At 63.6% G+C, this 57,671-nt stretch carries 45 protein-coding genes (2 of these 45 only partly in view); 27 read left to right on the top strand and 18 right to left on the bottom strand.

Annotated elements, in window-relative coordinates; genetic code table 11:
• Both YUO_RS40510 and YUO_RS40505 read right to left on the bottom strand, forming a co-directional pair.
• Positions 1-915: the 5' portion of an LLM class flavin-dependent oxidoreductase gene (locus YUO_RS40510; RefSeq protein ID WP_035726593.1), read on the bottom strand. Its footprint begins 159 nt before the window's first position; the window shows 915 of its 1,074 coding nt (coding positions 1-915); its start codon is at positions 913-915; the stop codon falls past the left edge of the window.
• 80 nt (positions 916-995) lie between these two features.
• Positions 996-1,754 carry a FadR/GntR family transcriptional regulator gene (locus YUO_RS40505; RefSeq protein ID WP_035726591.1) on the bottom strand — a complete coding sequence of 253 codons (759 nt, stop codon included), beginning with the start codon at positions 1,752-1,754 and terminating at the stop codon, positions 996-998.
• A 154-nt stretch (positions 1,755-1,908) separates the two neighbouring features.
• Between YUO_RS40505 and YUO_RS0111810 the strand changes: the two genes are divergently transcribed.
• The 10 genes from YUO_RS0111810 (at position 1,909) to YUO_RS0111760 (ending at position 12,950) form a co-directional block, all read left to right on the top strand.
• Positions 1,909-3,273: an ABC transporter substrate-binding protein gene (locus YUO_RS0111810; protein WP_051379385.1), complete on the top strand. Its 1,365-nt coding sequence runs from the start codon at positions 1,909-1,911 to the stop codon at positions 3,271-3,273.
• Positions 3,270-4,169, top strand: coding sequence for a carbohydrate ABC transporter permease (locus YUO_RS0111805; protein WP_028347445.1), 900 nt, complete (start codon positions 3,270-3,272; stop codon positions 4,167-4,169). Before YUO_RS0111810 ends, YUO_RS0111805 begins: the two co-directional genes overlap by 4 nt.
• Before the next feature lie 20 nt (positions 4,170-4,189).
• Complete coding sequence (locus YUO_RS40500; protein WP_035726588.1) at positions 4,190-5,017, top strand: carbohydrate ABC transporter permease; 828 nt, start codon at positions 4,190-4,192, stop codon at positions 5,015-5,017.
• A 5-nt stretch (positions 5,018-5,022) separates the two neighbouring features.
• The gene (locus YUO_RS0111795) at positions 5,023-5,814 is read left to right on the top strand and encodes a shikimate dehydrogenase family protein (RefSeq protein ID WP_035726651.1); all 792 of its coding nucleotides are present in this window, start codon (positions 5,023-5,025) and stop codon (positions 5,812-5,814) included.
• Positions 5,815-6,156: 342 nt separating this feature from the next.
• Positions 6,157-6,570: a DUF3830 family protein gene (locus YUO_RS0111785; RefSeq protein WP_028347443.1), complete on the top strand. Its 414-nt coding sequence runs from the start codon at positions 6,157-6,159 to the stop codon at positions 6,568-6,570.
• 2 nt (positions 6,571-6,572) lie between these two features.
• Positions 6,573-7,511 carry an allantoinase PuuE gene (gene puuE / locus YUO_RS0111780; RefSeq protein WP_028347442.1) on the top strand — a complete coding sequence of 313 codons (939 nt, stop codon included), beginning with the start codon at positions 6,573-6,575 and terminating at the stop codon, positions 7,509-7,511.
• 4 nt (positions 7,512-7,515) lie between these two features.
• Positions 7,516-8,739 (top strand): allantoate amidohydrolase, encoded by a 1,224-nt coding sequence (locus tag YUO_RS0111775; protein WP_035726587.1) that lies wholly within the window; start codon positions 7,516-7,518, stop codon positions 8,737-8,739.
• A gap of 195 nt (positions 8,740-8,934) precedes the next feature.
• On the top strand, positions 8,935-10,329 hold the full coding sequence (locus tag YUO_RS0111770; RefSeq protein WP_028347440.1) for a hypothetical protein: 1,395 nt from the start codon (positions 8,935-8,937) through the stop codon (positions 10,327-10,329).
• Between the two features lie 261 nt (positions 10,330-10,590).
• The gene (locus tag YUO_RS0111765; RefSeq protein ID WP_028347439.1) at positions 10,591-11,301 is read left to right on the top strand and encodes a cysteine hydrolase family protein; all 711 of its coding nucleotides are present in this window, start codon (positions 10,591-10,593) and stop codon (positions 11,299-11,301) included.
• A complete protein-coding gene (locus tag YUO_RS0111760) occupies positions 11,298-12,950 on the top strand; it encodes a hypothetical protein (RefSeq protein ID WP_028347438.1) in 1,653 nt (550 codons plus the stop codon). Before YUO_RS0111765 ends, YUO_RS0111760 begins: the two co-directional genes overlap by 4 nt.
• 164 nt (positions 12,951-13,114) lie before the next feature.
• On the opposite strand, the gene YUO_RS0111755 is transcribed toward YUO_RS0111760, so the two are convergent.
• Complete coding sequence (locus YUO_RS0111755) at positions 13,115-13,969, bottom strand: VOC family protein (RefSeq protein ID WP_028347437.1); 855 nt, start codon at positions 13,967-13,969, stop codon at positions 13,115-13,117.
• A gap of 73 nt (positions 13,970-14,042) precedes the next feature.
• Here YUO_RS0111755 and YUO_RS0111750 point away from each other — a divergent pair, with 73 nt between their 5' ends.
• The gene (locus YUO_RS0111750; RefSeq protein WP_028347436.1) at positions 14,043-15,347 is read left to right on the top strand and encodes an NAD(P)/FAD-dependent oxidoreductase; all 1,305 of its coding nucleotides are present in this window, start codon (positions 14,043-14,045) and stop codon (positions 15,345-15,347) included.
• A gap of 180 nt (positions 15,348-15,527) precedes the next feature.
• Here the strand turns inward: YUO_RS0111750 and YUO_RS0111745 are convergent, their stop codons facing one another.
• Genes YUO_RS0111745 through YUO_RS0111730 form a run of 4 tightly spaced genes read right to left on the bottom strand, consistent with a single transcriptional unit; the run spans position 15,528 to position 20,609 of the window.
• Positions 15,528-17,159, bottom strand: coding sequence for an ABC transporter ATP-binding protein (locus YUO_RS0111745; RefSeq protein WP_028347435.1), 1,632 nt, complete (start codon positions 17,157-17,159; stop codon positions 15,528-15,530).
• Positions 17,156-17,986, bottom strand: coding sequence for an ABC transporter permease (locus tag YUO_RS0111740; protein ID WP_028347434.1), 831 nt, complete (start codon positions 17,984-17,986; stop codon positions 17,156-17,158). Before YUO_RS0111740 ends, YUO_RS0111745 begins: the two co-directional genes overlap by 4 nt.
• Before the next feature lie 4 nt (positions 17,987-17,990).
• Positions 17,991-18,968, bottom strand: coding sequence for an ABC transporter permease (locus tag YUO_RS0111735; RefSeq protein WP_028347433.1), 978 nt, complete (start codon positions 18,966-18,968; stop codon positions 17,991-17,993).
• A 24-nt stretch (positions 18,969-18,992) separates the two neighbouring features.
• A complete protein-coding gene (locus tag YUO_RS0111730) occupies positions 18,993-20,609 on the bottom strand; it encodes an ABC transporter substrate-binding protein (protein ID WP_028347432.1) in 1,617 nt (538 codons plus the stop codon).
• A gap of 430 nt (positions 20,610-21,039) precedes the next feature.
• On the opposite strand from YUO_RS0111730, the gene YUO_RS0111725 reads away from it, so the two are divergent.
• Positions 21,040-21,339, top strand: coding sequence for an HU family DNA-binding protein (locus tag YUO_RS0111725; RefSeq protein WP_028347431.1), 300 nt, complete (start codon positions 21,040-21,042; stop codon positions 21,337-21,339).
• Between the two features lie 183 nt (positions 21,340-21,522).
• Here YUO_RS0111725 and YUO_RS47140 read toward each other — a convergent pair whose 3' ends face one another.
• Positions 21,523-21,729, bottom strand: coding sequence for an SDR family oxidoreductase (locus YUO_RS47140; RefSeq protein ID WP_028347430.1), 207 nt, complete (start codon positions 21,727-21,729; stop codon positions 21,523-21,525).
• 145 nt (positions 21,730-21,874) lie between these two features.
• Between YUO_RS47140 and YUO_RS0111715 the strand changes: the two genes are divergently transcribed.
• The 5 genes from YUO_RS0111715 to YUO_RS0111690 all read left to right on the top strand — a co-directional run bounded on the left by YUO_RS0111715 (position 21,875) and on the right by YUO_RS0111690 (position 29,779).
• Entirely contained in the window at positions 21,875-22,720 is an 846-nt protein-coding gene (locus tag YUO_RS0111715; RefSeq protein WP_028347429.1) for a CmcJ/NvfI family oxidoreductase, read from the top strand.
• 72 nt (positions 22,721-22,792) lie between these two features.
• Positions 22,793-24,028: an MFS transporter gene (locus tag YUO_RS0111710; protein ID WP_028347428.1), complete on the top strand. Its 1,236-nt coding sequence runs from the start codon at positions 22,793-22,795 to the stop codon at positions 24,026-24,028.
• 112 nt (positions 24,029-24,140) lie between these two features.
• Positions 24,141-25,808 carry a hydantoinase B/oxoprolinase family protein gene (locus YUO_RS0111705; protein WP_028347427.1) on the top strand — a complete coding sequence of 556 codons (1,668 nt, stop codon included), beginning with the start codon at positions 24,141-24,143 and terminating at the stop codon, positions 25,806-25,808.
• Positions 25,805-27,850 (top strand): hydantoinase/oxoprolinase family protein, encoded by a 2,046-nt coding sequence (locus tag YUO_RS0111700; RefSeq protein WP_235782689.1) that lies wholly within the window; start codon positions 25,805-25,807, stop codon positions 27,848-27,850. The genes YUO_RS0111705 and YUO_RS0111700 overlap by 4 nt, the downstream gene beginning before the upstream one ends.
• Before the next feature lie 699 nt (positions 27,851-28,549).
• Positions 28,550-29,779, top strand: coding sequence for an ABC transporter substrate-binding protein (locus tag YUO_RS0111690; protein WP_051379384.1), 1,230 nt, complete (start codon positions 28,550-28,552; stop codon positions 29,777-29,779).
• A gap of 125 nt (positions 29,780-29,904) precedes the next feature.
• Here the strand turns inward: YUO_RS0111690 and YUO_RS0111685 are convergent, their stop codons facing one another.
• Complete coding sequence (locus YUO_RS0111685) at positions 29,905-31,119, bottom strand: mandelate racemase/muconate lactonizing enzyme family protein (RefSeq protein ID WP_028347423.1); 1,215 nt, start codon at positions 31,117-31,119, stop codon at positions 29,905-29,907.
• A gap of 263 nt (positions 31,120-31,382) precedes the next feature.
• Positions 31,383-32,624 (bottom strand): amidohydrolase family protein, encoded by a 1,242-nt coding sequence (locus YUO_RS0111675; RefSeq protein ID WP_028347422.1) that lies wholly within the window; start codon positions 32,622-32,624, stop codon positions 31,383-31,385.
• Positions 32,625-32,776: 152 nt separating this feature from the next.
• Here YUO_RS0111675 and YUO_RS0111670 point away from each other — a divergent pair, with 152 nt between their 5' ends.
• On the top strand, positions 32,777-33,196 hold the full coding sequence (locus YUO_RS0111670) for a nuclear transport factor 2-like protein (RefSeq protein ID WP_028347421.1): 420 nt from the start codon (positions 32,777-32,779) through the stop codon (positions 33,194-33,196).
• Between the two features lie 159 nt (positions 33,197-33,355).
• Here the strand turns inward: YUO_RS0111670 and YUO_RS0111665 are convergent, their stop codons facing one another.
• The gene (locus tag YUO_RS0111665; protein WP_028347420.1) at positions 33,356-34,114 is read right to left on the bottom strand and encodes a GntR family transcriptional regulator; all 759 of its coding nucleotides are present in this window, start codon (positions 34,112-34,114) and stop codon (positions 33,356-33,358) included.
• A 198-nt stretch (positions 34,115-34,312) separates the two neighbouring features.
• Between YUO_RS0111665 and YUO_RS0111660 the strand changes: the two genes are divergently transcribed.
• From YUO_RS0111660 to YUO_RS0111640, 5 genes are all read left to right on the top strand, one after another.
• Entirely contained in the window at positions 34,313-35,170 is an 858-nt protein-coding gene (locus tag YUO_RS0111660) for an ABC transporter ATP-binding protein (RefSeq protein WP_235782688.1), read from the top strand.
• 1 nt (position 35,171) lies between these two features.
• On the top strand, positions 35,172-35,948 hold the full coding sequence (locus YUO_RS0111655; RefSeq protein ID WP_028347418.1) for an ABC transporter permease: 777 nt from the start codon (positions 35,172-35,174) through the stop codon (positions 35,946-35,948).
• 44 nt (positions 35,949-35,992) lie between these two features.
• On the top strand, positions 35,993-37,018 hold the full coding sequence (locus tag YUO_RS0111650) for an ABC transporter substrate-binding protein (RefSeq protein WP_028347417.1): 1,026 nt from the start codon (positions 35,993-35,995) through the stop codon (positions 37,016-37,018).
• Positions 37,019-37,156: 138 nt separating this feature from the next.
• The gene (locus YUO_RS0111645; RefSeq protein WP_028347416.1) at positions 37,157-38,599 is read left to right on the top strand and encodes an amidohydrolase family protein; all 1,443 of its coding nucleotides are present in this window, start codon (positions 37,157-37,159) and stop codon (positions 38,597-38,599) included.
• Between the two features lie 204 nt (positions 38,600-38,803).
• The gene (locus tag YUO_RS0111640) at positions 38,804-42,124 is read left to right on the top strand and encodes a carboxyl transferase domain-containing protein (RefSeq protein WP_028347415.1); all 3,321 of its coding nucleotides are present in this window, start codon (positions 38,804-38,806) and stop codon (positions 42,122-42,124) included.
• A 670-nt stretch (positions 42,125-42,794) separates the two neighbouring features.
• Here YUO_RS0111640 and YUO_RS0111635 read toward each other — a convergent pair.
• Together YUO_RS0111635 and YUO_RS0111630 are read right to left on the bottom strand one after the other, a co-directional pair.
• Positions 42,795-43,901, bottom strand: a complete 1,107-nt coding sequence (locus YUO_RS0111635; RefSeq protein WP_028347414.1) for an ISAs1 family transposase — start codon at positions 43,899-43,901, stop codon at positions 42,795-42,797.
• A 228-nt stretch (positions 43,902-44,129) separates the two neighbouring features.
• Complete coding sequence (locus YUO_RS0111630) at positions 44,130-45,701, bottom strand: flavin-containing monooxygenase (protein WP_430649537.1); 1,572 nt, start codon at positions 45,699-45,701, stop codon at positions 44,130-44,132.
• A gap of 227 nt (positions 45,702-45,928) precedes the next feature.
• Here YUO_RS0111630 and YUO_RS0111625 point away from each other — a divergent pair, with 227 nt between their 5' ends.
• The 3 genes from YUO_RS0111625 to YUO_RS0111615 all read left to right on the top strand — a co-directional run bounded on the left by YUO_RS0111625 (position 45,929) and on the right by YUO_RS0111615 (position 49,096).
• Positions 45,929-47,527 (top strand): GMC family oxidoreductase, encoded by a 1,599-nt coding sequence (locus YUO_RS0111625; RefSeq protein WP_028347412.1) that lies wholly within the window; start codon positions 45,929-45,931, stop codon positions 47,525-47,527.
• A gap of 7 nt (positions 47,528-47,534) precedes the next feature.
• Positions 47,535-47,981 (top strand): gluconate 2-dehydrogenase subunit 3 family protein, encoded by a 447-nt coding sequence (locus YUO_RS0111620; protein ID WP_028347411.1) that lies wholly within the window; start codon positions 47,535-47,537, stop codon positions 47,979-47,981.
• Between the two features lie 89 nt (positions 47,982-48,070).
• Positions 48,071-49,096: a S1C family serine protease gene (locus tag YUO_RS0111615; protein WP_028347410.1), complete on the top strand. Its 1,026-nt coding sequence runs from the start codon at positions 48,071-48,073 to the stop codon at positions 49,094-49,096.
• Between the two features lie 106 nt (positions 49,097-49,202).
• Here YUO_RS0111615 and YUO_RS0111610 read toward each other — a convergent pair whose 3' ends face one another.
• The 5 genes from YUO_RS0111610 to YUO_RS0111590 form a co-directional block, all read right to left on the bottom strand.
• Complete coding sequence (locus tag YUO_RS0111610) at positions 49,203-49,985, bottom strand: alpha/beta fold hydrolase (protein WP_028347409.1); 783 nt, start codon at positions 49,983-49,985, stop codon at positions 49,203-49,205.
• A gap of 3 nt (positions 49,986-49,988) precedes the next feature.
• A complete protein-coding gene (locus YUO_RS0111605) occupies positions 49,989-51,284 on the bottom strand; it encodes an O-acetylhomoserine aminocarboxypropyltransferase (RefSeq protein WP_028347408.1) in 1,296 nt (431 codons plus the stop codon).
• Between the two features lie 45 nt (positions 51,285-51,329).
• On the bottom strand, positions 51,330-52,634 hold the full coding sequence (gene pncB / locus YUO_RS0111600; protein WP_028347407.1) for a nicotinate phosphoribosyltransferase: 1,305 nt from the start codon (positions 52,632-52,634) through the stop codon (positions 51,330-51,332).
• A gap of 69 nt (positions 52,635-52,703) precedes the next feature.
• Complete coding sequence (locus YUO_RS0111595; protein ID WP_028347406.1) at positions 52,704-56,258, bottom strand: molybdopterin cofactor-binding domain-containing protein; 3,555 nt, start codon at positions 56,256-56,258, stop codon at positions 52,704-52,706.
• Positions 56,255-56,725 (bottom strand): (2Fe-2S)-binding protein, encoded by a 471-nt coding sequence (locus YUO_RS0111590; protein ID WP_028347405.1) that lies wholly within the window; start codon positions 56,723-56,725, stop codon positions 56,255-56,257. Before YUO_RS0111590 ends, YUO_RS0111595 begins: the two co-directional genes overlap by 4 nt.
• Before the next feature lie 290 nt (positions 56,726-57,015).
• Here YUO_RS0111590 and YUO_RS0111585 point away from each other — a divergent pair, with 290 nt between their 5' ends.
• On the top strand, positions 57,016-57,671 hold the start of the coding sequence (locus YUO_RS0111585; protein WP_028347404.1) for a 6-hydroxynicotinate reductase. Its footprint extends 790 nt past the window's final position; the window shows 656 of its 1,446 coding nt (coding positions 1-656); it begins with the start codon at positions 57,016-57,018; its stop codon lies off the right edge, out of view.

Raw genomic sequence — 57,671 nt, 5'->3', positions numbered from 1 at the left:
GATCTGCTCGGGCGTTCCAACCAGGCATGACGTATTGCCGGGCGCGCCGGTGGCACGCGCAATCCCCATCCATAGCCGCTCGTCATGGACGTCGCCGCGCGCGGCGTAGCCGAGCAGGCGTTCGGCGGAATGATTGGTCGGCTGCGGCGCGGCACCGGTCTTGCGCTCGACATCCGCCAGCAGCGCGTTCGCCTTGTTCCACGCCGCGCCTTCGCTGTCCGCCATGATCGGCCGCAGCGACATGTTGAAGCCGACACTGCGCCCAAAGGCGGCTGCTCGGCGGCGGAAATCCTGCACCCGTTCTCGCGTTTCCTTCAGCGGCTCGCCGAAAATTGCGAACACGTCGCAATGTTTGGCGCCCATCTCTAGCGCGCCCTCCGACGAGCCGCCGAAGAACAGCGGAGGGAAGGGCTGCTGGTAGGGCTTGATATCGGAGAAACCGCCCTCGACGCGGTAGAACTCACCCCTGTGATCGATCGGGCTGTCGCTGGTCCAGAGTTTTTGCATCACCTCCAGATATTCGCCGGCACGGCGATAGCGCTCATTCTTGGGCAGGAAGTCGCCTTCGCTCGCCTGGTCCGCATCGCTGGTGCCGGCGATGATATGCAGTGCCATCCGGCCCTGCGTGAGCTGGTCGAAGGTCGCGACTTGCCGCGCGGCTAGGGCCGGGGCCACCGAGCCCGGCCGGTGTGCGATCAGGAACTTGATCCGCTCGGTGTGGTCGGCCGCATAGAGCGCAATCGCAAATCCTTCGGCGGCGGAGGCGTAATAGCCGACAAGAACGGCATCGTAGTTCCACTGCTCATGCAGGCGAGTGAAGTCGATCACCCATTGGCGGGAAATCTGTCCCTTGATCAGGTGAACCGCGACGCCCTCCTGCTGGGTGCCGATCATCCCGATGATTCTTGCGGGCATTTGTGTTTCCCCGGACGTTGTTGCTTGATCCGAATGAAACGCGCATCGTTCAGGGAATGCAAGCGCTTAGGGACTTGCGTTTACACGCCGTCTTGACGTCCGGTTTCCGCTGCGACCGTCTCGCCAGTTTTGCGGCGTGACAGGGCAGAAGTGATATTGCGTTCGGTCAGGTCCATCAGGCGGTGCATCGCGCGGCGCGCGCCGTCGGGATTGCGTGCCCAGATCTCGTCGAGGATCGCGCGGTGATAGGGCAGGCTTTTGCGCGGCGCGCCGGGATTCAAGGTGGACAGTTCGAACGACATGCGCAGCGCAGCCTCGACGGTGGCGCCGAACGCGACCAGGAAATCATTGCCCGTCGCGGTCAGGATGCCGCGGTGAAAGCGAAGGTCGGGCTCGGAATAGGCGCGGCTATCCATGCCGGCGGCGTCCATCTCGCGATAGGCCCGTTCGATACGGGCGAGGTCGACATCCGAGCCACGCTCGGCGCAGATCGCGCAGGCCTCCGGCTCCACGATCCGGCGCACCTGCATAAGCTGCCGGGCGAACTCTTCGCTCGGCCGTTCTGCCCAGGTCCATTCCAGGAGCTCGGCGTCCAGCATGTTCCAATTGATCCGCTCGCGCACATGTGTGCCGGCCTTCTGGCGGGCCGCGATCAATCCCTTGGCCTTGAGAATGGAGAGAGACTCCCGGATCGAGGTGCGGCTGACGTCGAATTGCGAGGCGAGCTCGATCTCACGCGGCAGCGTGCTTCCCTCCTGCCACGTGCCGGAGACGATGAGCTTGGCGATTTCCCGCGCGACGTGGGTGGTGGACTGACGGAGTTCGACGTCCCTGGGCAAATCGTGGACCCTCAAGCCTTGAAATAATATTGTCTGCTTTATTGCGATGCGATGTCAATTCACGTCATAAAAATAGTGTATGCGGGAGAAGCCTCCTTTTGACAGAAATTTTTATGTCGGTCATATTGTCCAAAAGACTGTCAGGGAGGGTGCCATGACCAAGAAGAATTCGAGCCATAAATCCGCGGGCTTCAGCCGCCGGGCGCTGCTTCAGACCGGCGCCGCCGCCCTCGGCGCCGCCGCATTTCCGCTGCCAGCCATTGCACAAACAAAACCATTTGCCGGCGTCACGCTGCGCGGCGCGTCCTTTCAGCACCGCTTTTTCACGCTGCTGCAGAACTACATCCCGGAGTTCGAGGCGCAGACCGGCATGAAGGTTGATCTGCAGCTCTCGGCGTTTCCGGTCTACAACCAGCAGGCCAATCTCGAATTGTCGTCGGGCGGCTCGGCGTTCGATTTCGTCAACGTCACCTTCATCCTGGCCGCGCGCTGGGTGGCGGCCGGCTTGCTCGCCAATCTCGACGAATTCACCACTGATCCAAATCTGACGCCAGCGGGATGGAATCCGAAGGATTTCGTCGAGGGCGCGCAGGTCCCGTACCGCGACGCCAAGGGCGCCACCTACGGCTATTCCTGGGAAGGCGGGGCCATGGTGATGGGCCTGTCGCGCATGGACCTGATGGAGAAAAAGGGACTCAAGATTCCCAGGACCTTTGCCGAATTGCAGCAGGTCTGCGCCGAGATCAACGGCACCGACAACGTCAACGGCATCGTCAGCTTCCAGCTCCATCACTGGTGCCTGCCGCCCTATATCCAGGGCTTTGGCGGCAACATCTTCCGCAAGCCGCCTGCCGACATCATGCCGACGCTGAACTCGCCGGAAGCGATTCAAGCTGTTGAATATTACGCGAACCTTCTGAAGAACTACGCGCCGAAGGGCGTACTCACTTACACCGAGGATCAGGCGCGGCAATCCCACATGACCGGCCGCTCCAACATCTTCATTCATTCCAGCGCCTGGATTACTCCGATCCTGCTCTCGAACGACAGCAAGGTGAAAGACACATCACGCGTCGTCAGGATGCCCGCCGGGCCGGTGCACGACTACCCGGCCGCCAACAGCCAGGGCCTCGGCATTCCCAAGAATGCCAAGAACAAGAAAGCGGCGTGGGAATTCATCAAATGGGCGCTCAGCCCCGAAATCTCGATGCGGCTGGTCAAGGAGCACGGCCATTCTTCTGTCTGCCGCAGATCCGTGATCGAGAGTGAGGAATACCGCAAGCTGAACACGGTCAACGGGCAGGACCTTGGTGCGCTCTATCTCGAAGTGCTGGGGCTGCCGGCCAAGGGCGAGAACTACATGGCCTATCGCACGGTGAAGGAGTTCCCGATCGTTGGCGATGTTCTCAACAAGGCGTTCGAGCAGGTGGCGACCGGGCAGCTTGCAGCCCAGGCTGCGATGAACGCAGCGCAGGAGCAGGCAGTCGCCAATCTCCGCCGCGCCGGGACCGCGCTTTGAGCGGAGAAGGACTGGTCGACGCCGAGCGCCGCCGCTTCAATCGCATCGCGCTGGCGCCGAGCCTGATCGTGTTGTTCGTGATCGCAGGCTTGCCTGCGATCTATCTTGTCGTGACCAGCCTGACGCCGTTCCAACTGGTCAATCCGGGATCGTCGACCGATTTCTCTTCGCCCTTGCGGAACTATCGCCTGCTCCCGGGCGACCCGCGCTTCGTCAATTCGCTATGGGTGCAGGCCAAGCTGTCGTTCTGGGGCGTGCTGTTGCAGGTCCTGTTAGGCATGCTGTTGGCGCTATTGCTGCACACGCAGTCGCGCATCGTGGAATTCGCCCGCACCCTGTTCCTGATTCCGATGGTGCTGCCGCCGATCGTCGTGGCGATCATCTGGAAGCTGATTTACACGCCCGACATCAGCCCGCTCTACTACGCCGCAAGCCTGCTCAACGTGACCATGCCGTCGCTGACTTCGAGCGTCGATTTCGCGCTGACCGCGATCATCATCGCCGACACCTGGGAATGGATGCCCTTCACCTTCCTGATGATATTGGCCGCGCTGCAGACCATTCCGGAGGAATTTTCCGAAGCTGCCCTGGTCGACGGTGCCAACCGGCTGCAGATCTTCTTCTACATCACGCTGCCCTTCATCACGCCGATCCTGGTCATCTCGGGCATGTTTCGCCTGATCGACAGCGTCAAGGCGTTTCCGCTGGTGTTCCTCTTGACCGGCGGCGGGCCGGGCAGCGTCACCGAGGTGACCAACTATTATGCCTATCTGCTCGCATTCGACTTCAACGAAATCGGCTACTCCAGTTCGGTCACGATCGTGATGCTGCTGCTCGTCGTCGCGGTCAGCCTCGGTGTGGTGTGGATGGGCCGCCGCCGCGAGGCCATGGCATGAGTGGAGGCAAGAGTGGGAGCATGATTGGCCCGGTCCGCCGTTCGGCCAGCCCGCGCCGGCTCGTTGCGATCGGCGTGACGCTGATCATGCTGCTGTCGCCGTTCCTCTGGCTCTTGCAGATGAGCTTTAAGTCCAACGACCTGATCCTGCAGTTTCCGCCGCCCTTGATCTTCACGCCAACGCTGCAAAATTATGCCTCGCTCTGGCAAGGCGCGTTCGCGGCTTCCTTTGTCAACAGCCTGATGAGTGCGTCATTCTCCACGGCGCTGGCGCTCATTCTCGGAGTGCCCGCAGCCTATGCGTTGTCGCGCTGGGCAGGGCGGGGAAAGCACGCGCTGAGCTTTGCCATCCTGGTGACGCGGATGGCGCCGCCGATCGCATTCACGATACCGTTCTTCCTGTTCTATCGCTGGATCGGGCTGCTCGACACCGTCACCGGGCTGGTGCTGGTCTACACCAGCTTCAACCTGCCGCTGGTGATCTGGATGATGCAGCCGTTTTTTGAAACCGTGCCGTCGTCGCTGGAAGAGGCGGCGCTGGTCGACGGCGCGTCGACACGGGTCGTCTTCCTCCAGATCGTGCTGCCGATGGTCGCGCCCGGCATCGCCGCCACCGCGATCCTGTGCTTCCTCTACGCCTGGAACGACTTCTTCTTTGCGCTGATCCTGACGCGGACCAACGCGCGCACCGCGCCGGTCGCCGTGGTCAACTTCATGAACTACGAGGGATGGGAGTGGGGCAAGATCGCCGCGGGTGGCTCGCTGGTGATGGCGCCGGTCCTGATTTTCTCGCTCGCCGTGCGCCGCTATCTGGTGAGCGGGCTGACGGCGGGCGCCGTGAAAGGGTGAGAGCGATGCGGCTTCCGACCGGTGCTTCACGATTTGTATTCATCTTTGCCCATCCGGCCGGCCATGTCGGCGCGCCCCGCCATTACACGCCTTACTTCCAGGGCAATGGGCTGGACTGGCACATGGTGCCGCTCGACATCGCGCCGCAACATCTTTCTGAGACGATCCGCACGCTCGCGAAATCGCCGAGCGTCGCCGGCTTCAATCTCACGATGCCGCACAAGCCGGCGGCGTTCGAGCTGTGCGATGCGGTCGGGCCGGCCGCCGAGTTCGAAGGCGTCGTCAACACGATCCGGATCGAGGCCGGTGGACGGCTGGTCGGCGAATCCTTCGATGGCGGCGGTTTCCTGAATGCGGCGCGCGAGGAGCGGATATTCGACCCCGACCGCCGCTGCGTCGTGATCGGGGCGGGGGGAGCCGGCCGCGCGATCTGTCACGCACTGGCTGCCGCAGGCGCGAGGCGGCTGCAAATCCTGAACGAAACGCCAGGGCCGGTCAAAATCCTCGCCCAAAAACTCCGCGGCCGTTTTGCCGATCTCGAGATCAACCTGGACGAAGAATTCGACGACGCCGGCCTGCTCGTCAACGCCACCTCGCTCGGACTTCGCGAGACGGACGCCCTGCCGATGAATCCCGCGAGGCTGCCGGATGATTGCGCCGTATTCGATATCATTGCCGCCCGCCGGACCGAGTTCATGCAAGCTTGCGCCGCGCGCGGCCTGAAGGTGGTTGATGGCGTCGCGATGATCAAACACCAGTTGCCCCTGCAGACCGCATTCTGGCGCGGCGAATCCTGAGCCATCGCGCAGCGCAACCGCGTGCCATCACGCCAAAGTTCCCGATTTCGCCGATCGCCCTCCGCGATGCTCACCTTCATTCGCGAGGAGATGCCGGAAGCCTTCCCGCGCGAACGTGCCATGATATCGCCCCGGCTCGCCGACTTCGACTTCAGCGATGCTTTCGATAACGGCGATGCGCGGTCCCGTCCGGTCCCGGCGGGGGCCCACAGCTAGCTCCTGCACAGGGACGCGCGCCGATGTCCTCGCCGAAACTGCCGAATGGGGCCTTGCGTCGGCTTGTTCGGGCTGTAATGGATACGGCTGAACCACGTCCTCACCTATATCCAGAAGAAGAGATCGATGAGCCAACTGATTGTCCGCGCCGGTGAATTTACTTTCCAGGCCCGCTTCGAGGAGCAACTGGCGCCGAAGACGGTCGCCGTCTTTCGCAAGGCGATGCCGTTCGAGAGCCAGGCGATCCACGTCCGCTGGAGCGGCGAGGGTGTCTGGATGCCGCTCGGCGATCTCGATTTCGGCGTCTCCTACGAGAACCACACCAGCTATCCCGCGCCCGGTCAGATCATTCTTTATCCCGGCGGCATCAGCGAGACCGAAATCCTGCTGGCCTACGGTGGCGTGCACTTTGCGAGCAAGATGGGCCAGCTCGCCGGCAACCACTTCATCACCCTGACTTCGGGGCTCGAGAACCTGACCGCGTTCGGCAAGGCCGTGCTGTGGAAGGGCGCGCAGAAGATCCGCTTCGAGGAAGTCTGATCATGGCGGCGCCGGCTTACCCGCGCGACTTCCGCGGCTACGGGCGCAACCCGCCCGATCCGAAGTGGCCCGGCAACGCGCGGGTTGCGGTGCAGTTCGTGGTCAATTTCGAGGAAGGCGGCGAGAACAATGTTCTCGACGGCGATCGCGCCTCCGAGGCTTTTTTGTCAGACGTGCTGGGTGCGCAGCCCTGGCCCGGACAGCGCCATGCCAACATCGAGTCGATGTTCGAGTATGGCTCGCGCGCCGGCTTCTGGCGGCTGTGGCGGATCTTCGCCGAGCGCAATTTGCCGGTCACCGTGTTCGGCGTCGCGAAGGCGTTGCAGCGAAATCCCGACGTGGTTGCTGCCATGAAGGAGGCCGGCTGGGACATCGCCAGCCACAGCCTGCGATGGATCGAGCACAAGGACATGTCGGAGAACGAGGAGCGCACCGAGATCGCAGCCGCAATCCGCGTCCACACCGAGGCGACCGGCGCCCGCCCGCTCGGCTGGTACACCGGGCGCACCTCGATCAACACCTTAAGGCTTCTGATGGAAGCCGGCGGTCTGCTTTACCTCTGCGACTCCTATGCCGACGACCTGCCGTACTGGATCAAGTCGCGGGGCTCAAAGCCGCATCTGGTCATCCCCTATACGCTCGACGCCAACGACATGCGCTTTGTCAACGCGCAGGGCTTTGGCGGCGGCGACGAATTCTTCACCTACCTCAAGGACAGCTTTGACGTTCTTTATGCGGAAGGTGAGAGCGCGCCGAAGATGATGTCGGTCGGCCTGCATTGCCGGGTCGTCGGCCGCCCCGGCCGCGCGGCGGCGCTGATACGGTTTCTCGACTACATCGGAAACCACGAGCGCGTCTGGGTGCCGACGCGGCTGCAGATCGCGCAGCACTGGCACGCCAACCTGTCGCATCTTGCCGATAGCGCTTTCGATATCGGATGAAGCAATGCTCGGCGATGAAATCGTAAGCCGTATCAATCAGCTCGGAATGATTTCCGAGACCCCCGATCATCTGGCGCGGATATTCCTGTCGCCTGAGCATCGCACCGCCGCCGATCTCATTCTGTCCTGGATGCGGGATGCCGGCATGGAAGCGCATCTCGACGCCATCGGCAATGTCTGCGGCCGTTACGAGGGCGACCGCCCGGGGTTATCGTGCCTGATGCTGGGCTCGCACTACGATACCGTGCGCGATGCCGGCAAATGGGATGGGCCGCTTGGGGTCATCACCGCGATCGCCTGCGTCACTGACCTGAACCGGCGCGGCGTGCGGCTGCCGTTCGCGATCGAGATCGTCGGTTTCGCCGACGAGGAGGGCGTGCGGTTTGCCTCCACGCTGCTCGGCAGCCGGGCGGTCGCGGGAACCTTCGACGCAAGCGTGCTCGACGCGCGCGACCGTGACGGCGTCTCGATGCGCGAGGCCATGGTGCAATTCGGCCTCGACCCCGACCAGATCGGTGCGGCAGCGCGCACCTGCCGCGAGCTGCATGCCTATGTCGAGCTGCACATCGAGCAGGGGCCGGTGCTGGAACAGCAAGACATTCCGGTCGGCGTGGTGACGGCGATCGCGGGCGCCACGCGGCTCGCCGCAAATCTCTCCGGCATGGCCGGTCATGCCGGGACTGTGCCGATGGCGCTGCGGCGCGACGCGCTGGCGGGCGCTGCCGAATGCATCGTCGCGGTCGAGCAATATAGCAAGGCCGACGGCGCCGGCCTGGTCGGCACCGTCGGCGTCATCACGGCGCTGCCGGGCGCCACCAATGTCATTCCGGGGCGGGTCTCCTTCACGCTCGACATCCGCGCACCGGCCGATCCGCACCGCAAGCAGGCCGTCGCCGAGATCGTGCAGCAGATCGAGGCGATCGCAAAGCGCCGTGAACTGTCGCTGCAGATCGACGTCACCCATGAGAACCGCACCGTGCCCTGTGCGCCCTGGCTGAAAGCGCAAGTCGCGGAAGCGGTTGCGGCCGAAGGCTATGGTGTGTTCGAGCTGCCGAGCGGGGCGGGGCATGACGGCATGGCAATGATCGATATATCAGATGTCGCCATGCTGTTCGTGCGCTGCCGCGGCGGCATCAGCCATAACCCGGCCGAGCATGTCGAGACCGCCGATGTCGATGCCGGCGCGCGCGTGCTGCTGCGGCTGATCGAGAATTTCCGGCCGAGGTAAAGGCGGCAGGCTTAGGTTTCAGTGTTTGTCTGGATTAAATCTGCTCACCTGCAAGAGCTGACCTGAGCGCTGCTGCGATGCCGCTTTATGACAATGCTGTGACATCACAATTCATCTGACAGAAAGACGAATCGACGATGTCATGAGTAGCAACACGTGATAGTCCAAACCACAAGGCCTCGTTGATCCAAGCCCATGCATCGTCATATTTCATTTTCATCACATCGCGAGTACCGGTTTTATCAGGGTCCGTTTGCCTCCTGTGTCGCCAACGGTATTCAGGCCGTCAATTTTCTCGGTGATCGCTTCCTGAGAACGTACCGCCCATCGGCCGGGATCGAGGAGCTGTACGCGCACTCAGTCAACAGTGCCTTTTCTCCGACGGAGGACTTTCTAGTCACGGGGGCGCCGCACGCATCCGCCTATTATCCCCGGGACTTTGCCTGGTTTTATCCCGACGTGCTCGATCCCGAGACCATCGTGGATTCCGAGGATGCCGTACGCAGGGTTCGCTTGCTCGAGAAAAGCGTTCGGCTGATGCTGGAGGCCGTTCGCTCCGATGTCGTCACGACGACCATCGTTCCCGCAGGCCGCGATCGCTACATCGGCGTCAATTACTTCTCGCTGCCGTCGGATACGCTGCTGGGCATCCTCGCGGGTCTGGAACAGATCATGCGCGCGGACCAAAGGACATCTTCGTATTTGGCGATGGCGCAAGGCGCCTATGCCGGCCGCTTGTTGCTTGCCGAATATCGGAAGGACCTGGAGAAAGCGATATTTCAACTTGCCGGCTCGTTGCAGCCGTTCGACGACAACGGCCTCACAGCTTTGCTGTGCGACGTAACGGCACCCCGTTCCGCGGCGACAGATACCCGCGCCGAGCGCCGGCGCTTCGTCACCAACGCATGCGTCTACGCGACCTTTGTGCGCGGAATACGGTTGGGGGTGATCGACCAGATCGAGCTGGAAGGGCTGCTCGGACGCACGCTTTCACAATATAAAAAGCAATTGCTCGGGCTGTTCGGCAGGCATGGCTATGTCAGGCATTCCCTGGATTCCCGGAGCGAACCGGGAGCGTCTTCCGTTGCCCTGGACTTCGTCAATGTGCACCAGGGATTTTGGGATCTGAGCGAGGCGAGCGAACGCGCGCTGTTTGCCGCCACGACGGATCTGATCCTCGGCGAGCCGCGATTTCGAATCCCGGACACATCACACTTCCTGGTGTCCACGGATAATCCGCAGAACAAGATGATCCACAAGATTGCGGCTCCGGCCTACCAGGGGCGTTCCTGCTGGCCGACGTTTAACGTGGAGTTCGCCGATCGCATGCTGGAGTACGATGAATTTTCCGGCACCGACAAGTACCGGTCCTGCGCCCGCGATATTTTGAGAGACATCCGTACCGCGACCGAGACGCACGGCGGATATCAGGAACTGCTGTCGGAAAACGGCCTCAAGTATCGCACGTGGGCCTATCAGGGCGCCGTCGCGCACTCCTGGTTTCCCCGTTTCCTGACGGTCTGGAGGAGGGCATACGGAGCCTCGCTGCTGAGCTGGAATTCGCAATCTCTTGAGGCGGCCTCCGCATAGCGAGGCGGTGCCCGGCGCCAGGACCGACAAGTTGTCGTTCAGCCCGTGGCAGGCACGCGCAATTGCGGTTTGCTTAGATAATGAGCAGGTGCCCGTCCAGAATGCGTTGGGACGGAAAGCGCACCGCCTCAGCATCGACAATCAACGAATTGAAACAACGATCAATTTTGCTGCCGTCGGCCGCAGGCCGCCATTGTACACAATGGCACGCGCCTTGCTTGATTTCTCCCGAGGGGTTCTCTCGTTCGGGGCGCGTACGTCATGGCGAACTCAGCAAAGCTCGCAGCGGAGCCGGAGCCGATCGAGCTCGCCTGGGCGGCGACCGCGCTTCTCGTCATCGACATGCAGCGCGATTTTCTCGAGCCCGGTGGCTTCGGCGAGACGCTGGGCAACGACGTCAGCCAGCTTGCGCGCGCGGTGAAGCCGATCGCCGCCGTGCTGGAAGCGGCGCGCGCGACCGGCATGCTGGTCATTCACACCCGCGAGGGCCATCTGCCCGACCTTTCCGACGCGCCGCCGGCCAAGGTCGAGCGCGGCGCGCCGTCCTTGCGCATCGGCGATCCCGGCCCGATGGGACGCATTCTCATTCGCGGCGAACCCGGCCACGACATCATTCCCGAACTCTATCCGCTCGACAGCGAAATCGTGATCGACAAGCCGGGCAAGGGCGCCTTCTACGCCACCGAACTCGGCGACGTCTTGCAGCGCTACGGCATCGAGAACCTTTTGGTGTGCGGCGTCACCACTGAGGTCTGCGTCAACACCACCGTGCGCGAAGCCAACGACCGCGGCTATCGCTGCGTCGTGCTGGAAGATGGCTGCGCGTCCTACTTCCCCGAATTCCACGAGATGGGCCTGAAGATGATCAAGGCGCAGGGCGGCATCTTCGGCTGGGTTTCGGATTCAGCCGCGGTGCTGGACGCACTTTCACCGGAGATTCCAATAACGGCAGTAGCGGGGGCATCACGATGAGTGCAATGGGGACATCAGGTACATCCACTTTCAAGCCGGCACTGTGGACGCCGGGCGACTGGAACGCCTTGTTCGGCTTCGGCACCAACATCCTCGTTAACATGCTGGTGCTGACGGGGCTGTTGCGCTTCGTGCTGAAGATGCCGGACAGTATCGTGTTCGGCCGCATCCTGCCGGCGCTCGGCCTGATGATGTGCCTCTCGACGTTCTATTACGCGTATCTCGCCTACAAACTGGCGCAGAAGACCGGCCGCAACGACGTCTGCGCGCTGCCGTCTGGCGTCAGCGTGCCGCACATGTTCATCGTCACCTTCGTGATCATGCTGCCGATCACGCTCAAGACCGGCGACCCCGTGAAGGGCTGGTCGGCCGGTCTGGTCTGGGTGTTCTTCCAGAGTTTTATCCTGATGATCGGCGGTTTCATCGCGCCCTACATCCGGAAGATCACCCCGCGCGCGGCGCTGCTCGGCACGCTCGCCGGCGTCTCCGTCACCTTCATCTCGATGCGGCCGGCGCTGGAGATGTACATGACGCCGCAGATCGGCCTGATCTGCTTCGCCATCATCCTGGTGAGCTGGTTCGGTGGCGTGAAATATCCGAAGGGGATTCCGGCAGGCCTCGTCGCCATTGCCGCCGGCATTCTGATCGCTTGGGGTTCGAACCTGTTCGGCCTCGGGCTCGGCGGCTTGAGCCTGAAAGGCCTCAGTGATGCCTTTGCCAATTTTGGCTTCTCGGTGCCGTTGCCGGCCTTCGGCCACGTGTTCTCCGGCTTCGAATTCCTCGGCATCATCCTGGTGACTGCGATCCCGTTCGGCATCTACGACCTCGTCGAAGCCATGGACAATGTCGAAAGCGCGGAAGCCGCGGGTGACGAATATCCGACCACGCGCGTGCTGACCGCCGACGGCGCCGTCAGCCTGATCGGCTGCCTGATGGGCAATCCCTTTATCAACGCGGTTTATATCGGCCATCCCGGCTGGAAAGCGATGGGCGGGCGGATCGGCTATTCGGCAGCGACCGGCGTCATGGTGGTGCTGCTGTCGTGGTTCGGCATCATCTCGGTGTTATTGGCGCTGGTGCCCGTGGTCGCGATCTCGCCGATCCTGCTCTATATCGGCATGCTGATCGGCGCGCAGGCGTTCCAGACCACGCCGCTCAAGCACGCACCCGCGATCGTGCTGGCGCTGACACCGCATCTCGCGGCGTGGGCGAAGTTGCAGGTCGACACCATGCTCGGTGCGAGCATGGCTGCGGCGCAAGCCGTCGGCGGTCTTGCGGCCGACAAAGTCGGCGCGGTCAAATCAGCGGCCATTGCATCGCTACCGCAGCAAGGCGTGCTCTATTACGGGCTGGAAGTGATGGGCGGCGGCTCGATCCTCACCGGCCTCGTGCTGGGCGCAATTGGCGTGTTCGTGATCGAACGCGACTTCATGAAGGCGTCAGCCTTTGCGCTGGCTGGCGCGATCATGACCTATTTCGGCTTCATGCACGGCGAAGCCGTCGGCATCGGCGGCGGTCTCGGTGTCACACCGGGTGTGGCGCTGGCCTATGCCGTGATGGCGGCGGGGTTGTTTGCGTTGGCGAAGACCGGAGCGAGCGTTGCCTATGGCGCGCGTCCGGAAGTGCCCGCCGCAGCGCCGGCGGAGTGACCTCTCTCCCCTCATGGTGAGGAGCGCCAACGGGTCGCGCGAATGCGCGCCCGATGACAGGCTCCGCGCGTCTCGAACCATGAGGCGACAGGCGGGGCCTTCATCCTTCGAGACGCCACTTCGCGGCTCCTCAGGATGAGGGGAGAGAGCGACGCTGTCGATATCTATCCCTTCACGAACACCAGCATCGTGCCATTGCCCTCGGCCGGCGGCACCACCACGCCGTCGGCACACTTCACGCCGACAGCGCCAAGCGCCTTTTCCGCCGCCGCGAGATCGGCCGCGATCACAAGCCCCGCGCCGCCGCGCTCGGGCAGCCCCGTCAGAGGAACGTCAGGGTAGCGTGTGCCGAGCTGGGTCTTTGTCAGGAATATGAAATCGGCGCGGTCGCCGCCTGAGGGGACCGCAATGACGCCGTCCGGTTCGACCCTCGCCTCACGATCGATCATGCTCGCGAGCTGCGCGGCGTCATCCGCCGGCTCCGGGGTGACGATCAGCACCTCCTTCAGGCGCTTGGCGCCATTGGCGTGCTTCATCAATTCGGGAATCCAAACCGTCTCGCGCGTCTTGTGCTGGCAGGCAAACATGCGCACGCCGCCCGGCGCTTCCGCCGTCGGCCATTGGAAGGTGCGAAACTTGGCCGCCGATATCGTGCCATCGGGCATCGTCACGGGACGTTCGAAATCGGTCGGTCCAATCGGCGGATAGCCGCGCGCGCGAATTTCTTCCGCGCCTTCGGCGGAATCCACCGCCGTGAACGCGATGCGCTCGATGCCTTCGCCATTCTTCTCCAGATACGTCCGCGCCGGAGCATTATGTTCCGTCGGCGCCAGCACGCCGAGCAATTCCATATAGTCGGGGTCGAACATGATGGTGTAGTTGCCCGATCCCATATGTGCGCTGTGGGTGCCGCGCGGCGACACGGTGAAGCCGAGCCGCTTGTAGTTTTCGGCGGCTTTGTCGAGATCTTTCACCATGACCACGGCGTGATCGATTCCGATGATGTTTTTGAGTGCCACTCTTTTGTTCCCTGAGGCTCGTTAGCGGTCTAAGCTAATCAGAACGATCAGTTGCCTGCAAGAAAGGATCATGATGAACACGAGCAACGTCCGCTGGCCCGATTCACTGTGGGCGGCCGTGACGCCATCGGGGCCTGATTTGCCGGAATTGATCGGCTCGCAGCAGGCCGATGTGATCGTGATCGGCGGCGGTTTCACCGGACTTTCCACCGCGCTGCATCTGCGCGAAGCGGGCGTCGATGTCGCGATTGTCGAGGCCGCGGAGCCGGGCTGGGGTGCATCTGGCCGCAACAATGGCCAGGTGATCCCGACGCTGTCGCGGCCCGATCCGGAAGATATCATCGCCAAGCACGGCGCGGCCGGCGAACGTTTCGTCGGCATGCTGCGCGACAGCGCTTCTTATCTCTTCGACGTGACAAGGCGCTACAAGATCGACGCCGAGGCGGAGCAGGCCGGCTGGATTCAGCCCGTGCATTCGCCCGGCCGCATCAAGATCGCGGAACGGCGGGTGCGGCAGTGGTCGAAGTTCGGCGCGCCCGTTGAGTTGCTGTCGCGCGAGCAAACGCGCGAAATGCTCGGCTCCGATGCATGGTTCGGCGGCTTCTGGAACAGAAGCGGCGGCCACATCAATCCGCTGGCGCTGGCCCGTGGCCTCGCGCGCACTGTGCTCGGCCTCGGCGCGCGCATTTACGCGCGCTCGCCGGCGGAAAGTTTTGAACGCCGGGGCGACCGCTGGGTGGTCGAAACCGAGAAGGGCGAAATCTCCGGCCGCGCACTTGTCGTGGCGAGCAATGCCTATAGCGGCGAATTCTCCAAATCGCTGGTGCCTGAGATTGCGCGCGAGGTGATGCCGGTGCTGTCGTGGCAAATGGCGACGCAGCCGTTGTCGGACAACGTCCGAAAGACCATCATTCCTGGCCGGCAGGCGATGTCGGATACCCATGGCGAACTCTATTTCGCGCGCTACGACGCGCGAAACCGTCTGGTCACCGGCGGCGCGGTGATCGGCCCTGGCAACAAGGTGGAGCGGATCAAGGCGCGCGTCACCGAGCGCCTGCAGCGGCTGTGGCCGCAGATCGGCGAGGTCTCGTTCGATTATGTCTGGAACGGTTATGTCGGCATGACCACCGACTTTTTGCCGCGCATCCACAAGCTCGGGCCGAACGCCTATGGCTGGACCGGCTGTAACGGCCGCGCGGTGGCGCTGACGATTCCGCTCGGCAACGAGTTGGCAAAGGCCGTCCGCGGCGTGCCGGAGAACGAGCTGGCACTTCCGTTCACTGAGCCGGTGCCGATCGTCGCGCACGGCATTTTGCGCAAGCTGGCGCCGCTGATGCTGCTGGTCTACCGCCGGCGAGATGCCAGGGAGATGGCGTGACCCAACTAGCGAGCGAGGCTGCCGCTTCTCCCTCTCCCCGTTCTTCACGGGGAGAGGGTCGGGGTGAGGGGCTCTCTCGGCGAATCCGAATGAGAGTTGGAGTGCGTGGAAGCAGCCCCTCACCCCAACCCTCTCCCCGCGAAGAGCGGGGAGAGGGAGAGGCTACACCGCCCGCGAGCGCTACACTGCTGTCGTGTCGTGCTCCCTCGCGAATTCCCCGCCCGGGATGGAATCGAGCAGCGCGCGCGTATACGGATGCTGCGGGTTGCCAAACACCTCGGCCGCGCGTCCGTGCTCCACCACCTCGCCATCCTTCATCACCGCGACGAGGTCGCAGATTTGCGCCGCCACGCGCAGATCATGCGTGATGAAGACGATCGAAAGCCCGAGCCGCGTCCGCAATTCGGCGAGCAGCTTTAACACCTGCGCCTGCACGGAAACATCGAGCGCCGATACCGGCTCGTCCGCCACCAGCACGTCCGGATTCAGCGCCAAGGCACGGGCGAGACCGATGCGCTGGCGCTGACCGCCGGAGAATTCGTGCGGATAGCGGTCGCCGGCGGAAGGATCCAGCCCGACCAGCGCGAACAGCTCTCTCGCATCCGCAATCGCCTTGGCGCGCGGCGTGCCGTGCACGATTGGCCCCTGCGCCACCAGTTCAGCCGCCTTGCGGCGCGGATTGAGCGAGGCGAACGGGTCCTGAAACACCATCTGGATATGCCGCGTCTCGCGGCGGACCTCTTCACGCGGCATTTTCGCCCAGTCGCTGCCGTCGAGCACGATCGATCCGGTATCGGGATCGATCAGCCGCACGATGCAGCGCGCCAGCGTCGATTTGCCCGAACCGGACTCGCCGACAATGCCAAGCGTTGCGCCCCGCGGGAGGTTGAGCGAGACATTCTTCACGGCCGCCGTCACCCGCGCGCCGCGCCCGAGAAAACCGCCGGTGCGATAGGTCTTCGAGACATCGGTGATCGTCAGGATGTTGTCAGAGGCGAGCGCGCGCGGAGGAGGCGCGTTCAGTGGTGGCACCGCGGCAATGAGCTGCTTGGTATAGGCGTGCTGTGGATGGTGCAGCACGTCGGAAGCCGTGCCGTGTTCGACGATGACGCCGTGCTGCATCACTACGACGCGGTCGGCAATCTCGGCGACCACGCCGAAATCATGGGTGATGAACATGACCGCCGTCCTGCGGCGCTGCTGCAGGTCGCGGATCAGTTTCAATATCTGCGCTTGCGTCGTGACGTCGAGCGCCGTCGTCGGCTCGTCGGCAATCAGGAGTTTCGGATCGAGCGCCAGCGCCATCGCGATCATGGCCCGTTGGCGCTGCCCGCCGGATAGCTCATGCGGATAGGCCTTTGCCGCCAGCTTCGGATCGGGAATGCGGACGTCGGCGAGCAGCGCCAGCACTTTCGCGCCGATCTCCGCCTTCGACAGTTCGGTATGGATCGAGAACATCTCGGCGATCTGGTCGCCAATGGTGCGCAGCGGATTGAGCGCCGTCATCGGCTCCTGGAAAATCATCGCAATGCCGGCGCCGCGGACCTCGCGCATCTCCGCGATCGACGCTTTGCAGAGATCACGACCCTCGAACATCACCCGGCCGCCGTCGATCGTCACCTCATTGGGCAACAGCCGCATGATCGCATTGGCCATCATCGACTTGCCGGAGCCGGATTCGCCGACCACGCAGAGGATCTCGTCGGAAGCGATGTCGAGTGACACGCCCGATAGCGCATGCGCGCGGTCGGCGCCGCGGGGCAGGCGGACGCTCAGATCGTCGAGCGAGAGGATGGTCTCGTGCTCGCTCATCGGCCCTTCAGCCTCGGATTGAGCGCATCGTTGAGGCCCTGGCCGACCAGCGACACGGCGAGGACGGTAACGAGGATGGCGATGCCGGGGATTGCCGAGACGTACCACTGCACGCGGAGCACATCGCGGCCGAGGCCGATCAAATTGCCCCAGGACGCCACGTTCGGGTCCGACAGCCGCAGGAAAGCGAGCGCGCTTTCGAGCAGGATCGCGACCGCCATCACCACGCTGGCATAGACGATGACCGGCGGCAGCGCATTGGGCAGAATCTCGCCGAAAATGAGCTGGATATTCCTCATGCCGAGTGTCCGCCCGGCCTGCACGAATTCGCGGTTGCGCAGCGACAAAAATTCCGCGCGGGTCAGCCGCGCCGGCGCCGGCCACGACACCACGCCGACGGCGATGGTGACCGTCGTCAAGGTCGAGCCGAATACGGCGACCAGCACCAGGAGCAGCACGAAATTCGGCAGCGTCTGGAACGCTTCGGTGATCCGCATCAGGACATTGTCGACCCAGCCGCCGTAGTAACCGGCGAAGGCGCCAACCAGGATGCCGATCAGGATCGCGATTGCGGTTGCGACACCGCCGATCAAAAGCGATATCCGCGCGCCGTAGAAGATCTGCGCGGCGATATCGCGTCCTGAATTGTCGGTGCCGAGCAGGAAACGCGGATTGGAGAACGGCCAGACCAGCGGCCGGCCGGCGAGCGCCAGCGGATCGCGCGGATAGAACCAGCCGGCCGAGATCGCCATCGCGATCACGATCAAAAGCAGGATCAGGCCCGCGACCGCGGCGGGACTTCGGAAGTAGCGCTTGACCGCGTCCATGGCGTCAGCCCTCTGCCGTGATGCGCGGGTCGAGCCGCGCATAGATGAGGTCGACGACAAAGTTCACGGTGATGACGAGCAGCGCGGAGACGAAGACGATGCCAAGCAAGGTATTGAGGTCGCGCTGCACCACCGATTCATAGGCAAGCCGCCCGAGCCCCGGCAGCGAGAATACGCTTTCGACCACCACCGATCCGCCCAGCATGGTGCCGGCCTGCAAGCCAATCAGCGTCACCATCGGCAACAGCGCATTGCGCAGCACGTGCCGCGTCACCACCCGCGTCTCGTCGAGGCCCTTTGCGCGCGCGGTGCGGACATAGTCGAGGTTCAGCACTTCCAGCATCGAGGCGCGCATGATGCGCAAATAGATCGCCAGGAAGATCAGCCCGAGCGTCAGCGTCGGCAGCACCAGGTGGCTTGCGATATCCAGGGCTCGCCAGATGCCGGTCCGGACCGTTCCGATGTCCTCAAAACCGCCGGGCGGCAGCCATTGCAGATAGACCGAAAACACAACAATGGCCATCAGGCCGAACCAGAACGAGGGCGTGGCGTAGAAGATCAGGCCAAGCGTGGAGATCAGCGTATCCGGCCAGCGGTTGACGCCGCGCGCGGCGATCACGCCGAACACGAGCCCGAAAAAGAACGCAAAGGACAGCGACGCGGTCATTAAAAGGATCGTCGGCGGCAGCCGTTCCAGGATGACCGAGGCCACCGGCTTGCCATAGATCGAGGAAAAGCCGAGGTCGAGCCGCACCAGCCGCCAGAGATAATTGCCGAGCTGGGCCGGGATCGAGAGGTCGAGCCCATAGAATTTGCGCAATTCCTTGGCGGTCGCGGCATCGCCGCCGCCCATCTGCGCCATCATGGCGTCCACGGTGTCGCCCGGTGCGAACTGCAGCAGCAGGAACACGCCGATCAGGATCAGAACGAGGGTGGGGATCGAGGCGGCAAGCCGCCGCCCCGCCAGGCTGAGGATGCGCATAGACCTATCTTGGCGGATATCGGCTCAAGCCGAAAGCCAAAGATCGTGCCAGCTCGTCGATCCCCAGCGCGGGGTATTGGAATGGTTGCGTGCCTTCGCCGTAATCGTGGTGACGAAAATCTGCTCGATCGGCATCCAGACCGGCAGCTCCGTGTTCACTTCCTTGACGAACTGGGCATAGAGCGCCTTGCGCTTGGCCGGATCGACTTCGGTTGCGGCATCGTCGATCGTCTTGTCGACATTCTTGTCTTCCCAGCCCCACTGGTTGGTCCAGGGCGCGCCCTTCGGCTGGCCGGAACGGTACCAGACCGTGGTCGAGACCGCGGGATCGTTGCGGTATTGGTGCCAGCCGGTGGCGAGATCGAAGGCGTGCTCGTCATAGACCTGCTTGAGGAAGCCGCCGCCGTCGTTACGCACGATCTCGACGGGGATGCCGATCTCGCCGAGCGATTGCTGGATGAAGGTCGACCACAGCGAGATGTCCTCGCCCCACGGCGCGGGCAACAGTCTTAGCGTGAAGCGCGTGCCGCCGGTGCCCGGCTTGAAGCCGGCTTCATTCAGCAGCGCGGCGGCCTTGGCCTTGTCGTACGGGTATTGCGGCGTGTTCGGGCCCGGATAGAAATCGGTCGAGGTCGAGGGGATCGGCCCGGTGCCGAGCTTGGCGAAATCGCCGAGAAAATTCTCGATGAAGAACGGCACGTTGATCGCATGCGCGATCGCACGGCGAACGCGGATGTCGGACAGTTCCTTGCGGCGGAAGTTGAATTCCAGCGTATTGGTCCGCGCGTTGCCTTCATTGCCCTTGGTGGAGACGATGAAGCGCTTGTCCTTGGAAAGCCGCGCCAGGTCGGAGAGCGTTAGCCCCGAGAACGGCGAGTAGTGCAACTCGCCGGCCTCCATCTGCGCGGCGGCCGCGGAGCGGTCGGTGATCACGCGCCAGACGATGCGATCGAGATAGGGCGCGTTCGGACGCCAGTAGTTTTCGTTGCGGTCGGCGATGACATATTGTCCGCGCTCATATTTGACGAACTTGAACGGCCCGGTGCCGACCGGCGCGAGGTTGGTCGGATTCTGCCGGATGTCGCCGCTCTCATAGAGGTGTTTGGCGGAGACGTAGCCGAGGTCGGGCAGGGCGCGGAGCAGCAGGTTCAGCGGCATCGGTCGCTCGTATTTGAAGATCGCGGTCTGCGCATCAGGCGTTTCGACAGCGGTGAGGAAGAGCTGCAGCGTCGATCCGTAATTGAGGATCTTCTTCCACATGTTCATGGCGGTGAATTCGACGTCGGCCGAGGTGAACGGCTTGCGGTCGTGCCAGGTGATGCCCTTGCGCAGCTTGAACGTCACCGTCTTGCCGTCGGGCGAGGCTTCCCAGCTTTCGGCGAGCACGCCGACCGGCTGGCCGGTGGCGTCGAGATCGACGAGGTTTTCCTGGATCTTGCCGCTGATGATATAGACGCCGGTGGAAGCCTGAATGCTCGGATTGAGCTGGCGCTGCTCGGCGCCGTAATGGACGTTGAATACGCCGCCCTTGCGCGGCGTCTCCTGCGCAAAGGCCCGCATCGGATTGATCACGTTGGCCGCGATGGCCGCCGACGTCAGCAGCGCGGTGCGACGATTGATCTCAAGGCGCGTCAAATCCATGCGAAGTCTCCGAACACGATATTGATGGCAGACCGTTCACACGCGTCCGCCTTAACGGCGATGTTACGATGGAAGGCCAACGCGAGTCATTTTCAAATCAACGCGCAGAGCGGAAAATCCTTCCAGAAAACAACGTGCTTGCTGGCCGATCGAGCTGCGCATTTTGCCCTGTCAGAAGGCAAATCGCGGCTCGCCCCGATAGAGACAGGGACTGGAGAGCAGCCCGGGATTGTCCGGAAATGGGGCGTTTGGGTTCGTTGAATCCCCCTAAAAATAGGCTCCGGACGGCTTCCAATGCCAAAAAACCCCGGAAAAATTGGACGAATCACTACAACTCGACTAGCGAGATAGTTGTGCAGAATGTCGGAAACCCTGTTTTTTAGGCGGTTTCCGACATATCGTCGCCTGTGCCAGAATCAATGGAGCAACCATGGCCACCCAAATGTCTAAGTCGCAGCTCATCGAGAAGATCGCGACCACCACCGAACTTTCGAAGAAAGAGGTCAAGAACGTGATGGACACGCTCGTTGACGTCGGTCACAAGGAGCTCAAGAAGAACGGGTTATTCCTCGTTCCTGGCTTCGCGAAGTTCGTCGTGGTCAAGAAGCCGGCGACCAAGGCTCGGAAGGGCACCAACCCCTTCACGGGCGAGGAAATGATGTTCAAGGCCAAGCCGGCCCGCAAGATCGTCCGGGCCCGCCCGGTCAAGGCCGCCAAGGACGCCGTTTAATCTTGAATCTCCCTCGCCCCGCTCTCGCGGGGAGAGGGTTGGGGTGAGGGGCTGCCTCCGCGACCGCTCTAGTAGAGGTGCTCGCGGAGAGTCTCCCTCACCCGAAATTCAAACTGCGCTTGAATTTCGACCTCTCCCCGCAGACGGGGCGAGGTGACCTGAGTGTGCTGCACCATATGCCCCTCACACCACCGGCGAGCGCCCATCGTCGACATTGATCGCCGTGCCCGGTGATGACGATCCCTGATCGGAAGCAAGGAAGCAGGCGAGGTTGGCAAATTCCTCCGCCGTGCCGATGCGCCGCAGCGGCGTGCCCTTCGAGGTCCGCTGCGCGTTGGGGCACGCGCCGCTCGCGGCCGATGACGCGCCCGTGAACGCCGGAAATACCATCCGTTGCCGGAACCGCTTTGGACAAGGATTTTCTCCCTCCTGGGCCGCTGGGAACGGCATCGTTGCTATTTTCAAAATCGTCTTGTGAGGCCCGGCGGTCACTCCGACATCAAATGGAACAAACAATGGAGTCCAGGAGACCACCATGGGCCTGCAGCAAGCAAAAATCGAATCGCTTCCCTTCGTCACCGCCGAGCTGAACTATCTCGCGCCGACGCCGGGAAAGCCCCGCACCTACGCTTTCGATCCGCCGCCGGGCGAAGCCAAATCCACCGCGCTGCCCGAACCGCACAACGTCCCGATCTTCGACGCGCGCCTGATCGCGGCAAACCTTTCGCTCGACCGCGAAGGTTTTGCGCTGGTCCGCCATCCCACCATCGTCAGGAATTTCTACGACGATAAGGAAGTGAAGAACGTCTACTATCCCGCCGTGGAAGCCTTCCTGAAGGCGACGCTCAAGGCCGACCGCGTCTTCATCTTCGACCACACCGTACGCAAGCGCGTGGAGGGCGCCGCCGATATCAGGGGCGCTGGCCCACGCCAGCCGGCCACCCGCGTCCATGTCGACCAGACCGATAAATCAGGCGCCAACCGCGTGCGCGAACATCTGCCGGATGAGGCTGACGAGCTTCTGAAGGGTCGCGTGCAGGTCATCAACGTCTGGCGGCCGATCCGGGGGCCCGTGCTGGATGCGCCGCTGGCGATGTGCGATGGCCAGACGGTGGAGCCGGGCGATCTCGTCGCATCCGACCTGATCTATCCGAACCGCAGCGGTGAAACCTATTCGGTAAAATACAATCCGAACCATCGCTGGTACTACATTCCGGAAATGCGGACCGACGAGGCGTTGCTGTTGAAGTGCTACGACTCCGCAACCGACGGCCGCACAAGGTTCGGGCCGCATACCGCCTTCATCGATCCGACCACGCCGGCCGATGCGCCGCCGCGCGAGAGCATCGAACTGCGAACGCTGGTGTTCCACAGGAGCTGATAGCGGGCGGATTCGCGTTCTCAACATATTGATGCTACCTCGCCCCGAAACGGTTTTGGGGCGAGACGGCTCATGGACGACGGGAAGGCCGATGGCGCGGATGTCAATTTCCGCGCCCTGATTTTTGCGCTGCTGGCGCTGGCCTGCGGTCACATGCTGTCGACGCTGCTGCGAACCATTCCGGCCATCAGCCTCGACGTGATGGCGGCCGATTTCAAAACGCCCTCGCAGACGCTGGCGAGCCTGACCTCGATCTATCATTTCGCCTTTGCTGCTTCGCAGATTCCGGTCGGTGCCGCGATGGATCGGTTTGGCGTGCGGCCGGTGTCGCTCGGTCTGCTGGCGGGAACCATCGTCGGCGCGCTGGCGTCGGGTCTGGCCACGGGGCCGGAGGGCTTTCTGTTCGGCCAATTCCTGCTCGGGGTCGCCACCTCGGGCATGCTGATGTGCCCGATGACGCTGGCGGCGAAGCAGATGTCGGCGGCCCGCTTCGGCCTGTGGTCCGGCATCATTCTATCGATCGGCAATATTGGCATGCTGCTGTCGTCGAGCCCGCTGGCCTTCGTCGTCGAACAGTGGGGATGGCGGGCCGGATTCTGGATCTCCGCCGGCTTCGGAGCGGTGGTGGCGGTGGCTGTGTTCGCGCTGGTGCCGAAGCAACCGGCCGCGCATGCCGACGACTCCTCGCCATTATCGCAAATGGCCGAGGTGCTGCGCATCGGCCTGTCGCGACCGCTGCGCGGCCTGATCGCGCTGGCGCTGGTGTCACTCGCGGCCTCGCTGGTGTTGCGCGGACTATGGGGCGGACCGTGGCTGATGGAAGTCAAGGCGCTCGGCCGCATTGAGGCCGGCAACGCGCTCGGCCTGTTCACGCTGGCGCTGATCGCAGGACCGCTGCTGATGGGGATTGTCGATCGCACCATTGGCCATCGCCGCGAAGTTCTGGCCGCCACGCATTCCTTTGCCGCACTGCTGCTCGCCCTCATGGCGGCCGGAGCGCCGCATTATCCGCTTTCCGAGCTGCTGGGCGTAAAGGCCGTGCCGGCGCAGGTCGACGCCGGGCTGTTTGTCCTGACCGGCATCGCCATATCGACGCAACCGCTGCTGTTCGGCATGACGCAGCAAATGGCGGGCGCGCAGAATGCCGGCAAGGCGCTATCAGCCGTCAACCTCGCATTCTTCCTGGGTGCTGCGCTGATGCAATCGGCAACCGGCGTGGTTGCGGCAGTCTATGGCTTGCCCGCGGTGCTGCTGTTCATGGCGGCCGCCTTGATCGTGGGGACCACCATATTTTTGCGGTATACGTAGGATGGGTGGAACGTAAGCGATACCCATCAATGCTGGTCGAAGGGTGATGGGTTTCGCAAGGGCTCAACCCATCCTACACTCCGGCGCAGATGCCAGATAATAACGGGTAACCATGTCCGCCAGGATCGATCTCATCACGCGCTCCGTCGTCCAGCACCGCCTCAGCTCGATCGTGAAGGAGATGGGCGAGGCGATGCTTCGCACCTCCTATTCGCAGATCCTCAACTCCAGCCGCGATTTTTCGCTCGCGATCTGCGACCCCGCGGGGCGGCTGATTGCGCAGGCCGATCACCTGCCGGTTCATGTCGGCGCATTGCCGTGGGCGACGCTCGCGGTCGAGGAACGGTTCAAGGACGTTAAGCCCGGCGACGTGATCCTGCTCAACGATCCCTATTACGGCGGCAGCCATCTGCCTGATTTGACCGCCTTCGTGCCGGTGTTCGACGGTGAGCGGCGGCTGCTCTGGACCATCGTGCGCGCGCACCAGAGCGACATCGGCGGCGCCACCCATGGCGCCTATAACCCTGCCGCCACCGAGATCTATCAGGAAGGGCTGCGTGTCCCACCGATCAAGCTCTACGAGGCAGGCAAGCTCCGCGACGATCTGCTTGACCTGCTGGCGCTGAACATTCGCAACCCCAGAGAATTCCGCGGCGATCTCGCGGCCATGCTCGGCGCGGCGCATCTCGGCGAGCGGCGGTTGTCGCGACTGTTCGCCGAGTTCGGCGCGCCGGTGGTGGAAGCCGCCGTCGAGGCGATCCTCGACGCCACCGAGCAGCAGACCCGCGCGGTGGTCTCGACCTGGAAGGACGGCGTGTTTTACGGCGAGGCGTTTCTCGACGACGACGGCCACGGCCGAACCGATATCCGCATCGCCGCCAAGGTCACCAAGAACGGCAGTGACGTCGAAGTCGATCTCTCCGATTCCGATCCGCAATCGACCAGCTTTGTGAATTCCTCGCACGCCAACATGCAGGCCGCGGTCGCGATGGCCTTTGCCTATCTGATCGATGCCAAGATCCCCAAGAACACCGGCGCGCTGCGGCCGCTGAAGGTGATCGCCAAACAGGGCACGGTGGTGTGGGCCGATCCAGGCCGGCCGGTGACGCTGTGCACCAGCCATCCGTCCAATGAAATCGTCGAGGCCATCGTGAAAGCCCTGTCGGCATCCTGCCCGGAGCGTGCAATGGCGGGCTGGAGCCGGCGCTTTCGCATCGCGATTCAGGGCGAGGACCCGCGCACCGGCAAGAATTTCATCTGGCACCTGTTCCAGGCGCGGCCCGGCGGCGGCGCGTCGTCGGGCGGCGACGGTTGGTCGTCGATCGGCGAGTGGCATTCGGTCGGCGGGCTGAAGTTCGGCAGCCTGGAGGTGGCCGAAGTGCGCTTTCCCTTGCACTTCCGCACGCATGAATTCCGCCCCGGCTCCGGCGGCGACGGCCAGCATCGCGGCGGCCTCGGCGTGTCGCTCGATCTGGTGCTGGAGACGGAGAAGCCTGCGAAAGGCAATACCGCCGGCGACGGCGCGCGACACGGTCCGTGTGGCATGCTCGGCGGCGAGGACGGCAAGCCGCATCACTATCGTCTACTCTCCGAGGGCCGCGAGCCCCGCGTGTTGCGTACCAAGGAGGTCGGTATCGAGCTTCGTCCCGGCGATTGCCTGGAAATCCGCTCTTCGGGCGGCGGCGGGTGGGGGCCTCCTGCGAAGCGAACGGCGGAGGCGCGCCGGCGCGACCGCGAGCAGGACCTCACCGAAGTCGCGGCGGAGCGGGCGTCCTCATGATGTTCAGGATAGGCGTTGACGTCGGCGGGACCTACACCGATCTCGTGGCGACTGACGAGACCGGCCGCACCGTGTTTGCAAAATCACCATCTACCCCGGCGGATCAATCGATCGGCGTGATGGCAGGGCTGGAAGAATTGGCGCGGCGGCTGAACGTTACGCGCGCGGACATGCTCGCGGCGACCGATCGCCTCGTGCACGGCACGACGGTCGCGACCAATGCGCTGCTGGAGCGCAAGGGCGCCAAAGTCGCGCTGATCACCACCGAAGGTCATCGCGACGTCATCGAGATGCGCGAGGGGCTGAAACCGGATCGCTACGATCTGCGCTCACCGCCACCGGCGCCGCTGGTGCCGCGTGATTTGCGTTTCGGTGTCAAGGAGCGGCTCAAGGCCGACGGCAGCGTCCTCGTTCCGCTCGACCCAAAGTCGCTCGACGACGCGATTGCCGGTATCAGGCAGTCGGGCGCAAGCTCGGTCGCGGTGTGCTTTCTGCACTCCTATCTCAACCCGGTTCACGAACTCGCCGCCGTCGAGCGGCTGAAGCAGGCGCTGCCTGATATCAGCATTTCGCGCTCCAGCGACGTGCTGCCGCAGATCAAGGAATATGAACGCGTCTCGACCACGATCGTGAACGCCTATGTCGAGCCGATCGTGCGGCGCTATCTGACCAATCTCGAAACGCGTCTCGTCGAGGCCGGCTTCAAGGGCAGTCTCTTTGTCGTGCTGTCGCATGGCGGCATGGCGCCGGTCGAGGAAGCTTCGCGCCTTGCCGCGGGCACGGTGCTGTCAGGTCCCGCGGGCGGCATGTCGGGCGGGCGGCGCTGTTCTGACTTGCTCGGCATTCCCGATCTGGTGCCGTTCGACATGGGCGGCACCTCCACCGATATCTCGCTGATTTCTGGGGGGCAGGTCTCGCTCTCCGCCGACGGCATGCTGGCCGGCCAGCGCATCGCGCTGCGCAGCCTCGATATCGCCAGCATCGCCGCCGGCGGCGGCTCGATCGCGAGCGTCGATGCCAGCCGCACCCTGCGGGTCGGGCCCGAAAGCGCGGGCTCGGTACCTGGCCCGGCCTGTTACGGCAATGGCGGCGAGGCCGCCACCGTCACCGACGCCAATGTCGTGCTCGGCTATCTCGATGCCACAGCCTTCATGGGCGGCAAGCGCCCGCTCGACCGCGCGGCGTCGGAGGCGGCCGTCGACCGCATCGCGGCTGCGATGGAGCTGTCGCGCGTCGAGGCCGCCGCCGGCATCTACCGCATGATCAATCTGAACATGGCCGATGGCATCCGCCTGATGACGCTGCGCCGCGGCGTCGATCCCCGGAAATTCGCGCTGTTGAGTTTTGGTGGCGCGGCGGGCCTGCACGCGGCGGAGGTCGCTCGCGAGCTCGAGATCAAGCGCATCATCGTGCCGACGGTGGCGTCCGTGCTGTCGGCCTGGGGCATGCTGACCAGCGACCTCCGCTACGAAGTCAGCCGCACGCATTATGGCGCCGGCGCGCGCATCTCCGCCGATGAAGTGCGCGAGCTGTTTGCCGGGCTCGAGCAGCAGGCCGCCGGCCGGCTGCGTTCGTGGTTCAACGGCAAGATAGCGATCGAGCGTTCCGCCGAAATGCGCTACGGCGAGCAGATCTTTGAGATCGACGTCTCGCTCGACGGACTCGACTGGAACGCGCCTGACCTGGTGGACCGGATCGAAGACCGCTTCCACGTCAGGCACGAGGAACTGTACACTTATGCCTCGCGCGGCCAGGAGGTCGTCTTCGTCAACGCCCGCGTCGCGGCGATCGGCGAAGTCCAACGACAAGACGAAAGCGCACGCGAGGCCGCATCCTCCAGCACCTGTTCGCCGCATAGCCGGCGGCAAGCCTTCTTCGGCGGCTGGCGCGAAGTCCCGGTCTACGCGCTCGACGAACTGCGCCCTGGCCACGCGTTGACGGGACCCGCGATCATCGAAGCCGAAACCACGACGGTGCTGGTCGACACCGGCGACCGCGTAACGGTCAATCCGTTGGGTTGGCTGGATATTAAGCTGCGGTGAGGCCGTAGCCCGGATGAGCGTAGCGATATCCGGGTCATAGCTCCCGCATATCGCTTCGCTCATGCGGGCTACGTTGCTGCTCAAATCGGTGCATTACCGATTGCGGCCCCTACACGGCCAATCTCGACCATGTATACGGCCAAGACCCAACTCGTTCGCCAGCCACAACGGAACCGTTGCCTCTTGAGGCCCCTCGCGTATCACCGGCACTACGGGCCCGCCGCATGGATCGACCCGGTCATCCTCAGGGCGATAACGATATCGTGGAACGATATTGTAATCCCAGTAGGGAGTTGGCCTTACGACGGGCACCCTGATGATGGGCCTTTCCCGTGGTTCACGAACGACTTGGGCCGTCTGCGCATGCGCCGCGGTACCAAACGTGCCCAGGTTACCCAGGACCAGGGCCGTTCCCAAAGCTACGATCGTTATCCTCATGCCTCGACCTCCTTGCCACACACTGCTTAGACGCAACTCGGATATCCAGCGATGTTCGAATTCGTGCCGCTGCTGAGGATATATCGGACATCAAACACGCCTGAACCGCAACGTCTCATTTTATGAAGACTGGCGACCCATTTGGCGTGGCAATGCCGCGCCGCCAACATTTCATTTTAACAACCTGAACTCCCGCGCTATCATCGTCATCGCTGGGTGGCGTCACGAGCTCTGAACAGCTCGGGTTCGAGGGCAGCGTTGATGAAAACAAGAATAAAATGGCTGTCACCAGCCTTCTTCGCATTGTTCTTGGCATCGATACTGGCCGCCCTGCAGCCGGCCCGGGCTGCCGGCGTCACCGACACCGAAATCCGCATCGGCAACATCATGCCCTACACCGGCCCGCTGGCCGCGTTCGCTTCGATCGGCAGGGCGGAGGCCGCCTATTTCGACATGATCAACGAGCGCGGCGGCATCAACGGGCGCAAGATCAGGTTCATCTCCCGCGATGACAGCTCAAATCCGAGAACGGCGGTCGAGCAGACCCGCGAGCTGGTCGAACAGGAGCGCGTGCACCTGATGTTCGGGTCGTTCGGCACGCCGAGCAATCTGGCGACGCGAAGCTATCTCAACGAGAGAAACATACCGCAGCTCTTCGTTGCCTCCGGCGACGAAGAGTGGGCGCATCCGAAGCGGTTTCCCTGGACGATGGGTTGGCAGCCGACGTTCCGGGCTGAGGGGCGTATCTACGCCAACTACATTCAAGCCGCCTATCCGAGCCGGAAGATCGCCGTGCTCTGGCAGAACGATCAGTTCGGCCGCGATCTGTTCCGGGGATTGCAGGAGGGGCTCGGCATCACTGCCGACATGATCGTTGCGGATATCGCCATTGATGCTGATATGTCGATCGACACCCAGGTCGACATCCTCAAGAACTCCGGCGCTGAAGTGCTCGTGCTCAACTGCGCACCGCCGATCTCGGCGCGTGCGATCCGCAGAGCGGCTGAACTCGGTTGGCATCCACAGTTGTTGCTGGTCAATGCGGCAGCATCGATCGCAAACGCGCTAAGGCCGGCAGGACTTCAGAATTCCGTCGGTGTGATCTCCACCTCGTTCCTCAAAGATGCCAGCGACACCACCTGGAAGGATGATCCCGCCATCAAGGAATGGCTCGCGTTCATGGACAAATATTATCCTGACGGTGACAAGGAGGACGGCAATGCCATCTTCGGCTACGCGGCGGCCGAGACGCTGGTCCAGGTGTTGACCCAGTGCGGCGACGACCTGTCGCGCGAGAACATCATGCGGCAGGCGGCGTCCTTGCGGAACTACCAGAGCACGGTCGCATTTCCGGGAATAGCGATCAATACCGGGCCGTCCGACTTTCATCCGATCGAGCAGATGCGGTTGGTGCAGTTCGACGGCAATTCCTGGCAGCCGATCGGCGATGTGGTCGAGAGCGCGTTTCTGGGCGCACCGGGCGATAAGTGAGCGGAAAGTAGGGTGGGCAAAGGCGCATTTGCGCCGTGCCCACCATCTATCTACGCGCGTCGTAAGGAATGGTGGGCACGCTTCGCTTTGCCCACCCTACGGCACCGCGAGTGCGGAGCGCGCGTCTACCTCTTCTGCCCGTAGTTCAACAGCCCACCCTTGCTCTTCGGCGGATGGGCGCGCAGGCCTTCCTCGTTGGGCTCGGTGCCCCAGCCGGGACGGTCCGGCATCACCAGATGGCCATCGACGATCTCGGGCACGTGCGTAAACAATTCATGGTCCCACGCCAGGCGATCGATGTCGGTTTCCATGATGCGTAAATTCGGCACCGCGGCGGAAAAGTGCGCGTTCTGCATGGTGCAGAGGTGGCCATAGAAATTATGCGGGGCGACGTTGACCTCGAAATGCTCGGCCGCCGCGGCGATCTTCATCGATTGCCAGACGCCATTCCATGGCGTGTCGACGATGGCGACATCCATCGCCTGTTCGTTGAAATAGGGCAGGAACTCGCGCAGGCCCAACAGCGTCTCGCAGGACGACACCGGATGCGGGCTCTGGCGGCGGATGTAGCCCAGCGCCTGCGGGTTGAAGGTGTCGATCTCCACCCAGAACAGATCCATGTCCTTGATGGCGCGCAGTATCTTGAGGTAGCCCTCGGTCTTGGCATTGAAGTTGAGGTCGAGCAGCAGATCGACATCGGGGCCGGCGCCGTCGCGGATTGCCTCCAGATGCATGCAAAGATTGCGCAGCACCTTGCGATCGACGTTGATCTCGGGTTCGAACGGCGAACCAAAGCCCGGCCGCCAGCCTTGCGGCTTGCCGTCGGTGTAGACGAAGATGTTGGTCTTCATCGCCGTAAAGCCTTTTTCGCGCACCTCGCGGCCAATCGATTTGACGCCGTCGAGATCGGTAATCGCCGGCTTGAACCAGTCGGGATGGTTGATGCGCCAGGTCGCGCAGTGCGACCAGTAGACCCGGATGCGGTCGCGGATCTTGCCGCCGAGCAGTTCGTAGCAGGGCACGCCGAGCGCCTTGGCCTTGACGTCGAGCAGCGCATTCTCGAGCGCCCCAAGCGCCAGCGCCACCACGCCGCCGGCGGCCGGGCGCGTCGCGGCGAACAGTTCGGCGTAGATCCGCTCGTGCTGGAACGCGTTCTTGCCGACGACGCGCGCGCCAAGCCGTTCGATCGCCGCCGTCACGCCGGGCGCCCCAAAACCCTCGTCGTACTCGCTCCAGCCGACGATGCCGTCCTCGGTCATGATCTTGACGAAGTGATAGTTCCGCCATCCGGCGTCGCAGGCCAGCGTTTCGACGCTTCTTATCTGGATGGCCTTTTTCATGATTCCTGCCCCGCGGGTTGTCGTTGTCGTTGGTCAATAACAACAAGGGATGATAGGGAGGTCAATCGCAGGGTACGCAGACCGTTAATGCAGATTGTGCTTATCCGGCGCGCCGTGGCCTCGTGGTTCGAGACGCGCAGCTTCGCCGCGCTCCTCACCATGAGGGTCTAAGATTCTTTTCACCCGCGAGATTTTAGACCTCATCCTGAGGAGCGGCGCTCGCGCCGCGTCTCGAAGGATGAAGCCACCGACGGTGCGGAAAGCTAAGCTCGTGGCGGAAACAGCGTCGGCCTCTGCCGCCCGAACACCTGGCGGCCATTCTTGAACCCCATCAGCACATCAGGCAGTTCGGCGATTGCATTGGTGCCGCTATCGGTATCGAGAATAACCAGATCGGCCGGCTTGCCAGGCGCGATCCCGTAATCCCGCAAGTTCATCAGCCGCGCCGGCAGCTCGGTAACGAGATCGAGGCAGGCGTCGAACTCGCTGATCCCTGCTTGCGCGACATTGGCGTAGAAATTCGCCATCCGCAGCAGCGAGGCGTCACCGAACGGCGTGAAGGGATTAAGCACATTGTTGGTCGCGACCGAACAGAGAACGCCGTCTTCAACCAGCTTGTGCGCCACGGTCAGCCCGCGCGGCGCATTGTGCGTGGCGTCGCGGCCCATCAGATAGAGATCGGTCGCGGGCAGCACGGTGACGGCGACGCCGGATTTCGCAAGTCGCGCCGTTGCCGCCTTCAGCCGGTCCGGCGGCAGCGCCGATAATTTGGTGGCGTGACCGATCGCGACGCGGCCCTGATAGTTACGCCGCTCGGTCTGCCGGCAGACCTCTTCGAGGTGCCACCAGGACGGATCGAGATCGAAGTCGAGGTGCAGGTCGATATCGACATCGAATTGCTGCGCGAGGTCGAAAATCTTTTCGAGATGTGCGTTTGGGTCGGTGTCCATATAGGGGCAGCCGCCGATCACCTCACCGCCGTCGCGCAAGGCGGCAATGAGCAGCTCCTCGGCGCCGGCATCGTTGGTGAGGCCCTCCTGCGGAAACACGCAGATCGAAAGATCGAGCGCCCAGGCATAATCGCGCTTCAGCGCTTTCACCGCCTCAAAGCCGCGCAAGCCAATCCGCGGATCGATTTCGACATGGGTACGCATCCGCGTGGTACCATGCACGATGGCGCGCTCGATCACCCGCGCGCCGCGCGCATAGACGTCTTCGACCGTGAAATCGCACTTCATCGCGGCGACCGCGGCGATGGCTTCGCTGACGCTGCTATGATTGTGCGCGCAGCGGCCGAGCAGGCAGGCCTTGTCGAGATGGATGTGGGTGTCGACGAAGCCGGGCAGGGCCAATCTGCGGCCGACCTCGATCTCGACTGCGTCGCAGGCAAGCCGGGGTTCGATGGCCACGATACGCCCTCCGGCGATGCCGATATCGACAGGCGTCGGCGAGGTTCGCGTCCTGGCGTTGCGGAAGATCAGGTCAAAGGCGGTTTTCGTGTTCATCAGGCGTCGGGCTGGAGAAGATCTCAACCTATCGGAAGCGGGGGCATCGGGCACCTCCAGATTGTGTGCAATTGGAAGGCTGAACTGTTCAAAATATGTGCATGCAGTTTGCCACTCGGACTGTAGTATCCCCGGCATCAGGAGAAGCCGCCATGTCTGTCGCTGCGAAAGCCGAAGTGAAGGGAATGTCCGATGCCGAGGTGGTCAAAGCCTATCTCACGGCATCGATGATCCCGGATCCCGATGCGGCCGCGGCTTACATGAAGCCGGGCACGATCATCACCTTCACCGGTGGCCGCGAGTTCGACCATCCCCGCGGGCCGACCGGCTTCAACGCGAGACGCTATCGCTGGGTCAAGAAGAAGATGGACCGTTTCGACGTCTGCCCGGGCGCCGAGGAGACCGTCGTCTACAGCATCGGCACGCTCTACGGCGAATGGCTCGACGGCACGCCGTTCGAAGGTAATCGCTATGTCGACCGCTTCGTGGTCAGGGGTGGGCTGATCGTGAAGATGGACGTCTGGAACGACAGCGCCGAGCGGATTCTGGTGCAGATGGGGATTGAGGCGTGAGGTTCGGGGCTTTCATCCTTCGAGACGCGCGCTAAGCGCGCTCCTCAGGATGAGGTCCTAGACTTTCAAGATGAGGTCTTGGACCCTCACGGTGAGGAGCGCGGCAACGCCGCGCGTCTCGAACCACGAGGCCACCGGCGATTGCTGCGGGCGGCAGACCTACCTCGCCCTTACCACCTTCGGCAGCTTCACCAACCGCTCGCTTTCGCCTTCCTCGGCATAGGGCGCCAGAATATCCAGCAAATCGCGGCCGCGCGGCGGGGCGGGGGCTACCAGCGCGCGGCTGGCCACCGAATCCAGATGGCTGTGCATCAGGCTCATCACCTTGGCCTCGTCGCCCTTGACCAGCGCGGCGATGATCGCGCGGTGCTCGTTGATCGCGCATTCCGACGAATGCGGACGGCTGTAGAGCGATAGCGTCAGGCAGCAGCGATAGGCGACCTCGCTGACGTAACGCACCAGGATCGGGCTGTTCGTCATATTGGCGAGCAGGATGTGGAATTCCGTCGCGAGGCGGATCGACACCGCATCCGAGCCGTCGCGCGCGCGGTCCTCGGCATCGACATGGGCGTTGAGCTCGGCAATCTGGCTCTTGGTCAGCTTGCCGGCGAGCTGGCGCACCACCAAGCGCTCGAGTTCGATCCGGATATCGAAGGCATCGCGCGCTTCCTGCCAGCTCGGCGTCGCCACCACCGCAATCCGGTTGCGACGCAGTTCGACAAGACCTTCCGCGGCCAATTGGCCCAGCGCATGCCGCGCAATGGTGCGGCTGACGCCGAACCGCTCGCCGAGCGAATCCTCGGGCAATTTCGCGCCGGGCGCCAGCGCCTGCTCGATGATGGCGCGGCGCAGCGCGCGGCAGATCACACCGACCTTGTCGGATGGGATAGCAGTCTTGCTGGCGGGGCGGGGCGCCATCGGCGAATCCTGGAGGGTGCTTCGAATGGGTCCTCTTATCACAATTGCCGCCTGATTGTGCGCCTCAATTGCATGCACTTTGAGGGTCGAGCTGCACAAAAGGAATCCGCCGGATCGGGCGGCAAATCGCAGCGACCTTGATTCCAAAGGCAAGTTTGGCTGGCATCCGGCTTGCATGCACTTCCAGCCATGATGCGCATGCAACCACAATCCGAACTTCAGGACACGCCAGTTCCGGGCTCTGCCGCTCCGATCGCAATCGAACTGTCGGAAGCCTCCGTCACCTTCGGCCGCGGACCCCGCGCGGTGCCGGCCCTCTCCACGACAAGCTTGCGGATCGCCGATGGCGAGTTCGTCGCGTTGGTCGGCCCCTCTGGCTGCGGCAAGTCGACGATCCTGCGGCTGGTGAGCGGCCTGGTTCAGCCGACATCGGGCGTCGTCATCGTCGGCGGCCGGGAAGTCGCCGCCCGCGCGTTACGCGTCGGCATGGCGTTCCAGAATCCGACCATGCTGCCGTGGATGTCGATTGAGCGGAACATCATGCTGCCGCTCAAGATCGTCGAGCCGTTTCGCTCGCAGTTCCGAAGGCTGCGCAAGACCGAATTCCGCGACAAGGCCAATGCGCTCTTGGAGCAGGTCGGCCTCAAGGGGTTCGGTAACCGCTACCCCTGGCAACTCTCCGGCGGCATGCTTCAGCGCGCCAATCTCTGCCGCGCGCTGATCCACGAGCCGCGCATGCTGCTGCTCGACGAGCCCTTCGGCGCGCTCGACCAGTTCACGCGGGAAGAGCTGTGGTCGATCCTGCAGGATCTCTGGATCGCGCACAAGCCGACCGTGCTCTTGGTGACGCATGATCTGCGCGAGGCCGCCTTTCTCGGCAGCCGCATCTGCGTGATGAGCGCGCGGCCCGGCCGCATCCTCGACGACAGCCGGGTCGACTTCGCCCGCCCGCGCACGGTCGCGATGACCTTCGAGCCGGATTTCGTCGCGCTGAACCAGAAACTGCGCGCGTTCATCGTCGATGCCAGAACGGCTTCAGCGCAGGGAGCAGCCTGACATGCCCGATCTCGATTATCGCCAAAAAGCCTGGTCGGCGGCACTGATCGTGCTGTTCTTCGTCGCCTGGGAATTGTTCTGCCTGATGACGGGCATGTCCGACCTGGTGCTGCCGCGTCCCTCGCAGGTATTCGTCACGCTGGTCGATAAATTCCCCATCCTCTGGCCGCACATCCTGCAGACGCTGGCGACGACGATGATCGGGTTTGTTCTTGGCGTCGGTCTCGGCGTCGTATTGGGCGCGGTGATCGGCGTCTCGAAAACCGCTTACGATACGGCCTATCCGCTGCTCGTTGGATTTTCCTCGATCCCGAAGGTCGCCGTGGTACCGATCTTCGTGCTGTGGTTCGGCTCCGGCTCGGTGCCGGCGGTGCTGACCGCGCTCTCGATCTGCTTCTTCCCGATCGTGGTCAACATCGCGACGGGGCTGGCGACGACCGAACCGGAACTCGAAGACGTGCTGAAAGCGCTCGGCGCCAGCAAGTTCGACATCCTCTGGAATGTCGGCTTACCCCGCACCATGCCGTTCTTCTTTGCCTCGCTGAAGGTCGCGATCTCCTACGCCTTCGTTGGCGCGGTACTGTCGGAAACCGTCGCCTCGAACCGCGGCATCGGCAACGTGATGATGACCGCGTCCTCGAATTTCAACGTGCCGCTGGTGTTCGCCGGCCTGTTCGTGCTCGCCGGCCTCGGCGTCGCGCTCTACGTGATCTTCTCGGTCATCGAGGGGCGCGTCACCGGCTGGGCCACCCGCAAGAACGACATGATCGCGACATGAACGTTTTCGCCAACCGCCATCCAACCCTTATCGAGGAGAATATGATGTTAGCCAGAGTAAGCGCCGCGCTGTTGGGAGTTGCCTTGTTCGCCGGTGCCGCCAGCGCCCAGGAAACCACGATCAAATTTACGCTGGGTTGGAAGACGCAAGGGTCCGACGCCGCGTTCTTCTACGCCAAGGACAACGGCTTCTTCAAGGAAGAGGGCCTCAATGTCGTGATCGATCAGGGCGAGGGTTCCGGTGCGACCGTGACGCGCATCATGTCGGGCGCCTATGACGCCGGCTTCGGCGACGTCAACGCCATCATCCAGAACGCCTCGACCAAGCCGCAGGACGCGCCTGTGATGGTCTACATGATCTGGAATCAGCCGCCGTTTGCGATCGTCACCAAGAAGACCAGCGGCATCAACACCATCAAGGACTTTGAGGGCCGCACGCTCGGCGGCGCGCAGGGTACGCCGACGACGCGGTTGTTGCCGGTGTTTGCCAACAAGAACAAGCTGGAGGGCGAGAAGATCAAGATCTCCAACATGGCGCCGAACCTGCAGGAGCCGATGCTTATCAAGGGCGATATCGACGCGGCGCTGGTGTTCAACATCACGAGCTACTTCAACCTGGTGCTAAACCGCCAGGATCCCGACAAGGACTACAAGTGGTTCTCGTTTGGCGATTACGGCCTCGATCTTTATTCCAACGGCATGATGGTGTCGCGCAAGCTGCTGGCGGCCAATCCGAAGGCCGTCGCCGGCCTCGTCCGCGCCGTCAATAAGGCCGTGATCGCGATCGCCAAGGACCAGAATGCCGGGATGAAGGCAGCGCTGAACTACGACAATCTGATCAATGCCGACGTGGAGAAGCGCCGCCTGCAGTTTTCCTTCGACAAGCTGATCGTCTCTCCCGAGATGAAGGAGATCGGCGTCGGCGATGTCAAGGACGACCGCATGGCTCGCGCCATCGGCATCATCGTCGAAGGCTACCAGCTCGCCCGCGCGCCAGCGCCATCGGAGATTTTTTCCCGCGAATTCCTGCCGCCGCGCGCCGAGCGGGAGCTGGTGTATACCGCGAATTGACATCGTTCGTCATTGCGAGGAGCGCAGCGACGACTTGTCCGCCGTAGCTCGAAGAGCGAAGGCCGAAGCAATCCATTCCTTCTTTTCGCGGCGCGATGGATTGCTTCGCTTCGCTCGCAATGACGGAGAGGGCACGCCATGGCTACTGACGTTCCGGCACATAGCCTCTTCTCCGGTCCCGACCGCGGGCTGCTCGACAACGTCGTGCTTCAACACGACAACGGCCTCGTCACGTCCATCTCGCCAGCGACGCCGTCCACGACCGGCCCGCGCACCCTCATCCTTCCCGCCTTTGTCAATGCCCATGATCACGCGCGGCCGACCGCGTCCTCGTTCGGCGCGCTCGGCATGCCCCTGGAAAGCTGGATCCTGCGCTCCGCGCTCGGCACGCCGGTCGATCCCTATCTGACCGCCGCATCGGCATTGGCCCGTTCGGCGCGGGCGGGCTGCGCGGCGATGATGGTGCACTACACCCGGCCAAGCGGCACCATGCCGCTGGTCGAGGAGGCAAAGGCGATTGCGCGCGCGGCGTCCGACGTCGGCATCCGCATCGCGTTTGCGCTTGCCGTGCGCGACCAGAACCCGGTGGTCTATGGCGACGGCGAACCGGTGCTGTCGCAGCTCTCAAGCGACGATCGCAAGGCCATTGAGGAATTGTTCGTCCGCGCGCCGATGTCGCCAAAGACCTATATCGAACTTACGGATGCCATCGCCTCGGCCATCGCAGGTCCCAAAGTCGATGTGCAGCTTGGCCCCGCGGGCGTGCAATGGTGCTCAAAACCGTTGCTCGAGGCGGTAGCCGAGAATTCGGTGCACACCGGGCGACGCATCCACATGCATCTGCTGGAGACAATCTATCAGCGCGCCTGGGCTGACCAGCATTTTCCGGATGGCGTCGTCCGCTATCTCCGCGACATCGGCTTCCTGTCGGAGCGGCTGACGCTGGCGCATTGCATCCACGCCCGCCCCGACGAGATCGAGATGATCGCGGCGTCTGGCGCGCGTATCGTCACCAACATCTCCTCCAATTTGCACCTGCGCTCGGGCCTCGCGCCGATCGCCGCGGCGCACCGGTGTGGCTGCGCCATCGCGGTCGGCGTCGATGGTCTCGCGCTCGACGAAGACGACGACGTGCTGCGCGAGATGCGGCTGGTGCAGATGATGCACGGCGGCCTTGGCTTCGAGCGCACCTGGACCGCTGCCGAATTCCTCGCGCTCGCGATAGCCAATGGCCGCAGGGCGACCGGCGCGCCCGGAACGGGTACGCTCATATCAGGCGCGCCAGCCGATTTCGTCACCATCGATCTCGATCGGCTCGACCGCGACCGGATCATGCCGGTCGACCCCGTCGATCTCCTGTTCGCGCGCGGCAACGCGTCTGTCTTGCGCGACGTCGTGGTGGACGGACGGCTGATCGTCAGCGAAGGCCGTTGCACCGGTGTCGATCTCCCCGCGATCGAGCGGGAGCTACGCGGAATCTATCGCGCCAATGCAAGACAACTCTCGCCATTTCAGCGGGCCTGGCCGCCGCTCGCAGCGTCGTTGCAGGGCTGGTTCGAAGCCCAGCTCGATTGCCGATAGAGCGCTAAGCGCCTCAGTAGCTGTGTGAATTCCGTCATGTGGAACGAAATTCCACTTGCGCAGAATCTCGGCAACGGTTCATGTCGAGTAAACAAGAAACTGCCGGTAGCCGCCTCGCGCTGCTGATTGGGGTATGGGAAGCAAGCGGGGCGAGGTGAGCCGATCGCCGCATCATTTCGCTCTGCTGTCCAGACGGAACCGTTCATGTCCTTCCATAAATTGCTGATTGCCAACCGCGGCGAGATTGCCATCCGCATCGCGCGCGCCGCGGGCGACGCTGGCCTTGCGACGGTCGCAATCTACTCCGCCGACGACGCGGAATCGCTGCATGTCCGCGCCGCCGACGCCGCCCTTGAAATCCCCGGGCGCGGCGCGCGGGCCTATCTCGATATCGAGGCGGTGATCGCAGCCGCCAAGGCGACCGAGTGCGACGCCGTGCATCCCGGCTATGGCTTCCTCAGCGAGAATGCCGGGTTCGCCCGCCGCTGCATCGAGGAAAGCATCGTCTTCGTCGGGCCGTCGCCGGAGGCGCTCGATCTGTTCGGCGACAAGGCGCAGGCCAAGGCGCTGGCAAAAAAGTGCGGCGTGCCTGTTATCGAGGGCACCAGCGGGCCGACCAGCCTCGATGAGGCCAAGGCCTTCCTGGAATCGCTCGGCGCAGGCGGCGCCATCATGATCAAGGCCATCGCCGGCGGCGGTGGCCGCGGCATGCGCATCGTCGATGACGCGGGCAGGCTGGAGGAGGCCTATGCGCGCTGCCAATCCGAGGCGATGGCGGCCTTCGGCAGCGATGGCGTCTATGTCGAGCGCCTGATTCGCAATGCCCGCCACATCGAGGTGCAGGTCATCTGCGACCACCACGGCGCGATCAGCCATCTGTGGGAGCGTGAATGCACGATCCAGCGCCGCAACCAGAAGCTCATCGAGGTCGCGCCAAGCCCGTCGCTGAACGACGCCTTGCGTACGCGCATCATCGACGCCGCCAAGGAACTAGCCGCCGCCGCGAACTACGACAATCTCGGCACTTTCGAATTCCTAGTCGATAACGACGCCAGGACCAGCGACAAGGCATTCGCCTTCATCGAGGCCAATCCACGGCTGCAGGTCGAGCATACCGTTACCGAGGAGGTGCTCGGCCTCGATCTCGTGCAGTCGCAGCTTGCGGTCGCGGCCGGTGCGACCCTGGGCTCGCTCGGGCTTGCGCAGGGCTATATCCCGAGGCCGCGCGGCTTTGCGATCCAGCTCCGCGTCAACATGGAGGTGATGGACGAGACCGGCGCCACCAGACCGACCGGCGGCACACTGGCCGTGTTCGACCTGCCGTCCGGCCCCGGCGTGCGCGTCGATACGTTCGGCTATTCGGGCTACCGGACCAGCGCCGCCTTCGACTCGCTGCTCGCAAAGGTCATCGTGCATTCGCCAGGCGGCAACTGGACCGACGTGGTGCACAAAGCTTCGCGGACGCTGCGTGAATTTCGCATTGGCGGTGTCGCCACCAACGTTCCCTTTCTTGCGGCGATTTTGGCGCATCCGGATTTCGTCGAGAACCGTCTCAGCACCGGTTTTATCGACAAGCATGTCGCCGATCTGATTGGCGAAACCAACACGACGGCGGAGACGGAACTGGTCGAATCCGGCAGCGCCTCCGATGACGAGACGCTCGCGATCGCGGTCGCGGCATCGGCAGCCGGCCCGGCAGGTTCGGTCGCGGTGCCAGCACCGCTGCAAGGCACGATCGTCGCGATCGGCGTCGAGGAGGGAGATCTCGTTCGCCCCGGCCAGCAGATCGCGGTGCTCGAATCCATGAAGATGGAGCATCTGGTCACGGCGCCGCAGGGCGGCCGGGTGACGCAGATCGCAGCAGGCTCCGGCGTGACGCTGATGCAGGACGAGCCGATCCTCTATCTGGAGCCGGCCGAGCTCGACGCCCATGATGTCGCTGAGGAAGAGGATGTCGATCTCGACCACATCCGTCCCGATCTGGCCGAGCTGATCGAGCGTCACGCCATCACGCTGGATGAAAACCGGCCGGCCTCGGTCGAGCGCCGCCGCAAGACCAACCAGCGCACGGCGCGCGAGAACATCGCGCACCTCGTCGATGAAGGCTCCTTCGTCGAATATGGTTCGCTCGCAATTGCTGCCCAGCGAAGGCGACGCACGGTCGATGACCTGATCCGCAACACGCCGGCCGATGGCCTGATCTCCGGCGTCGCCACCGTGAACGCGGAAAAATTCGGCGCGGACGCCGCGCGCTGCATGGTGATCGCCTACGATTACACTGTGCTCGCGGGCACCCAAGGCCACATGAACCACAAGAAGATCGACCGCATGCTGGGCTTGGCCGAGCAATGGCAGCTGCCGCTGGTGTTTTATGCCGAAGGCGGCGGCGGTCGCCCCGGCGATACGGACAGACTCGGCATGACCGGCCTCGACGGGCCGTCCTTCGTGCAGTTCGCAAAGCTCTCGGGGCTGGTGCCGGTGATTGGCGTCGTCTCCGGCTATTGCTTTGCCGGTAACGCCGCGATGCTCGGCTGTTGCGACGTCATCATCGCGACGGAGAATGCCTCGATCGGCATGGGCGGACCGGCGATGATCGAGGGCGGCGGGCTCGGCGTCTATCACCCTGCTGAAGTAGGTCCGGTGTCGTTCCAGTCGCCGAACGGCGTTATCGACATTCTGGTCGAGGATGAAGCCGAGGCGACATCCGCGGCGCAGAAATATCTGTCCTACTTCCAGGGCGCGGTCGCCGACTGGAAAGCGCCGGACCAACGCCTGCTGCGGCGGTCCATTCCGGAGAACCGGCTGCGGGTCTACGACATCCGCAGCGTCATCGATCTCTTGGCCGACGAAGGCTCGGTGCTGGAGATCCGACGGGATTTCGGCGTCGGCATGATCACCGCTTTTATCCGTATCGAGGGAAGACCGTTCGGCCTGATCGCCAATAACCCAATGCATCTCGGCGGCGCGATCGACGCGCCGGCCGGCGACAAGGCCGCGCGCTTCATGCAGCTCTGCGACGCCTTCGACATTCCCATTTTGTCGCTCTGCGATACGCCGGGCTTCATGGTCGGCCCGGAAGCGGAGAAAACCGCGATCGTGCGCCATGTCGCGCGCATGTTCGTGACCGGCGCCAGCCTCACCGTGCCGCTATTCAGCATCGTGCTGCGCAAGGGCTATGGCCTGGGCGCGCAATCGATGATCGGCGGCGGCTTCCACGCCTCGTTCTTCACCGTGGCCTGGCCGACCGGCGAGTTCGGCGGCATGGGGCTGGAAGGCTATGTGCGGCTCGGTTTCCGCAAGGAGATGGAAGCAATCGAAGACCCGGTCGAGCGCGAGGACTATTACAAGACCAAAGTCGCCGAACTCTACGCCAACGGCAAGGCGGTCTCGATCGCCTCAGTGCTCGAGATCGACGAAGTGATCGATCCCGCCGACACGCGGCACTGGATCATGTCCGGCCTGCGTTCGGTGCCGAAGCCGGAGGCACGCGCGACCAAGAAGCGGCCGTGTATCGATGCGTGGTAGCGGGAGATCCGTAGGGTGGGCAAAGGCGCGATAGCGCCGTGCCCACCATTCCATCACGGATCGCGCTGCTTGATGGTGGGCACGCTTGCGCTTTGCCCACCCTACGGCATCTGTGACGCCCGATGGGCAAATCACTTCTGATTTTCAGAAATCGTGTCAAGCCCCGTAATCAAAAATATTCTGCTTTCGTTCCCACCCAAATCACGCGCATAACTCCGTCCGTCTCACGGCAGATGAGGGGGCGTTGGCCATCGTCACTAACGTGCGGTGAGATGCGATGGACGCTGATGGCGCGCTAGACGTACGCGCCGGATGCGTACGGTGAAGTCGTGTGGTTCTGATGTCGCGGTGCTGGCATTAAGTCCTTTGGAAGCGAAGCTTCTCCGGGACGACGGTGGCAAAAAAGCCGTTCGCCGGGAAGAGCACGAAGTAAGCCGTAAAGCCATTGCGCAGGGAAGGCCGGGATGCTCCCGCTGTACCTGTATGCTCGTGTGCGTTTTTGCTATGCGCAATTGCACACGAGACCGCGGGTGCGGCGCGCACCCGGTCTTCCCTGCGCCCTCTGAATGAGAGGGCGGGAAGCTGAGAGCAAAGCTCGGACGCAATGCGCCGCGAGATCGCGAAATCATATGTGGGTGCTAGAAAATTTGGAACAGACGTGCACGCGCCTTCACCCTCCCCTGGAGGGGGAGGGTAATCGCATATGGGCGAAGGCGAAGAGAAGGAAGTCGTTGTCCCATCTGGCCTGGAGCATTTTGTGGCTGATGCGGGCCGGTCCTGGTGTTGCCTGCAGGGCGTTGATGGCGATCCTGCGGATAGCGGCGAGGTTTTCCGGCGCGTGATCCTTGCGACTGCGGCAGGCATCTTCGTCGAAGACCGTATCGAGGACCCAGTGCAGATTGTTCTCGATGCCCCAGTGGGCGCGCACGACCTCGAGCAGCTTCTTGGCCGACAGCAGGCGCGAGGCCAGAAAGTATCGAACCTTGTGCTTGGCGGGCTTGCCGGCGTGGGCGCGCCAACTGTCGATGCGGCCGACGGCAGCGATCGCGGGGAAGCCGTATTGCTTCGCCAACTGTGGTGCCGGCGCGACGATGGCCTGCCGGCGCTCGACACGGTCGTGAGCGGAAGTCCTTCGCTGGCTCGCCCGCGCTGGCTTCCGGGCCGCATCGAGCAGCGCCTTGACGGCCTTGAAGAGCCGGCCGCGATTGCTCTTGATGGCCAACACGTAATGGCCCTTCCGGTCGCGGATGGCTTGGGCCGTGTCGGGCCGGCAATGCAAGGCGTCGGCGGTGACAAGGGCCCCGTCCAGATCGAGCAGGGCCAGAACTTCGAGAGCACCGGCAATCTCGTTGCGATTGGGGGCCTTCCTCTGAGCCAAGGCCATGCGCGTGCCTGTCGCCCAGACATTGACCATATGCAGCGGCGTGGCCCGCCGGCCACGCGTGAAAGCCCCGCGCAGCGCCTTGCCGTCGATGCTGACCACGCCTTTGACGCCGAAGCCCTTGCTGAACTTGCGCAAGACCGCTTCCAGACCCTTCGGGTCCAGCGCACGGAAGACGTTGCTGAACGTGTCGTGGCTGGGAATGCCGCATCTGAGTTCCAGAAACCGCCGCAACAGTTTCTCTCGGCCTTTGCCGAAGAACTCGAACTCGGTGCAGGTTTTGGCGCCAGCCAGTGTCGCCGCCAAGGCGATGACGAGGATGTCCAACAGATTGTGTTGAACGTTGCTGGCACGCGGATCTTTGAGCGGGCGAAATATCCGCCTGAGATTGCGCATCTTGGTCTCCTTCGGGAAGCGGGAGACCCCCGAAGAATCCAATTCGCACCGCTATGCAACACCCCTCTAAGGCCATATGCGATTCCCCTACCTGGAGGGGGAGGGTCGACGCTCATGAAATGAGCGGCGGGGTGGGGTGACGTTCTCTCCACATCCAACGGTGCCCGAGTGGAGAGATCACCCCACCCCGGCACGCATCTTGCGATGCGCGCCGACCAGGGGAGGGTGCTATCCCAGCCTCAATTCATCGTACCGCTTCGCCGCCACCTCGTCGCACCTGGCACGATACGCCGGCGCGCTGCCGCTGTAGCGGGCGACGATGCGCCTCTGTTTGCCTTCGACGTTGGAATTGATGCCGGTCATCCAGGAATTGACCTCGTTGGACAGCAATCCCTCGCCGAGCGCCTTGACGTGATCGGTCCAGGATTTCACGCCCTCCGGCGTCGCTTCCAGCCGCGTCAACCCCTCTCTCATCGCGAACAGGAGCAGCCCGGTGACCCACTCGACGCTGTATTCGATGCTGCGCGGGATGTTGCCGAGCGCGGTGTGCGGCCCCATCAGCATCAGCATGTTCGGAAATTCATGCACCATGATGCCGAGATAGGTCTCCGGGCCTTGTCGCCACTTGTCTTTCAACCGCGCGCCGCCAACGCCACGAAAATCGATCTTGTCGAAACTGCCGGTGATGGCATCGAAACCGGTCGCGTAGATGATGATGTCGAACTCGTAATCCCGTTCGCCTGTCCTGATGCCCTCAGGCGTGATCCGCTCGATCGGCGTCTCGTTGATGTCGACCAGCTCGACATTGTCCTGGTTGTAGACTTCGTAATAGAAAGTTTCGAGCGGCAGCCGGCGGGTGCCAAAGCCATGATTTTTCGGAATCAGCTTCTCCGCGACCGCCGAATTCTTCACGCGCTGCCGGATCTTGCGCGCGACGAAATCGGAGATCGTGGCGTTCGCCTTGCGGTCGATCAGTATATCACGAAAGTTGCCCTGCCAGATGCCGAAGCCGCGCTCGCCATAGAGCTTTTCATAAAACGCCTCGCGCTCTTCGTCCGACACCTCGAATGCGCCGCGCGGGTCCGGCGTGTGCAGGAAGCAGGCGAAGGTTTCCTGGCAACGGGCGAAGATTTCGGGATAGCCGGACTTGATCTTCTTCTGGGTCTCGGCGTCGATCTTGCCGTTATGCAGCGGCGCGCACCAGTTCGGGGTGCGCTGGAATACGGTGAGGTGGCCGACTTGCCCAGCAATGGTCTGGATGGTCTGCACGCCGGTGGCGCCGGTGCCGATCACGGCGACACGTTTGCCGGTAAAATCCACCGGCTCCTTCGGCCATCGCGCGGTATGAAAAGAGGCACCCTTGAAATCCTCGCGGCCCTCGATCCGCGGCAGGGTCGGCGTCGACAACGGCCCGATCGCGGTGATCAGGAAGCGCGCGTCGAACCGGCTGCCGTCCTCCAGCGTGATGGTCCAGCTCCGCGTATCTTCCTCGTAAGTAGCCGCCGTCACCCGGCTCCTAAACTGGATATCCCGGCGCAGGTCGAACTTGTCAGCGACGTAATTGAGATAGCGCAACGTCTCCGGCTGGCCGGCAAAATGCTCCGACCATTCCCATTCCTCCAGCAACTCCTTCGAGAACGAGTAGCCATAGGAATAGCTCTCGGAATCAAAGCGCGCGCCGGGATAGCGGTTCCAGTACCAGGTGCCGCCGACATCGGTCGCGGCCTCGAACACCCGCACGCGAAAACCCTGCTCGCGCAGCCGGTAGAGCTGGTACAGCCCCGACATGCCCGCGCCGATAATGATGGCGTCAAAGTCCGGAATCGGCGTCGCTCCCGTGATTATGGTTTGCTCAAAAGCTATCCGGTCTCGCGCCCGCGGACAAACCTGTATCAAGGCGTGGCAGGGTTGCGTGTTTGTCCCGCCAAGTCGGCCTCGCTCGGCTTTACTGCCGGTCGCATCTGCCCCTATCGTGGAGCGCAGATCGCCCTCAAGGCGACGACAATTCAGGGAGCGAAGCGACCGCAATGAACGACCCCGTTGACGTCCTCATCATCGGCGCTGGCGCGTCCGGCGCGGCGGTGGCGTGGAGCCTGGCTGAAACCAAGATGCATATCCTCTGCCTCGACCAAGGCGGCTGGATGAAGCCCTCGGAATATCCGAGCACGGGGCGGGACTGGGAGGCGAAGTTCTACGGCGACTGGTCGACCAGCCCGAACATCCGCGGCCGGCCCGAGGACTATCCGATCAACGACGACAACTCGCCGATCAAGGTCGTGAACTTCAACGGCGTCGGCGGCTCGACGGTGATGTACACCGCGCATTGGCCGCGGCTGCATCCGTCCGACTTCCGGGTGAAGACGCTGGACGGCGTCGCGGATGACTGGCCGATCGATTACGACACCCTAGTGCCGTTCTTCGAAGAGAACGACCGCATGATGGGCGTCTCGGGCCTGTCAGGCGATCCGCTGTCGCCGCTGACGCACCCGCCGATGCCGCCGCAGCCGCTCGGGCTCTCCGGGCCGCTGATCGGCAAAGCCATGAACAAGCTCGGCTGGCACTGGTGGCCGTCGGACACCACAGTTGCGACGATGGACTACGAGGGCAGGGCGCGCTGCATCAATCTCGGGCATTGCACGCCGGCCTGCGCGCAAGGCGCCAAAGCCTCGACCGATATCACCTATTGGCCGCAGGCGATCCGCGCCGGCGTCGAGCTCAAGACCCATTGCCGCGTGCGCGAGATCCTGACCAACGAGCATGGCATGGCCTCGGGCGTCGTCTATTACGACAGGGATGGCGTCGAGCAGTTCCAGCCGGCCGAGGTCGTCATCATCGCCTGCAACGGCGTCGGCACGCCGCGTCTGCTCTTGAATTCGGTCTCCGGCCGCTTCCCGAATGGCCTGGCCAATTCATCCCGCCTGGTCGGCAAGAACCTGATGTTCCATCCCTATGCGCAAATCTACGGTTTTGTGCAGGAGCCAACCGACTCTAACCGCGCGCCGCCGACCTGCCTCTGGAGCAAGGAGTTTTACGACACCGATCTCTCGCGCGGCTTCGTGCGCGGCTACGGCATCCAGTTCGGCCGCGGCGCGGGGCCGGTGTTCGAAGCCGTCGCGAGCGAACAGAAGGGCATTTTGCCATGGGGCGCGGACCATCACCGCGTGTTCCGCAAGCTCAACGGCCATCGGCTCGCGGTGTCTGCGATCTGCGAGGATCTGCCCGAGGAGCACAACCGCGTCACGCTCGATCCCGTGCTGAAGGACAGCCACGGAATCCCTGCGCCGAAGATCGATTACACGATCAGCGAGAACAGCTGGAAGATGATGGAGCATGGATTGGCGCGCGGCCGGGAAATCCTCGAGACCGCCGGCGCCACCGACATCTGCATCAACAACCCGATTCCCTGGGGCGGTTGGCATCTGCTCGGTACCGCGCGGATGGGCACCGATCCGGCGCGCTCGGTGGTCAACGAATGGGGCCGGTCGCACGACGTGAAAAACCTCTTCATCGTCGACGGCAGCGTGTTCGTCACGTCAGGCGGCGTGAACCCGACCTCGACCATCCAGGCGATCGCGCTCTACGTCGCCGACCAGATGAAGCAACGCCTTGCCAACCTCTTCGATTGAGACCGCGATGTCCGCAGCCCATGAACTGACCCCATCTCAACGTGACGATCTGCGCACCATCGCCGCGATGATCATTCCCGCCAGCGACGAGTACAAGGTGCCCGGTGCCGACGATCCCGCTGTTCAGACCGACATGCTGGCGACGCTTAGTCGCGATACCGCGCTGGTGGCGCAGGCGCTCGATCATCTCGCGCGTCTCGCCGGCCAGCCGTTGGCTGAGCTCGATACGGCCAGGCGTGATGCCGTCGCGCAGGAGTTCCGCGCCACCGGCGGCGTTGCGGCGGCGACGCTCGTCCGCGTCGTCCTGCAGTGCTACTACCGCGACGATCGCGTGCTGCGCTCGCTCGGCCTCGAGTTGCGTGCCCCGTTCCCGAAGGGCCATGTACTGCCTGAGGGCGACTGGTCGCTGCTCGATCCGGTCAAGGCGCGGGGCGGCAAGCTGCGGGTTTCCTGAAGCGGAGGCGGAGCAGGCCTGCGCACGCGCCGCGGCACTTGCGCATCCGGTTCCCGGCCACCATGTGATGAGACCGAAGGAATCTCGCCATGTTGGATTTTACCTCAGATATCGCCGACGACGGACTGTCGCCGCGAACGGCTGAGCCTGCCCGGGACAATGACCGGGTTTTGCTCGATGCCTATTCCAATGCCGTGATCGATGTGACCGAGCGGGTCGGTCCCGCAGTCGTGCGCGTCGAAACCGGGCCGAAGGTGCGCAGCGCGCGTGAGCGCGGCGGGCTTGGCTCCGGTATTGTCATCTCGCCCGACGGTCTCGTGCTCACCAACAGCCATGTGGTCGGATCATCGAAGGAGATCCGCCTGCGCGACACCGAAGGATTCGTCACCGATGCTCACGTGCTCGGCGTCGATCCAGACACTGACCTGGCCTTGCTGCGGGCCGACGGCGCGCGCGATCTGCGTTATGCCTCGCTCGGCAATTCCAAGAGCCTGCGTCGCGGCCAACTTGTGGTCGCGATCGGCAATCCGCTCGGCTTCGAATCGACGGTGACCGCCGGCGTGGTGTCGGCGCTTGGCCGCTCGATCCGCTCGCTGAGCGGGCGGACCATCGAGGACGTGATCCAGACCGATGCTGCACTGAATCCCGGCAATTCCGGCGGGCCGCTGGTATCGCCGGCGTCGGAGGTGATCGGCATCAACACCGCGATCATCAACGGCGCGCAAGGCATCTGCTTTGCGGTCGCCAGCAACACCGCGCAGTTCGTGCTGTCCGAGATCATCCGCCACGGCTATGTCCGCCGCGCCTATATCGGCGTCGCAGGCCAGACCGCGCCGATCCCGCGGCGGCATGCGGTGGTCGCTGGCGTCGACAACAAGATGGGCGCGCTGCTGGCGCAAATCGAGCCGGACAGCCCGGCGGCGAAGGCGGGACTGTTGCCGGGCGATGTCGTGATCAAGCTCGACGGCGTCGAGATCAACGGTGTCGACGATCTGATCCGCGCCCTCGATCGCGACCGCATCGGGCGGACGCTCGCGATGGATGTGCTGCGGTTGGGAAGGTTGCAGGCGATCGATATCCATCCGGTGGAGCGCAGGCAGCCCGGAAGGCAGTAGTGTCCTCAGTCATCATGCGCGGGCTTGACCCGCGCATCCATCGATCTTCGCAAGAGTCACTTCTTGGGATGGATTGCCGGGTCAAGCCCGGCAATGACAGGCGGGCCTACTGCCGCAACGCCGCCAGCAATTCATCCGGCGCTTCGGCCATGATCATGTGGCCGGCGCCGGGAACGACGACGATCCGCGCATTCGGCGTCGCCGCCGCCAGCGCCTTGCCGCCCTTGGCTGGCGTCATCATATCGCGCTCGCCGAGAATGAAGGTGACGGGCACCTTCACCTGCGCGGCTGCTGCGAGTGCGTTCTGATAGGAGTTGCAGGCACTGAGATCGCTGTAGAGCACCCCCGGTCGCGTCTGCTGCAGCACGCGCTGCGCGCCCTGATGCATCCACAGTCCCGGCGCAAGACTGCCGCCGAGCTCGGCCTTGAAGCCGAGGCCCCAGATCGAGACCATGTCGATCGCATCAGGGTTGTTGACTTCGGCGGCCTTGAGCAGATCGGGGCCGACCGTCATCGCAGCAGCGGTGCCGATCAGGCTGAGGCCGGACACCTTGTCGGGATGACGCGCGGACGTCTCCAGCGCGATTAGCGAGCCCATCGAATGGCCGATGAGCTTCGCCTTCGGCGCACCCGCCGCGTCGAGCAGCGCGGCGGTCCAGTCGGCCATGTCGGCGATGGTCGGCAGCGGGTTGCCTGCCGAACGGCCATGGCCGGGCAAATCGGGCGCCAGCACGGCGTAGCCGTGATGGGCGAACCAGCGGCTGTGCAGCGCCCAGATCGAATGATCGAACCCCGCACCGTGCAGCATCACCACCGCGGGCAGCGACGGATCGAACGGACGGCCGCCGGTCGCCACGAGAACATCAGCACCGTTGACGGAAAGCTGCATGGGTCAAACCTTCTGCGATGCGCGAAGCGCCTGGCCGAGATCGTCGATGATGTCGGAAACGGCCTCAATTCCGATCGACAGCCGCACCAGCTCCTCGCCGACCCCGGCGGCCTTCAACTGCGCGGCATCCATCTGCTGATGCGTGGTGCTGGCGGGGTGAATGACCAGCGTCTTGGCGTCGCCGACATTGGCGAGATGGCTGATCATCCGAAGCTGCTCGATGAATTTTTTGCCCGCCGCGCGGCCACCCTTGATGCCGAAAGAGACGATCGATCCGGCGCCGCGCGGCAACAGCCGCTTCGCGAGCTGATGGTCGGGATGATTTTCCAGCGCCGGATGCAGCACCCACTCGACCGCCTTGTTGGCGCGCAGCGCTTCGAGCACCGCAAGCGTGTTGCTCATATGGCGCTCCATCCGCACGCCGAGCGTCTCGACGCCCTGCAGCAGCTGAAACGCGTTGGTCGGCGACAGGCAGGCGCCGAAGTCGCGCAGGCCTTCGGTGCGGGCGCGCATGATGAAGGCGGCCCGGCCGAATTGCTCGTCGAAGACGATGCCGTGATAGCCGGCATAGGGCTCGGTGAGCTGCGGGAACTTGCCCGACGCGTGCCAGTCGAACCGGCCGCCATCGACGATGACGCCGCCAATGGCGATGCCGTGGCCGCCGATCCATTTTGTCGCGGAATTCATCACGATGTCGGCGCCCAGCTCGATCGGGCGGCTGAGGAACGGCGTCGCAAAGGTATTGTCGATCAGGAGCGGAATCTTGGCGTCATGCGCGATCTGCGCGACCGCCGGGATATCCAGCACTTCCATTCCGGGATTGCCGATGGTCTCGCCGATCACGAGCCGCGTGTTTGGCTTGATCGCGGCGCGGAATTCATCGAGCGCGCGCGGTTTGACAAACGTCGTCGTGATGCCGAAGCGCGGCAGCGTGTGCGCCAGCAAATTGATGGTGCCGCCATAGAGCGAGGCGGACGCGACGATGTGGTCGCCGGCATTGACGATCGTTGCGATCGCCAGATGCATCGCGGCCATGCCGCTCGCCGTGCAGATCGCGCCGACGCCGGCTTCCAGCGCCGCCAACCGCTCCTCGAGCACGGCGGTCGTGGGATTGGAGATCCGGGTGTAGATGTGTCCGGCGCGCTCCAGGTTGAACAGCGCTGCCGCGTGGTCGGAGTCCTGGAACACGTAGGAGGTGGTCTGGTAAATCGGAACGGCGCGGGCGCCGGTTGCGGGATCCGGGCGCTGGCCGGCATGCAGGCTCAGAGTTTCGAAAGCAGGCGGCTTGGGTGCGGGCATGCGGGGCTCGTCAGATCAAGTGGTGGCGGGAAAGTATGTGATGGCTCAGACGTGCACGGCGGTGCGGACGCGTCCGGCATTGCCGAACACGCGCAAATAACGTTCGATCTCGGACGGCGTGCCGGTGGCCTTCTCGGGATTATCCGACAGCTTGACCGCCGGCCGCCCATCGACCGACGTCACCTTGCAGACCAGCGAGATCGGATCGAGATCGGCCGATCCATCCGGTGCGCAGCCGACGAAATCATTGGTGAGATTGGTGCCCCAGCCGAACGAGATGCGGACGCGTCCGGCGAAATGACGATAGGTCTCCTCGATCGAATCGACATCCATGCCGTCGGAGAACACCAGCAGCTTCTCCTTGGGCTCGCGGCCCTTCTGCTTCCACCACTTGATGATGTCTTCGCCGGCCGTGATCGGCGGCGCGCTGTCCGGGCGGAAGCCGGTCCAGTCGGCGACCCAGTCCGGTGCATCGCGCAGGAATGTTTTGCTGCCGAATGCATCGGGCAGCGCGATCAAGAGATTGCCGCCATAGGTGTGTCGCCACTGATCGAGGATGCGATAAGGCGCCCAGCGCAGCTCTTCGTCGGAACTGGCGAGCGCGGCTGCGACCATCGGCAATTCATGCGCGTTGGTGCCGATCGCTTCGAGATCGTTGTCCATCGCCAGCAGCACGTTGGAGGTGCCGGTGAAGGAAGGGCCGAGCCCCTCCTTGACGGCCTCGACGCACCAGCGCTGCCACAGATGGCCGTGGCGTCGGCGGGTGCCGAAGTCGGAAAGCCGGAGGCCTTCGAGCTTGCGCAGCCGCTCGACCTTGGACCACAGCTTGGCCTTGGCGCGGGCATAGAGCACGTCGAGCACGAAGCGTCCCTGACCCTTGGTCGCCTGCCGAGAGCGCAGCTCGTTCATGATCGCAAGCGCCGGGATTTCCCACATCGTGGTGTGGGTCCACGGCCCGTGGAAGTGCAACTCGTACTGGCCGTCGACCTTGTTGAGCTCGTATTCGGGCAGGCGGAAGTTGGCGAGCCAGTGGATGAAGTCCGGCGAGAACATCTGAGTCTTGCCGTAGAACGTGTTACCGGCGAGCCAGATCAGCTCCTTCTTGGTGAAGCGGATGGTGCGCGCGTGGTCGAGCTGTGCGCGCAACTCGCCCTCATCGATGATCTCTGCCAGGCGGACATTCTTGGTGCGATTGATGACCGAAAAGGTGACGCGCTGCTCCGGGTACAATTCCCGGATCATCTGTAGCATCAAAAGCTTGTAAAAATCGGTATCGAGCAGGCTGCGCACGATCGGGTCGAGCCGCCAGCCATGGTTATAGGTCCGGGATGCAATATCGGTAACTGCCATGGTGGAACTCTACCGTGCCGCGGGCCACCCAACCAGTGGGTTTTGCCGGCGGCATGGCAGCTCAGCGCGCTATTCCTGCCGGATACGGCCGACCGCAGCAGGAATATCCTTCCAGACCGGCTTATCGGGGGCAAATTGTTGCCTCAGATAAACGACCAGTTCGGCGATCTGGCCGTCGCTCAGGCTGTCCTTGAACGCCGGCATATAGCCGAGGTCGGTCGCGGCCGGCTTTGCGATGCCGTGCAGGATGACCTGGATCAGATTGTCGGGCACGGTGCTGTGCAGGTTGCTGTTGAGCGCCAGCGATGGCCGGCTGCCGAACAGCGGAGCGCCGCCGACCTCATGGCAGACGGCGCAGGCGCCCTGATAGAGGCGCGCGCCGACGCTGGCGGCCGCAAGCGTTCGCGTGCCCGTCGAGGCTTCGAGCCTGACGGCAAGCGCTTGCTGCGCCGGCCGATCGATCGCGGCCTCATTGAACGAGGCGAGATAGACCGCCATGGCACGGATGTCGTCATCTGGCAACGCCGCGAGTTCCCTCACCACCGGCGCCATTGGCCCCGCGGCGACACCGTGGAAGCGCGACTCGCCGGTTCGCAAGTAGGCGTACAGCTCACCCTCGTTCCACGGGATCGGCGCTTGCGACAGCGAGGTCAGCGCCGGCGCTTCCCAACCTTCCGCAAATCCGCCGGCGAGATAGGCATTCGCCTTCTCCGCGCCGAGCGCATTGCGCGGCGAATGGCAGGCGCCGCAATGGCCGAGACCTTCGACGAGATAAGCGCCGCGATTCCAGATCTCGGATTTTGCGGGATCGGGCTGGAACACGGCGGGTGTGTGGAACAGCGCATTCCATCCGGCCATCAGCGGGCGCAGGTTGAACGGGAATGCCAGCGCATTGGCCGGCGTCTCCGCGCGCACCGGCGACTGCGCCATCAGATAGGCATAGAGCGCCTGCATGTCGGCGTCAGTGGTCCTGGCGAAATGCGGATAGGGAAACGCGGGATAGAGATGCCGCCCGTCGCGGTGAATGCCCTCGCGCATTGCGCGCTCGAAGGCGGGATAGGACCAGGCGCCGATGCCGGTTTCGACATCGGGTGTGATGTTGGTCGAATAGATCGTGCCGAACGGCGTCGGCAGCGGCCGGCCGCCGGCGTTGAGCACGCCGTTCGCAGCGGTGTGGCACACCGCGCAATCGCCGAGCGCGGCAAGCTGCTCGCCGCGGGCGATGGTCGCGGCCGAGTAGACCGAGGCATCGGGCCGCGCGATCGGGGCAATCGCTCGCCATGGCAGCACGGCGGCGCCGATGCCGACCACAGCCGCGCACAGCGCTGCAGCGGTTGCGAGCACGCCGCGTCGTCCGGCGAACGGACTGGGCCATCGGTTGAGATCAGGCTGTGGTGCGGATGCCGGCGCAGACAACGCCACTGGTGCCGCCGGCTCCTCGCCGCGCAGCCCCCGCAAGATGCGTTCCGGCGTGAACGGCAATTCGCGAAAGCGCACGCCGGTCGCATCATAGATCGCATTGGCGATGGCGGCTGCGCTGGGGACGGAGGCGGACTCGCCGACGCCGAGCGGCGGCTGATCCTGTCGCGGCAGCATCAGCACGTCGATCTCAGGCACCTCGGGAAACTTGATGATAGGGTAGGCGCCCCATTCCCGCGCCGTCACGGAGGCACGATCGAACGACACTTCCTCCATCAACGCGCGGCTGGTCGATTGGATGACGTTGCCGTGGATCTGGTGGCGCACGCCGTCCGGATTGATCATCAGGCCGGAGTCCTGGCCTGCCACCACCCGCGTCACGCTGACATCGCCGGTCGCCTTGTTCACCGCGACGTCGGCGATCCACGCCGACCACGCTGCGCCATAGCCGGGAAACTTGCTGTGCACATAGAGCGCATAGGCAAAGCCGCGCCCACGCACGATATCATCCTCGGCCTGCTTCTCCTCGCGTACCGGCCGCGGCGTCCAGCCGGCGCGTTCGGCCACCGCATTGACGAGATCGATCGCGCGCGGATCCTTCAAATAGAGCAGACGGTACTCGATCGGATCGACACCAGCCTCGCTGGCGCATTCGTCGATCCAGGATTCATGCGCAAAGGTGTTCGGCAGCGCCGAGACGCCGCGGAGCCAGGAGGCGCGCACGATCGGCGGCATGTCATTCGCTACCACGCGCAGATTCTCGTAATCATAGGGCGGGATCGCGGTGCGATCGCCCATCTCGAAGACAGCGGGTGTGTGCGGGACGGCGCCGGTCAGCAGCAGGGCCAGCGTCGGTGCGCCGTTCGACGGATAGCGCGTGGCAAAATCATAGCCGGCAACGCTGCCATCGACGTTCAATCCGCCGTTGACATCCATCAATTGCGCGGTGCCCTTCGGCTCCCAAGCGTGCTCCTGCTCGCGCGTCAATTGCACGCGGACGGGCCGGCCGACGGCGCGCGACAGCAGCACCGCGTCGGCGGAAACATCATCGGCACAGTTGCGGCCATAGCAGCCGGCAGCCTCCAGCCGGATCACCTCGATCTCGGCTTCGCGCCGGTGGATCAGCCGCGCCAGATCGGTGCGCAGATGATGCGGGTTCTGCGTGCCGGACCAGACCCGCGTCACATCCTCCTGATAATCCGCAACCGCGCAGGACGGGCCGATCGAAGCGTGCATCTGGTAGGGCCAGATGTATGTCCGCGGCATCGGCTTGGCGGCGCCGGCGATTGCCGCATCGACATCACCCTTGTCGATCAGCTTGCGTGGCGTCGATGGATTGGCACGCAGCGCGGTCGCGACGTCCTTGAGGTCGGGCAGCGTCGGCACCGGCTTCCAGTTCACCTTGAGCTGCGCCGCCGCCTTGATTGCATTCTCCTCGCGCTCGGCGACGACCCCTACAAAGTCGCCGATGCGAACGACGGCGACAAGTCCAGGGATGTCGCGCACGGAATTCTCGTCGACCGCGATCAGGCTGTTGCCGATGAAGTCGCCGACATCGACGCCGGCATAGGGCGGGCGAACGACGCGGCCATGCAGCATGCCGGGCACGCGCATGTCGTGCACGTAGACCAATTCACCGGTCGCCTTCGCCGGAAGATCGACGCGCGGCACGGATCGGCCAACGATGTTATAGGCGTCGACGGACTTAACTGGAACGTCGTCGGCGAGTTCAAGGCGAATGGTCTCGCCCGCAATGAGTTCGCCGTAACTGACGCTGCGATTGTCCTTGCCGCGGACGAGGCCGTCTTCAATGACGAGGTCCTCGGCCGAAAGCTCCAGCCGCTCGGCGGCGCGCGCGACCAGAAACTGCCGCGCCTGCGCGGCAGCCTTGCGCAACGGAACGGCCGTAATCTGAATTGTTTCGCTCGCAATCGTCGCGCCCTGATTGGGAACGAGGGCCGTGTCGCCGAGCACGACCACAACACGGGCAAAGGATACGTCGAGCTCTTCGGCAACGATCTGCCCAAGCGCGGTGCGGATGCCGGTGCCGAGATCGACGTGGCCGTTATAGGCGGTGACCGATCCATCCGCCGTGACCTTGATGAACGTCTCGAATTTGACGGCCTCGACCGGCGATGCCGGACGCACGACGGACAGCGTGCCTTGCAACCGCTCGCGATTCTCGGCCGTGTCAGGGACAGTCATCGCGTCTGCGCCTCAACGAGACGGCCTGTGGCGCGCATTGCCGCGCGCATGATTTCGACATGCGCGCCGCAGCGGCACAGATGATGGCGCAGTGCTTCCAGTACCTCGTCTTCCGACGGGCGAGGGGAGCGCAGCAACAGCGCCTTGGTGGTGATGATCATGCCGTTGAGGCAATAGCCGCATTGCGCCGCTTGTTCGCTGATAAACGCTTGCTGCACGGGATCGGGATGCTCGCGCGTGCCGAGGCCTTCGAGCGTCACGATGTCGCGCCCGATGCAGCCCTCGACCGGGATCACGCAGGAACGCGCGGCGACGCCGTCGATCAGCACGGCGCAGGCGCCGCATTCGCCGAGCCCGCAGCCGTATTTCGGTCCGTTCAGTTCGAGGTCGTTGCGGAGCACGTAAAGCAATGCAGTGTCGGGCGCGGCGTCAACGTCGTGAACCTTGCCGTTGACGGTCAGGCGCATCATGCTCTCCCGAAGTCCTCGTTGCGCTGCAAAACTCGCACTGGATGCTTCGCGAAAGATACCGTTTGTGTACAAACGTGCAAGCCGCGCGATCCCGCGCTGCAGCGCGCTGCTCGCTTTATGAACAGAGCGACGAGGCAAATGAGGTATTATGCGGCAAGCGGGCGTTTCGCAGCGGGAGCGGCTTGACAGTGTTCCAGTCCGCGCGCAACATCATTCGTATACGAACAAATGGTCGGAACCGCGAATAAGCGGCTATGATCGGCGCCTTCCCGACTGCAGGCTTGTTCATGACTGACGAGACCGTTGCCACTGGCGACAAGATCCGCTGCGATGCCTGTCCGGTGATGTGCTACATCAAGCCGGGCGCGGCGGGCGCGTGCGATCGCTACGCTAACCATGATGGCGAGCTGGTGCGCGTCGATCCGCATATCGTGCTGGAACGAACGGTGTCGCACGGCGGACGGCTGGTGCCGTTTCAGGCCGGTGGCGACTGGGACGGCAAACTCGTCCACGAGCCCAGCGTGTTCGTCACCGCGATCGGCGCCGGAACAACTTATCCCGATTACAAGCCGGCGCCCTTCATCGTGTCATCGGAAATCGACGGCGTCGACATGGTGACCGTCGTGACCGAAGGCATTTTCAGCTATTGCGGCGTCAAGGTGAAGATCGACACCGACCGCTATCTTGGGCCGGAGACGGCAACCGTCCGCGCGGAAGGCGAGGCGATCGGCCATGTGACGACCAGCGAATATGGCTCGCAGATGCTTTCGCTCGGCGGCGTGCATCATCTGACAGGCGGTTCCAAGAAGGAGGGCCGTGTCACCTGCGACGCGCTGATGGACCTTTCCAACTGCAAGCCGGTGGAACTGACGATCGATGGCGGCGCCACGGTGGTGGTACAGGCCGGCCATCCGCCGATCGTCAACGGTGTCGCCGAAGAGCG

It is taken from the genome of Bradyrhizobium murdochi (assembly GCF_000472965.1).
GTDB classification, from domain to species: domain Bacteria; phylum Pseudomonadota; class Alphaproteobacteria; order Rhizobiales; family Xanthobacteraceae; genus Bradyrhizobium; species Bradyrhizobium murdochi.
Note: the sequence above shows the minus strand (reverse complement) of the source record. Positions and strands in the feature narration are given on the sequence as shown.

Bases quoted from the DNA above. Each gene is read 5' to 3' on its own strand.
- YUO_RS0111725 (WP_028347431.1), top strand. From the start codon at position 21,040: ATGGCCACCCAAATGTCTAAGTCGCAGCTCATCGAGAAGATCGCGACC.
- YUO_RS0111650 (WP_028347417.1), top strand. From the start codon at position 35,993: ATGTTAGCCAGAGTAAGCGCCGCGCTGTTGGGAGTTGCCTTGTTCGCC.
- YUO_RS0111710 (WP_028347428.1), top strand. From the start codon at position 22,793: ATGGACGACGGGAAGGCCGATGGCGCGGATGTCAATTTCCGCGCCCTG.
- YUO_RS0111690 (WP_051379384.1), top strand. From the start codon at position 28,550: ATGAAAACAAGAATAAAATGGCTGTCACCAGCCTTCTTCGCATTGTTC.
- YUO_RS0111640 (WP_028347415.1), top strand. From the start codon at position 38,804: ATGTCCTTCCATAAATTGCTGATTGCCAACCGCGGCGAGATTGCCATC.
- YUO_RS0111595 (WP_028347406.1), bottom strand. From the start codon at position 56,258: ATGACTGTCCCTGACACGGCCGAGAATCGCGAGCGGTTGCAAGGCACG.
- YUO_RS0111810 (WP_051379385.1), top strand. From the start codon at position 1,909: ATGACCAAGAAGAATTCGAGCCATAAATCCGCGGGCTTCAGCCGCCGG.
- pncB (WP_028347407.1), bottom strand. From the start codon at position 52,634: ATGGCAGTTACCGATATTGCATCCCGGACCTATAACCATGGCTGGCGG.
- YUO_RS0111675 (WP_028347422.1), bottom strand. From the start codon at position 32,624: ATGAACACGAAAACCGCCTTTGACCTGATCTTCCGCAACGCCAGGACG.
- YUO_RS0111620 (WP_028347411.1), top strand. From the start codon at position 47,535: ATGTCCGCAGCCCATGAACTGACCCCATCTCAACGTGACGATCTGCGC.
- YUO_RS0111590 (WP_028347405.1), bottom strand. From the start codon at position 56,725: ATGCGCCTGACCGTCAACGGCAAGGTTCACGACGTTGACGCCGCGCCC.
- YUO_RS0111670 (WP_028347421.1), top strand. From the start codon at position 32,777: ATGTCTGTCGCTGCGAAAGCCGAAGTGAAGGGAATGTCCGATGCCGAG.
- YUO_RS0111785 (WP_028347443.1), top strand. From the start codon at position 6,157: ATGAGCCAACTGATTGTCCGCGCCGGTGAATTTACTTTCCAGGCCCGC.
- YUO_RS0111665 (WP_028347420.1), bottom strand. From the start codon at position 34,114: ATGGCGCCCCGCCCCGCCAGCAAGACTGCTATCCCATCCGACAAGGTC.
- YUO_RS0111740 (WP_028347434.1), bottom strand. From the start codon at position 17,986: ATGGACGCGGTCAAGCGCTACTTCCGAAGTCCCGCCGCGGTCGCGGGC.
- YUO_RS0111610 (WP_028347409.1), bottom strand. From the start codon at position 49,985: ATGCAGCTTTCCGTCAACGGTGCTGATGTTCTCGTGGCGACCGGCGGC.
- YUO_RS0111605 (WP_028347408.1), bottom strand. From the start codon at position 51,284: ATGCCCGCACCCAAGCCGCCTGCTTTCGAAACTCTGAGCCTGCATGCC.
- YUO_RS0111645 (WP_028347416.1), top strand. From the start codon at position 37,157: ATGGCTACTGACGTTCCGGCACATAGCCTCTTCTCCGGTCCCGACCGC.
- YUO_RS0111735 (WP_028347433.1), bottom strand. From the start codon at position 18,968: ATGCGCATCCTCAGCCTGGCGGGGCGGCGGCTTGCCGCCTCGATCCCC.
- YUO_RS0111775 (WP_035726587.1), top strand. From the start codon at position 7,516: ATGCTCGGCGATGAAATCGTAAGCCGTATCAATCAGCTCGGAATGATT.
- YUO_RS0111760 (WP_028347438.1), top strand. From the start codon at position 11,298: ATGAGTGCAATGGGGACATCAGGTACATCCACTTTCAAGCCGGCACTG.
- YUO_RS0111770 (WP_028347440.1), top strand. From the start codon at position 8,935: ATGCATCGTCATATTTCATTTTCATCACATCGCGAGTACCGGTTTTAT.
- YUO_RS0111635 (WP_028347414.1), bottom strand. From the start codon at position 43,901: ATGCGCAATCTCAGGCGGATATTTCGCCCGCTCAAAGATCCGCGTGCC.
- YUO_RS47140 (WP_028347430.1), bottom strand. From the start codon at position 21,729: ATGGTATTTCCGGCGTTCACGGGCGCGTCATCGGCCGCGAGCGGCGCG.
- YUO_RS0111660 (WP_235782688.1), top strand. From the start codon at position 34,313: ATGCAACCACAATCCGAACTTCAGGACACGCCAGTTCCGGGCTCTGCC.
- YUO_RS40500 (WP_035726588.1), top strand. From the start codon at position 4,190: ATGATTGGCCCGGTCCGCCGTTCGGCCAGCCCGCGCCGGCTCGTTGCG.
- YUO_RS0111765 (WP_028347439.1), top strand. From the start codon at position 10,591: ATGGCGAACTCAGCAAAGCTCGCAGCGGAGCCGGAGCCGATCGAGCTC.
- YUO_RS0111705 (WP_028347427.1), top strand. From the start codon at position 24,141: ATGTCCGCCAGGATCGATCTCATCACGCGCTCCGTCGTCCAGCACCGC.
- puuE (WP_028347442.1), top strand. From the start codon at position 6,573: ATGGCGGCGCCGGCTTACCCGCGCGACTTCCGCGGCTACGGGCGCAAC.
- YUO_RS0111655 (WP_028347418.1), top strand. From the start codon at position 35,172: ATGCCCGATCTCGATTATCGCCAAAAAGCCTGGTCGGCGGCACTGATC.
- YUO_RS0111685 (WP_028347423.1), bottom strand. From the start codon at position 31,119: ATGAAAAAGGCCATCCAGATAAGAAGCGTCGAAACGCTGGCCTGCGAC.
- YUO_RS0111700 (WP_235782689.1), top strand. From the start codon at position 25,805: ATGATGTTCAGGATAGGCGTTGACGTCGGCGGGACCTACACCGATCTC.
- YUO_RS0111730 (WP_028347432.1), bottom strand. From the start codon at position 20,609: ATGGATTTGACGCGCCTTGAGATCAATCGTCGCACCGCGCTGCTGACG.
- YUO_RS0111795 (WP_035726651.1), top strand. From the start codon at position 5,023: ATGCGGCTTCCGACCGGTGCTTCACGATTTGTATTCATCTTTGCCCAT.
- YUO_RS0111750 (WP_028347436.1), top strand. From the start codon at position 14,043: ATGAACACGAGCAACGTCCGCTGGCCCGATTCACTGTGGGCGGCCGTG.
- YUO_RS0111625 (WP_028347412.1), top strand. From the start codon at position 45,929: ATGAACGACCCCGTTGACGTCCTCATCATCGGCGCTGGCGCGTCCGGC.
- YUO_RS0111715 (WP_028347429.1), top strand. From the start codon at position 21,875: ATGGGCCTGCAGCAAGCAAAAATCGAATCGCTTCCCTTCGTCACCGCC.
- YUO_RS0111615 (WP_028347410.1), top strand. From the start codon at position 48,071: ATGTTGGATTTTACCTCAGATATCGCCGACGACGGACTGTCGCCGCGA.
- YUO_RS0111745 (WP_028347435.1), bottom strand. From the start codon at position 17,159: ATGAGCGAGCACGAGACCATCCTCTCGCTCGACGATCTGAGCGTCCGC.